This window comes from Shewanella sp. MF05956 (genome assembly GCF_059758055.1).
In genome coordinates, this window is the sequence record NZ_JCAYNV010000017.1 from 57,672 (window position 1) to 100,955 (window position 43,284).

The 43,284-nt window shown below is 42.7% G+C and carries 41 protein-coding genes (1 of these 41 cut by a window edge); 21 read left to right on the top strand and 20 right to left on the bottom strand.

The annotated features are described in order from the left end of the window. The 4 genes in view from yidC to rpmH are tightly spaced (at most 12 nt apart) and all read right to left on the bottom strand, a layout consistent with a single transcriptional unit that may run on beyond the window. A protein-coding gene (gene yidC / locus AC19MX_RS17350; RefSeq protein ID WP_432403326.1) for a membrane protein insertase YidC crosses the window boundary here: on the bottom strand, positions 1 to 488 show its 5' portion. It extends 1,141 nt beyond the left edge of the window; the window shows 488 of its 1,629 coding nt (coding positions 1-488); it begins with the start codon at positions 486 to 488; its stop codon lies off the left edge, out of view. Between the two features lie 3 nt (positions 489 to 491). Next, on the bottom strand, positions 492 to 746 hold the full coding sequence (gene yidD, locus AC19MX_RS17355; RefSeq protein WP_160055732.1) for a membrane protein insertion efficiency factor YidD: 255 nt from the start codon (positions 744 to 746) through the stop codon (positions 492 to 494). Continuing rightward, a complete protein-coding gene (gene rnpA / locus AC19MX_RS17360; RefSeq protein WP_160055730.1) occupies positions 713 to 1,069 on the bottom strand; it encodes a ribonuclease P protein component in 357 nt (118 codons plus the stop codon). Before rnpA ends, yidD begins: the two co-directional genes overlap by 34 nt. A 12-nt stretch (positions 1,070 to 1,081) precedes the next feature. Next, positions 1,082 to 1,219 carry a 50S ribosomal protein L34 gene (rpmH, locus tag AC19MX_RS17365; protein WP_006083827.1) on the bottom strand — a complete coding sequence of 46 codons (138 nt, stop codon included), beginning with the start codon at positions 1,217 to 1,219 and terminating at the stop codon, positions 1,082 to 1,084. A gap of 445 nt (positions 1,220 to 1,664) precedes the next feature. Here rpmH and dnaA point away from each other — a divergent pair, with 445 nt between their 5' ends. From dnaA to AC19MX_RS17390, 5 genes are all read left to right on the top strand, one after another. After that, positions 1,665 to 3,050: a chromosomal replication initiator protein DnaA gene (gene dnaA, locus AC19MX_RS17370; RefSeq protein WP_432403323.1), complete on the top strand. Its 1,386-nt coding sequence runs from the start codon at positions 1,665 to 1,667 to the stop codon at positions 3,048 to 3,050. A gap of 18 nt (positions 3,051 to 3,068) precedes the next feature. Next, on the top strand, positions 3,069 to 4,169 hold the full coding sequence (gene dnaN / locus AC19MX_RS17375) for a DNA polymerase III subunit beta (protein WP_432403321.1): 1,101 nt from the start codon (positions 3,069 to 3,071) through the stop codon (positions 4,167 to 4,169). Positions 4,170 to 4,256: 87 nt separating this feature from the next. Then, the gene (recF, locus tag AC19MX_RS17380) at positions 4,257 to 5,339 is read left to right on the top strand and encodes a DNA replication/repair protein RecF (RefSeq protein WP_432403319.1); all 1,083 of its coding nucleotides are present in this window, start codon (positions 4,257 to 4,259) and stop codon (positions 5,337 to 5,339) included. A gap of 15 nt (positions 5,340 to 5,354) precedes the next feature. Continuing rightward, on the top strand, positions 5,355 to 7,772 hold the full coding sequence (gyrB, locus tag AC19MX_RS17385) for a DNA topoisomerase (ATP-hydrolyzing) subunit B (protein WP_432403316.1): 2,418 nt from the start codon (positions 5,355 to 5,357) through the stop codon (positions 7,770 to 7,772). A gap of 122 nt (positions 7,773 to 7,894) precedes the next feature. Continuing rightward, a complete protein-coding gene (locus AC19MX_RS17390) occupies positions 7,895 to 8,947 on the top strand; it encodes an HDOD domain-containing protein (protein ID WP_498299290.1) in 1,053 nt (350 codons plus the stop codon). Positions 8,948 to 9,075: 128 nt separating this feature from the next. On the opposite strand, the gene glyS is transcribed toward AC19MX_RS17390, so the two are convergent. Next, positions 9,076 to 11,160, bottom strand: a complete 2,085-nt coding sequence (glyS, locus tag AC19MX_RS17395) for a glycine--tRNA ligase subunit beta (RefSeq protein WP_498299291.1) — start codon at positions 11,158 to 11,160, stop codon at positions 9,076 to 9,078. 9 nt (positions 11,161 to 11,169) lie between these two features. Then, on the bottom strand, positions 11,170 to 12,075 hold the full coding sequence (glyQ, locus tag AC19MX_RS17400) for a glycine--tRNA ligase subunit alpha (protein ID WP_432403310.1): 906 nt from the start codon (positions 12,073 to 12,075) through the stop codon (positions 11,170 to 11,172). Positions 12,076 to 12,187: 112 nt separating this feature from the next. Here glyQ and AC19MX_RS17405 point away from each other — a divergent pair, with 112 nt between their 5' ends. Beyond that, on the top strand, positions 12,188 to 12,751 hold the full coding sequence (locus AC19MX_RS17405; protein WP_498299292.1) for a DNA-3-methyladenine glycosylase I: 564 nt from the start codon (positions 12,188 to 12,190) through the stop codon (positions 12,749 to 12,751). Between the two features lie 88 nt (positions 12,752 to 12,839). Here the strand turns inward: AC19MX_RS17405 and AC19MX_RS17410 are convergent, their stop codons facing one another. From AC19MX_RS17410 to fadB, 5 genes are all read right to left on the bottom strand, one after another. Next, positions 12,840 to 16,025 carry an amidohydrolase family protein gene (locus tag AC19MX_RS17410; protein WP_498299293.1) on the bottom strand — a complete coding sequence of 1,062 codons (3,186 nt, stop codon included), beginning with the start codon at positions 16,023 to 16,025 and terminating at the stop codon, positions 12,840 to 12,842. Between the two features lie 277 nt (positions 16,026 to 16,302). Next, positions 16,303 to 16,746 carry an MOSC domain-containing protein gene (locus tag AC19MX_RS17415; protein ID WP_498299294.1) on the bottom strand — a complete coding sequence of 148 codons (444 nt, stop codon included), beginning with the start codon at positions 16,744 to 16,746 and terminating at the stop codon, positions 16,303 to 16,305. Positions 16,747 to 16,749: 3 nt separating this feature from the next. Beyond that, positions 16,750 to 16,995, bottom strand: coding sequence for a sulfurtransferase TusA (tusA, locus tag AC19MX_RS17420; RefSeq protein ID WP_498299295.1), 246 nt, complete (start codon positions 16,993 to 16,995; stop codon positions 16,750 to 16,752). 238 nt (positions 16,996 to 17,233) lie between these two features. Continuing rightward, positions 17,234 to 18,397 (bottom strand): acetyl-CoA C-acyltransferase FadA, encoded by a 1,164-nt coding sequence (gene fadA, locus AC19MX_RS17425; RefSeq protein ID WP_498299296.1) that lies wholly within the window; start codon positions 18,395 to 18,397, stop codon positions 17,234 to 17,236. Between the two features lie 22 nt (positions 18,398 to 18,419). Further along, a complete protein-coding gene (gene fadB / locus AC19MX_RS17430; protein ID WP_498299297.1) occupies positions 18,420 to 20,570 on the bottom strand; it encodes a fatty acid oxidation complex subunit alpha FadB in 2,151 nt (716 codons plus the stop codon). Between the two features lie 234 nt (positions 20,571 to 20,804). Here fadB and pepQ point away from each other — a divergent pair, with 234 nt between their 5' ends. From pepQ to hemG (AC19MX_RS17450), 4 genes are all read left to right on the top strand, one after another. Beyond that, positions 20,805 to 22,124 (top strand): Xaa-Pro dipeptidase, encoded by a 1,320-nt coding sequence (pepQ, locus tag AC19MX_RS17435; RefSeq protein WP_498299298.1) that lies wholly within the window; start codon positions 20,805 to 20,807, stop codon positions 22,122 to 22,124. After that, positions 22,117 to 22,731 carry a YigZ family protein gene (locus AC19MX_RS17440; protein WP_498299299.1) on the top strand — a complete coding sequence of 205 codons (615 nt, stop codon included), beginning with the start codon at positions 22,117 to 22,119 and terminating at the stop codon, positions 22,729 to 22,731. Before pepQ ends, AC19MX_RS17440 begins: the two co-directional genes overlap by 8 nt. 73 nt (positions 22,732 to 22,804) lie before the next feature. Next, on the top strand, positions 22,805 to 24,262 hold the full coding sequence (locus AC19MX_RS17445; RefSeq protein WP_432403293.1) for a TrkH family potassium uptake protein: 1,458 nt from the start codon (positions 22,805 to 22,807) through the stop codon (positions 24,260 to 24,262). After that, positions 24,262 to 24,795 (top strand): menaquinone-dependent protoporphyrinogen IX dehydrogenase, encoded by a 534-nt coding sequence (hemG, locus tag AC19MX_RS17450; protein ID WP_498299300.1) that lies wholly within the window; start codon positions 24,262 to 24,264, stop codon positions 24,793 to 24,795. The genes AC19MX_RS17445 and hemG (AC19MX_RS17450) overlap by 1 nt, the downstream gene beginning before the upstream one ends. 18 nt (positions 24,796 to 24,813) lie before the next feature. Here hemG (AC19MX_RS17450) and AC19MX_RS17455 read toward each other — a convergent pair whose 3' ends face one another. After that, the gene (locus AC19MX_RS17455; protein ID WP_432403289.1) at positions 24,814 to 25,119 is read right to left on the bottom strand and encodes an ArsR/SmtB family transcription factor; all 306 of its coding nucleotides are present in this window, start codon (positions 25,117 to 25,119) and stop codon (positions 24,814 to 24,816) included. A 193-nt stretch (positions 25,120 to 25,312) separates the two neighbouring features. Here AC19MX_RS17455 and hemG (AC19MX_RS17460) point away from each other — a divergent pair, with 193 nt between their 5' ends. Then, positions 25,313 to 25,864: a menaquinone-dependent protoporphyrinogen IX dehydrogenase gene (gene hemG / locus AC19MX_RS17460; RefSeq protein WP_498299301.1), complete on the top strand. Its 552-nt coding sequence runs from the start codon at positions 25,313 to 25,315 to the stop codon at positions 25,862 to 25,864. A 3-nt stretch (positions 25,865 to 25,867) separates the two neighbouring features. Here the strand turns inward: hemG (AC19MX_RS17460) and AC19MX_RS17465 are convergent, their stop codons facing one another. Genes AC19MX_RS17465 through def form a run of 5 tightly spaced genes read right to left on the bottom strand, consistent with a single transcriptional unit; the run spans position 25,868 to position 31,499 of the window. Next, on the bottom strand, positions 25,868 to 27,310 hold the full coding sequence (locus tag AC19MX_RS17465; protein ID WP_432403284.1) for a TrkH family potassium uptake protein: 1,443 nt from the start codon (positions 27,308 to 27,310) through the stop codon (positions 25,868 to 25,870). Positions 27,311 to 27,316: 6 nt separating this feature from the next. Then, positions 27,317 to 28,726, bottom strand: a complete 1,410-nt coding sequence (trkA, locus tag AC19MX_RS17470) for a Trk system potassium transporter TrkA (RefSeq protein WP_432403282.1) — start codon at positions 28,724 to 28,726, stop codon at positions 27,317 to 27,319. A gap of 16 nt (positions 28,727 to 28,742) precedes the next feature. Then, entirely contained in the window at positions 28,743 to 30,026 is a 1,284-nt protein-coding gene (gene rsmB, locus AC19MX_RS17475) for a 16S rRNA (cytosine(967)-C(5))-methyltransferase RsmB (RefSeq protein ID WP_498299302.1), read from the bottom strand. A 1-nt stretch (position 30,027) separates the two neighbouring features. Further along, positions 30,028 to 30,984, bottom strand: coding sequence for a methionyl-tRNA formyltransferase (gene fmt / locus AC19MX_RS17480; protein ID WP_498299303.1), 957 nt, complete (start codon positions 30,982 to 30,984; stop codon positions 30,028 to 30,030). A gap of 8 nt (positions 30,985 to 30,992) precedes the next feature. Then, positions 30,993 to 31,499, bottom strand: coding sequence for a peptide deformylase (gene def, locus AC19MX_RS17485; protein ID WP_498299304.1), 507 nt, complete (start codon positions 31,497 to 31,499; stop codon positions 30,993 to 30,995). A gap of 126 nt (positions 31,500 to 31,625) precedes the next feature. Here def and AC19MX_RS17490 point away from each other — a divergent pair, with 126 nt between their 5' ends. The 6 genes from AC19MX_RS17490 (at position 31,626) to hemF (ending at position 36,474) form a co-directional block, all read left to right on the top strand. Further along, a complete protein-coding gene (locus AC19MX_RS17490) occupies positions 31,626 to 32,732 on the top strand; it encodes a LysM peptidoglycan-binding domain-containing protein (RefSeq protein WP_432403274.1) in 1,107 nt (368 codons plus the stop codon). 83 nt (positions 32,733 to 32,815) lie between these two features. Further along, positions 32,816 to 33,832: a DNA-processing protein DprA gene (gene dprA, locus AC19MX_RS17495; protein ID WP_498299305.1), complete on the top strand. Its 1,017-nt coding sequence runs from the start codon at positions 32,816 to 32,818 to the stop codon at positions 33,830 to 33,832. A 2-nt stretch (positions 33,833 to 33,834) separates the two neighbouring features. Beyond that, on the top strand, positions 33,835 to 34,308 hold the full coding sequence (locus tag AC19MX_RS17500; RefSeq protein ID WP_432403269.1) for a DUF494 family protein: 474 nt from the start codon (positions 33,835 to 33,837) through the stop codon (positions 34,306 to 34,308). Positions 34,309 to 34,367: 59 nt separating this feature from the next. After that, positions 34,368 to 34,931: a DNA topoisomerase family protein gene (locus AC19MX_RS17505; RefSeq protein ID WP_432403267.1), complete on the top strand. Its 564-nt coding sequence runs from the start codon at positions 34,368 to 34,370 to the stop codon at positions 34,929 to 34,931. Between the two features lie 39 nt (positions 34,932 to 34,970). After that, positions 34,971 to 35,537, top strand: coding sequence for an L-threonylcarbamoyladenylate synthase type 1 TsaC (tsaC, locus tag AC19MX_RS17510; protein ID WP_498299306.1), 567 nt, complete (start codon positions 34,971 to 34,973; stop codon positions 35,535 to 35,537). 4 nt (positions 35,538 to 35,541) lie between these two features. Continuing rightward, complete coding sequence (hemF, locus tag AC19MX_RS17515; RefSeq protein ID WP_498299307.1) at positions 35,542 to 36,474, top strand: oxygen-dependent coproporphyrinogen oxidase; 933 nt, start codon at positions 35,542 to 35,544, stop codon at positions 36,472 to 36,474. 41 nt (positions 36,475 to 36,515) lie between these two features. On the opposite strand, the gene AC19MX_RS17520 is transcribed toward hemF, so the two are convergent. After that, positions 36,516 to 36,950: a group II truncated hemoglobin gene (locus AC19MX_RS17520; protein ID WP_498299308.1), complete on the bottom strand. Its 435-nt coding sequence runs from the start codon at positions 36,948 to 36,950 to the stop codon at positions 36,516 to 36,518. 170 nt (positions 36,951 to 37,120) lie between these two features. Between AC19MX_RS17520 and AC19MX_RS17525 the strand changes: the two genes are divergently transcribed. The 4 genes from AC19MX_RS17525 to AC19MX_RS17540 are packed head-to-tail and all read left to right on the top strand — an operon-like array spanning position 37,121 to position 40,918. Continuing rightward, the gene (locus tag AC19MX_RS17525) at positions 37,121 to 38,500 is read left to right on the top strand and encodes an amidohydrolase (RefSeq protein WP_498299309.1); all 1,380 of its coding nucleotides are present in this window, start codon (positions 37,121 to 37,123) and stop codon (positions 38,498 to 38,500) included. Between the two features lie 14 nt (positions 38,501 to 38,514). Beyond that, complete coding sequence (locus AC19MX_RS17530) at positions 38,515 to 39,771, top strand: amidohydrolase family protein (RefSeq protein ID WP_498299310.1); 1,257 nt, start codon at positions 38,515 to 38,517, stop codon at positions 39,769 to 39,771. A gap of 56 nt (positions 39,772 to 39,827) precedes the next feature. Next, entirely contained in the window at positions 39,828 to 40,661 is an 834-nt protein-coding gene (gene aroE, locus AC19MX_RS17535; protein WP_498299311.1) for a shikimate dehydrogenase, read from the top strand. Further along, complete coding sequence (locus tag AC19MX_RS17540; RefSeq protein ID WP_498299312.1) at positions 40,661 to 40,918, top strand: DUF1488 family protein; 258 nt, start codon at positions 40,661 to 40,663, stop codon at positions 40,916 to 40,918. The genes aroE and AC19MX_RS17540 overlap by 1 nt, the downstream gene beginning before the upstream one ends. Before the next feature lie 38 nt (positions 40,919 to 40,956). Here AC19MX_RS17540 and AC19MX_RS17545 read toward each other — a convergent pair whose 3' ends face one another. Beyond that, positions 40,957 to 42,177, bottom strand: coding sequence for a sensor domain-containing diguanylate cyclase (locus AC19MX_RS17545; RefSeq protein ID WP_498299313.1), 1,221 nt, complete (start codon positions 42,175 to 42,177; stop codon positions 40,957 to 40,959). 281 nt (positions 42,178 to 42,458) lie between these two features. Further along, complete coding sequence (locus AC19MX_RS17550) at positions 42,459 to 43,004, bottom strand: gamma carbonic anhydrase family protein (RefSeq protein WP_498299314.1); 546 nt, start codon at positions 43,002 to 43,004, stop codon at positions 42,459 to 42,461. Positions 43,005 to 43,284 lie beyond the last annotated feature (280 nt).

Genomic DNA, 43,284 nt, shown 5'->3' on the forward strand with positions numbered 1-43,284 from the left:
TCTGCAGTAAAGGTTAAAGGCACAGATAATGTGTCTTGACCGTCTGCTAATGTGTAAGAGGTATTTTGTGCGGCAAATGCGGCACGACCTTTAGCACTGCTATCAATGCCGTCGCGACCGATTAAGCCACTTTGTGCAATATAAGTGTGATCATTGGTTTGCTCAAGAATGACAAAAGGGTCATCTTTATCAATTTCAACTTTATGTGCAACTAACGCGGCATAAACGATGTCACCACCAACTGGGCTGATTTTAATATCAAGCTGGTCAGTGTTAACGGTAATTAAGTTTTTAGTCGCAGGTAAATCAACTGGCATACCAGTCGAGTCTGCTTCAGGAACGTCTGCGCCATTAATTGTCGAGGCGTTTGTTTGGGTAACAGTTTGTTGTGCTACCGGTTGTGGTGCTTTATCTGTTTGCCATTGTGTCCACATTAGATAGCTGACAAACAGCAGACCGATTAGCAATATATTGCGTTGAGATTCCATAGCCTATTTATTACACCTGTCATTTTTAGGGGGGACGGGATCACTACCGCCGGGATGTAAAGGGTGACATTTTAATATGCGTTTGATTGCAAACCAACTACCTTTCACTGTTCCGTGTGTTTTTATTGCTTCAATCGCATAATAAGAACAAGTTGGATTGAACCGACACTTCGGTCCCAGTAAAGGGCTTATAAAAAGTTGATAACCACGGATAACCGTGGTTGCTAGCCATTGTAACGGCGACTGAGTTTTCGCCATAGCTTTTCTATCAATTTGTGTAGTTCTGCATTTTCCATTTCCATCACGCCATTTCTGACTAATACCACGATATCTATGTTGGGGATGTCGTGTTGATGTAAACGAAAACTATCTCTTATCACGCGTTTAATGCGATTACGTTGGTTAGCACGTTTAACAAAACGTTTGGCCACAGTTAATCCTAAACGAGGATGTTGCTCTGAATTTGGAATTGCGAGCAGAGTTATTTCAGCAGAGGATGCTTTGATTGGATTGGAGAATACAGATTTAAATTGCGCGGGAGTTAACAAACGTAACTCCCGCGTAAAGGTATAGCTAGTCACCTAGTTATCTACTTACGCAGATAAACGAGCGCGACCCTTCGCACGACGACGTGCAAGCACCTTACGGCCGCCTACAGTGGCCATACGAGCGCGGAAGCCGTGAGAACGCTTGCGCTTCAGGTTGCTAGGTTGAAAAGTACGTTTACTCATGATGGCAATCCGTCTTTGTTAGTGAATTTACCTTAGCTCCAAAATTAGAGGTAAGGGCAAAAAAGAGGCCGAATTGTAATCACTTTAATTACTATCGTCAATAACGAAAGTGGTTATATGATGAATTTCTGCCAATCTTTCTTTGAAGCTGAAAGTAAAAAAGCACCAGAAGATGTGGATAAGTCTGTGTACAGACACTATATCTTGTGGATCTTTACTCGTTTCAGTAGATCAAAGTTAGCGTATTATAGATCAATGTGGATCGGTTAATAAAGCTGGATTTGCATGATATTTGCAATTAATGGATCGATTTTGATCTTTGATGATCCCAGATATCCACACCGAATGATCCCGCTGGGGATAAATCTGTTTTTAAGGATAGCGATCATTGTGATCTCACTATAGAATACACCTCCTTTGACTAAAGATATTTGGGGATAAATAAGTGGCGGTTTCACTTTGGCAACAATGTATCGGCAGACTGCAAGACGAGTTATCAGCGCAGCAGTTCAGTATGTGGATCCGTCCGTTACAAGCTGAAATGGATGGTGATACTCTGGTTTTGTATGCGCCAAATCGTTTCGTACTGGATTGGGTACGCGATAAATACATTAATATCATTAATCAATTCTTCACCGAGCAAATGGGCAGTGATGCACCTAAGTTGCGTTTTGATATTGGTAGCCGTCCGTCTGCACGTCCTGTTGTCCGCGCTCCAGTAGCCGCTAAGCCTGTTAGCAGCCAAACCAGAGCTCAAGTTGGCACTACGTCATTTAATACCCAAGCAGAACCCATTATTAATGCCAACCACCGCAGTAATATTAACCCTACTTATCAGTTTGATAACTTCGTTGAAGGTAAATCAAACCAATTAGGCAAAGCGGCCGCATTACAAGTCTCTGAAAACCCCGGTGGTGCGTATAACCCATTATTTTTATATGGCGGCACCGGTTTAGGTAAAACACATTTATTACACGCAGTCGGTAATGGGATCATTAAAAATAATCCTAATGCTAAAGTGGTGTACATGCATTCTGAGCGTTTTGTACAGGACATGGTTAAAGCCTTACAAAATAACGCCATCGAAGAATTTAAACGTTATTACCGCAGTGTCGATGCCCTGTTTATTGACGATATTCAATTCTTTGCTAACAAAGATCGTTCTCAAGAAGAGTTTTTCCATACCTTTAACGCATTATTAGAAGGTAACCACCAAATTATTTTAACGTCTGACCGTTATCCAAAAGAGATCGACGGGGTAGAAGATCGCTTAAAGTCTCGCTTTGGTTGGGGGTTAACGGTTGCCATCGAACCACCTGAATTAGAAACCCGCGTAGCGATTTTAATGCGTAAAGCACAAGAGAGCGGTATTAACCTGCCTGATGAAGTGGCCTTCTTTATTGCTAAGCGTTTACGTTCAAACGTACGCGAGCTTGAAGGTGCGTTAAACCGCGTTATTGCTAACGCCAACTTCACCGGTCGTCCAATCACCATTGATTTTGTACGTGAAGCGTTACGCGATCTCTTGGCACTGCAAGAAAAATTAGTCACTATAGACAATATTCAGAAGACAGTTGCTGAATACTACAAAATTAAAATGGCAGATATGCTGTCTAAACGTCGTTCACGCAGTGTGGCAAGACCACGACAAGTGGCGATGGCGCTATCTAAAGAACTCACTAACCAAAGTTTGCCAGAAATTGGCGATGCATTTGGTGGTCGTGACCATACGACGGTATTGCATGCTTGTCGTAAAATTGCGCAACTGCGTGAAGAGAGTCATGACATTAAAGAAGATTACGCTAACTTGATTAGAACTCTGTCTTCTTAATTCAGGGAATGTAGAACGATGAAATTTTCAATTGATAGGGACGCCCTATTAAAGCCGCTGCAACTAGTGTGTGGCGCGGTAGAACGAAGACATAACCTGCCTATTTTAGCTAATTTATTAGTTGAAGTTAGTGAAGACTCACTTAAGCTAACTGGTACGGATTTAGAGGTTGAATTGGTAGGCCAAGCTGCTATCCATGGTGATATTAGTATTGGCCGAACCACTGTGCCAGCTAAAAAGTTACTCGACATTGTTAAGTCATTACCAGAACAAAGCGAATTAAAAGTAGAGCAACAAGATAACAAATGGTTGTTGCGCTCAGGTCGTAGCCGTTTTTCATTGGCAACACTTCCAGCTGAAGATTATCCTAACGTTGAAGCTTTCCAAGCGGATATTGAATTTAGCTTAAAGCAGGGCGTGTTAAAGTCGATTATTGACTCCACCCAGTTTTCAATGGCTAACCAAGATGTGCGTTATTACCTCAACGGTTTATTGTTTGAAACCGAAGGCAATGTATTACGCGCTATTGCTACCGACGGTCACCGTTTAGCACTAAGTCATCGAACCTTAGAGACCACCTTACCTGAAAAACAAGTGATTGTGCCGCGTAAAGGTGTGGTTGAAATGGCGCGCTTACTTGATAGCGACGACCAAGATATTACTATTGCGATAGGTGATAATGCGATTCGTGCAATTACTCATTCAGCAGTATTCACCAGTAAATTGGTCGATGGTCGTTTTCCTGATTATCGCCGTGTGCTGCCTAAAGGTGGCAACAAAATCGTTATTGCGAGTCGAAATCAGCTAAAACAAGCATTAACCCGCGCTTCTATTTTATCTAACGAGAAGTTTCGTGGTGTGCGTATTCAGCTTGAGCCCGGTTTATTAAAGATAACAGCGAATAATCCTGAGCAAGAAGAAGCCGAAGAAATCATTGATGTAGATTATGATTCTGACAAACTAGAAATAGGCTTCAATGTCAGTTATCTGCTTGATGTGCTCAATAACTTAGCCAGTGATGATGTGCGTATAACACTCATTGACGGAAATTCGAGTGCATTAATTGAGAACCACAAAGAAGAAGATTCTATGTACGTGGTGATGCCAATGCGTCTGTAATACGTTATTGTTACTGACGATATGAAAGGTGCTGCAAAGCACCTTCTTTGTCTCTACTGTTTTATTTAGTTATCACAATAGGTGTTCATGAGTTTATCGCGCATTACCATTGGCTCGTTTCGTAATATTACCGCAGCAACGCTTAACCCAAGTGATGGGTTAAACTTGATTTACGGTCAAAACGGCAGCGGTAAAACCAGTATTTTAGAGGCGATATACTTTTTAGGCATGGGACGCTCGTTCCGCAGCCATCTATCACAGCGGGTTATCAATAATGATGACGATAAATTAACCCTGTTCGCCAATTTAGTACAAGATGACAACGACTGTAAAATAGGGCTTAGGCGTCACCGTAGTGGTGATATTGAAGTTAAAATTAACGGCGAAAAAGTCAAACGCTTATCGACATTAGCTGAAACCCTGCCAATTCAAGTTATCACTCCTGAAAGTTTTTCTTTGTTGTTTGAAGGGCCAAAAGCTCGCAGGCAATTTATTGATTGGGGAGCCTTTCATTCTGACCCGCATTTTTACCAAGCCTGGGTGAATGTTCGTAAGGTATTAAAGCAGCGCAATCAGTTGCTTAGAAATCAAGCACCCTATAGCCAAATACAATTTTGGGATAAAGAGCTGGTGCGGTATGCTGAACAAGTTACCGACATACGAAATCGATATGTAGACTCGTTAAATGAGCTACTAAAGGGTATAATAAGAGGGTTTTTACCTCAGGTTGATATTAAGGTTTCTTTTACCCGAGGATGGGACAGTAAAACGGATTTTGCGCAATTACTTGAAAACCAATATTCGCGAGATGTAGCGGCAGGTAACACGGGTAGTGGCCCTCATAAAGCAGACTTACGTTTGCGTGTGGGAAACTTACCAGTGCAGGATGCGCTATCCCGTGGACAATTAAAATTATTAGTCTGTGCACTGCGTATTGCACAGGGAAAGTTGCTCAAACAACAACTAGATAAAAACAGTATTTATTTAGTCGACGATTTACCGTCAGAGTTGGATGCACAGCATAGGCAGCTATTGCTACAGCAGTTAACCGAAACCGGTGCGCAAATTTTTGTCACCGCAATTGATCCGCTAGCAATAGTCGATTCGTTATCTAGCCCTCCCAACAGGATGTTTCATGTGGAGCATGGGCAAGTAACGGTTATTGAATAACAACGAGAGAGAAATATGTCAGAGAATAGTTACGATTCTTCGAGTATCAAGGTATTAAAAGGCCTTGATGCAGTCCGTAAGAGACCTGGTATGTACATTGGTGATACTGATGACGGCACTGGTCTTCATCACATGGTATTCGAAGTGGTCGATAACTCTATCGATGAAGCTTTAGCCGGCCATTGTAGCGATATCACCATTACTATTCACTCAGACGGTTCTGTCTCTGTAAAAGATGACGGTCGTGGTATTCCTGTTTCTATCCATGAGGAAGAGGGTGTATCTGCAGCCGAAGTTATCATGACGGTATTGCATGCAGGCGGTAAGTTTGATGATAACTCTTACAAAGTGTCTGGTGGTCTTCACGGTGTGGGGGTGTCAGTTGTTAACGCATTATCGCAAAAATTACAGTTAACTATTCGTCGTGCCGGTAAAGTCTATGAGCAGTTTTATACTCATGGTGTGCCAGATGCGCCGATTAAAGAAATTGGTGATGCAGTTAAAACCGGTACTGAACTTCGTTTCTGGCCAAGTAGTGACACATTTACCGATGTTGAATTCCATTTCGAAATTTTAGCAAAACGTGTTCGTGAATTATCTTTCTTAAACTCAGGTGTGGGTATCCGCCTAGTTGATGAGCGTGATAACAAAGACGAATTCTTTAAATATGAAGGTGGTATCAGTGCCTTTGTAAATTATTTAAACCGCAATAAAACACCTATTAACAAAGACGTATTCCACTTTTCACAAGAGCGTGAAGATGGCATTACTGTCGAAGTTGCTATGCAGTGGAACGACGGTTACCAAGAAAGCATTTTCTGTTTTACTAACAACATCCCACAGCGCGATGGTGGTACTCACTTAGCCGGCTTCCGTGGTGCGTTAACACGTAACTTAAATAACTACATGGAACGTGAAGGGTTTAACAAAAAAGGTAAAACCAGTGCTACTGGTGATGATGCTCGTGAAGGCTTAACCGCGGTTATCTCTGTTAAAGTGCCAGACCCTAAGTTTAGTTCGCAAACTAAAGATAAACTGGTTTCGAGCGAAGTGAAAAGTGCTGTAGAACAAACAATGGGTGAGCAGTTAAATGACTACCTATTAGAAAACCCAGCAGATGCTAAGCTGATTGTAGGCAAAATTGTTGATGCAGCCCGTGCTCGTGAAGCTGCACGTAAAGCACGTGAAATGACCCGTCGTAAAGGCGCATTAGATTTAGGTGGTTTGCCAGGTAAGCTAGCCGATTGCCAAGAGAAAGACCCAGGTCTTTCTGAAATATACATAGTGGAAGGTGACTCTGCTGGCGGATCAGCCAAGCAGGGGCGTAACCGTAAAAACCAAGCGATTCTTCCGCTTAAAGGTAAAATCTTAAACGTAGAAAAAGCACGTTTTGACAAGATGTTATCTTCACAAGAAGTGGCAACGCTAATTACTGCATTAGGTTGTGGTATTGGCCGTGACGAATACAACCCAGATAAAACCCGTTATCACAACATTGTTATCATGACCGATGCTGACGTCGACGGCTCGCACATTCGTACATTGCTGTTGACCTTCTTCTTCCGTCAAATGCCTGAGCTTATCGAGCGTGGTTATGTGTATATCGCACAGCCACCACTGTATAAAGTGAAAAAAGGCAAACAAGAACAATATTTAAAAGATGAGTTAGCGTTAACGGAATACCTAACCACACAAGCGTTAGACGGAACACATGTTTACCCAAGCCAAGGTGCATTGGGCATGAGTGGTGAACCGTTAGAGCGTTTGGTTAGCCAGTATCGTGAAGTTGAGAAAATCATTAAGCGTTTAGAAAAACGTTTCCCGATGAACCTAACCGATCGCATGTTGTATCATCCAGAAGTCACGTTAGAGATGCTCAGTGACGAAGCGAAAATGACAACCTGGTGCAAAACCTTTATCGATGATTTAGTTGAGCGTGAAAGCAGCGGTATTATTTTCTCTGCTAATGTCATCCTTGATCCTGAACGTAAAGTCTATATTCCAAGTGTGACAATCCGTAAGCATGGTATTGATACCAATTTCTTATTTGGTTACGACTTCTTTACCTCTACAGATTATCAGCGTATTGCCAAGCTTGGCGCTGCACTAGACGGTATGATTGAAGAAGGTGGTTATGTACAACGTGGTGAACGTGTCAAAGAAGTTGAAAGCTTCCTAGATGCGTTAGATTGGACCATGAGCGAAGCAAAACGTGGGTTATATATTCAACGTTATAAAGGATTGGGTGAAATGAACCCTGAGCAGTTGTGGGAAACTACAATGGATCCTGAGTCTCGTCGTATGTTACGCGTTACCATTGATGATGCAGTTGCGGCTGACCAGTTATTTACGTGTTTAATGGGTGACCAAGTTGAGCCTCGTCGTGAGTTTATTGAAACTAACGCATTAAACGTGGCTAACTTAGACGTGTAGCACGTATTATTAAAATAAATGGGTGCCTTATGGCGCCCATTTTTGTTTTTATTGCTATGATTAATTAAATCAACTGTGGTAAATATAATTATCATCAACTCATTTTTATAAGGCTCTTTATTGTGGTAACAAGTTTTTTTAAGAAGCTGTTTAATATCCGTGACCGCAATGAACAAGTAAAATTTACTGGCCGCACAGAGGTCGAGAAACGCCAGCAATCTCCAAAGCCAGCCGTAAAGCCGACTATTGAAGTGAGCCCTAAACTCGCGGTTGAGTCGCAATTAGATTTATCAGCCTTGTTTTACAGTTTTTTGTTTGCCAGTGCCCAAACGAGCACAACGGGTATCGCTAATAATTTAGAACGCAATGTGATGCAAAAAATTGAGCAGGCATTAAGTTCGCCACAAGACATTGCAGATAATGTGTTGAAGCTACCGAGTAAAATACTCGAATTAGACAGAAAACTGGCCGATGATAATATCGATACCCAAGAGTTAATTCAGCTAATTGAGCAAGACCCACTATTGTGTATTGAAGTGCTTAAACTGTGTAATTCACCAGTGTTTAAACGGGCTGAACATGACGTCACCAGTATTCAACAAGCGCTAGTTCAAGTGGGCAGACAACAACTGAGACAGTTTATTACCAGTTGTTTAGCGCGTGAAATGATTGATATTAAACCAATATATTTCAGACGTTTTGGTGCGGAAATTTGGCGCCATTCAATGCAGGTGGCATTTTTAGCCAGCGAATTAGCTACCCCTGAACAACGCGAACGCGCCTTTTTAGTTGCGTTACTCCATGATGTGGGAAAAATTGCGATTTTTAAAATGTTGGTCGATGCATTTTACCAGGCTGAACCCGGTGAACAGCCTAGTTCAATGCTGTTTAAACAGGTGATGACCAGCAAATCGTTAACACTCAGTGCATTGTTAGCGCGTTATTGGCAGTTACCACAACACTTTGAAGCACCGTTAACGTTGTTGGCGAATACCAATATTAAACCCGATGATGAAATGACGTTACTCATCTGGAAAGCAAATATCATTAGTGAGTGTTCTATGCTGCAGCAAGTCGATAAATTACCGCAATCAGCATTGGCAGTATTATTAGCGCAAGTGGACATGAGCGAACAAGAATTTGCGGCGCTACATCAAAAACTGATTGAGTTTTAAATCTGATTTTAAATTTGTGCTTTGAACATTGAAAGTTATCAATGTGGTGAGGGTTACGTTTTACTCTTAATATTAAAAATGAATAAAAAAAGCGCCTTTCGGCGCTTTTTTATTGCTGCAATATCACATTATTGTAGAAGTGAAATATCCGCTACATGTAAAAACTGCTCACGAAGATTGGTTAATAACGCTAAACGGTTATTTTTTAATGCTTCATCGTCAGCCATTACCATCACATCTTCAAAGAACTGATCCACGCTTTCACGTAAATCGGCTAGTAATGTTAATGCTTGCTGGTAATCAGCATTGGCAAACAGTGGTGCTAACTGCGGTTGTAACTGCGCGAGTTTATCGGCTAATGCTTTTTCAGCGGTTTCTGCTAATAGCGCTTGGTTGATGTTTGCAGGCAGTTCACCTTCAACTTTGGCCAAGATGTTAGAAACACGCTTATTGGCAGCAGCAAGCGCCGTTGAGGCCTCTAAACCACGGAAGTGTGATACGGCTTTAACGCGACTGTCAAAATCAGCAGGACGCGTAGGGCGACGAGCTAATACTGCTAAAATCACATCAACTTGAATGCCTTTATCTTGGTACCAACTACGGAAGCGTGCCATTAAAAATTCAAGTACGTCTTCAGCTGTATTGGCATTGCTAACGTTATCAGCATGTAACGCTTGGGCTTTAGCAATCAGGTCTACTAAGTCTAGCGGCAAATTGTTTTCAACAATAATGCGTAAAATACCGATAGCAGCACGGCGAAGTGCAAATGGATCTGCAGCCCCTTTAGGTGCCTGGCCAATGCCAAAAATACCCACTAAGGTGTCTAGCTTTTCTGCTAACGCAACAGCACAAGACACGCTTGCTGTTGGTACCGTATCACCTGAGAATTTAGGTTTGTATTGTTCTTCAAGTGCAATAGCAACCGCTTCGGTTTCACCATCAAGGCGAGCATAATGCATCCCCATGGTGCCTTGGGTGTCAGTAAACTCCATCACCATGTTGGTCATTAAGTCTGTTTTAGACAATAGACCGGCACGGCTGGCATCAGCACTGTTTGTGCTAACACCCTGGGCGTCAAGCTTGGTAGCAATAAACCCAGCTAGTGTTGAAATTCGCTCAACACGTGCTTTAAGAGTACCAAGCTGCTTTTGAAACACCACGGTTTCAAGGCTGGCTAAACGTGATTCTAGCGTGTGCTTTTTATCAGTATTAAAGAAGAATTCAGCATCGGCTAGGCGAGGGCGAACCACTTTCTCATTACCTGAAATAATTTGCTGCGGGTCTTTAGATTCGATGTTAGTGACGAAAATAAAGTTAGGTAGCAAGTTACCGGTTTTATCAAATACTGGGAAGTATTTCTGGTCGCCTTTCATTGTATACACAAGGGCTTCAGACGGCACCGCTAAAAACTTTTCTTCAAAGCTAGCTGTTAATACTATTGGCCATTCAACCAATGAAGCCACTTCTTCAAGTAAGTCTTCTTGGATATCTGCAACACCACCAATCTTGGCCGCTGCTGCTTCAGAGTCTCCTTTGATTAAGGTTTTACGTAGCTGATAATCAGCCAGCACTTTACCTTGTTCTTTTAGCGCAGTTAAATAGTTGTCTGCATGGTCTAGCTCAAATGTTGCTTTACCCATAAAACGGTGGCCGCGAATAACTCGGTCTGATTTAATACCCAATAATTCACCCGCAACTAATTCGCTGCCCAATAACATGGTCACAGTGTGAACAGGGCGAATAAATTGCGTTTTATTGCTGCCCCAACGCATTGGCTTTGGGATCGGTAATTTATCAAGCGCACGTTGTGCCATATCTGTAATTAGGCTTTTAGTCTCAACACCCACCACTTTAGCTTGATGAACTAACCATTCACCTTTGTCGGTGACTAAGCGTTCAGCCTGGTCAACAGTAATACCGTTACCACGTGCCCAACCTTGAGCTGCTTTGGTTGGATTGCCATCAGCATCAAATGCTGAACTGACTGCTGGGCCGCGTTTTTCAACGACTTTATCTGCTTGAGCAAGGGCAAGGCCTACAACGTTGATGGCCAAACGACGAGGCGCAGCATACCAAAGGGCAGAGTCAAAGGGGATATCTGCTTTGGTGAGTTCATCGGTAAAGTTCGCTAAAAAAGATTCTGCTAGAGTGCGTAATGACTTTGGCGGTAACTCTTCTGTTCCCACTTCAATAAGTAAGTTTTCAAATTTCATTGGTGACCTCTACTTACACATTGGGAAGCCAAGCGCTTCGCGTGCTTGATAATAAGATTCTGCAACACCTTTAGCCATGGTGCGAACGCGTAAGATGTAACGCTGGCGTTCAGTAACTGAAATGGCATGGCGAGCATCAAGTAAGTTAAAAGCATGAGAGGCTTTCATTACTTGCTCGTAAGCAGGCAGTGGTAGAGGTTTTTCTAGCGATAATAAGTGCAGGCACATTTTTTCGCATTGATCGAATAGGGTAAACATAAAGTCGACATCGGCATGTTCGAAGTTATATGTTGATTGTTCAACTTCGTTTTGATGAAAAATGTCACCGTAGGTTACACGACCACGTGGTCCGTCGGTCCAAACAAGATCGTACACACTGTCGACTTCTTGAATGTACATGGCTAAACGCTCAAGGCCATAAGTGATCTCACCCGTTACGGGGCTACATTCAATACCGCCCACTTGCTGGAAATACGTAAACTGAGTCACTTCCATGCCGTTAAGCCACACTTCCCAGCCTAAACCCCAAGCGCCCAGTGTAGGTGATTCCCAGTTGTCTTCAACAAAACGAATATCATGCACTTGAGTATCAATACCTAGGGCTTCTAGTGAGCCGAGGTAAAGCTCTTGAATATTGTCTGGTGATGGCTTTAATACCACTTGGAATTGGTAATAATGTTGTAAGCGGTTTGGGTTTTCACCATAGCGTCCATCAGTAGGACGGCGAGACGGCTGCACATATGCGCTACTCATTGGCTCTGGGCCTAATGAGCGTAAGAACGTCTGCGGGTGGAAAGTACCAGCACCAACTTCCATATCGAGTGGTTGGACAATTGCGCAACCTTGCTGCGCCCAATATTCCTGCAAGGTTAGGATGAACCCTTGAAATGTCTTTACGTCGTGTTTCGTCGTCATGTCTACTACTGTCAGGCTATTAATAGAAAATGTTAATGATTATACCTTGTAGAGCAAGGCAGATGTAGGTTATTTTTTAACGTATTCATAAATACGTTAATGGAACCATACTATGCAAGTTAACCGATGTGGCTGGGTAAGTGAAGACCCTTTATATCAACATTATCACGATACGGTTTGGGGCCGACCTGAATATGATGCTAAACACCTTTTTGAAAAACTTTGTTTAGATGGTCAGCAAGCTGGTTTGTCTTGGATTACTATTTTAAAAAAGCAACAAAACTATCAGCAACTCTTTGCTGGTTTTGAGCCAAGTCTGATTGTTGAGTTTGACCAAGATAAAGTTGAGGCTCTAATGCTAGAGCCCGGCATTGTGCGTAATCGATTAAAAATAAATTCGATCATCAAAAATGCCAAAGCGTATATGGCCTTTGTAGAGCAGGGTAATGATTTTTCATCTTTTTTATGGAGCTTTGTTGGCGGCGTACCTAGGGTTAACCAGTTTGAGTCATTAAGCCAAGTTCCAGCCCAAACCGCAGAATCTGAAGCGATGTCTAAAGCACTTAAAAAACTTGGCTTTAACTTTGTTGGTCCGACTATTTGTTATGCGTTTATGCAGGCCGTTGGAATGGTGAACGACCATACGACAGATTGTCATTGTTACGGTCAGTTTTAAATCTTTTCGATACTGATTCCGATAATAAAAAAGGGTGTTCCACGTGGAACACCCTGTTTACTTGATTCACTTTATTAGAGTGAGATAGTTAGATTTTTTCAAAGAAAAACGCTTTACGCTTTTGCTTATCACCATTTAATTCGTTCATGGTTTCTGAGTTGAACAACTTACCGTTTACCATGGTGTAGGTAACTTTATCTGTGCTACGGATATCCGTTAATGGGTCGCCATCAATGACAATTAAGTCGGCTAATTTACCTGGCTTAATTGATCCTAACTGATGATCAATGCCAAAGGTAGTTGCAGGGTTAATCGTCGCCGTTTTGAGTACATCCATATTACTCATGCCGCCTTGTGCGAACATCCACATTTCCCAATGAGCCGCTAAACCTTCGCGCTGACCATGGGCGCCAATATTAACTTTAACACCTAAATCATTCAGTTCATTGGCCACTCTGGCAACATTGAAGTGGTTATAGTGCTCGTCTGGCGCGGTGGTTCTGCGCATCGAGCGAGCGTCTAAAATTTCATGCGGGACATACATACTTAAGCGTGGGTGAGCCCAGACATCCGTTTTGTCGTACCAGTAATGTTCACCTGATATGCCACCATAAGAAACAACAAGTGTTGGTGTGTAGTTAACTTTTGTTTGGCTCCAGAACTGTTTAATGTCACTGTAAATAGACGCCACAGGTAATGAATGTTCTAAGGTGGTGTGTCCGTCAGCGGCCATTGATAAGTTATGTTGTAATAAACTGCCGCCCTCCGGAACCACCATCATTTCAAGCTCACGCGCCGCGGCAATAATTTGCTGACGCTGATCTCGACGAGGTTGGTTATAGCTTTTGACACTGAACGCACCCACTTTTTTAAGACGCTCTAGGTGAAACTTTGCATCATCTAATGAATCTACGTGAGAGGTATAACCTGGTAGGTTTGCGCCGTATAAAATGGTACCCGTAGAAAATATACGTGGGCCAACAATTTTACCGGCTTTTTGTTGCTCAGATGCAGCAAAAATTTCGGTGGTATCATTTGATGGGTCGTGAATAGAGGTAACCCCAAGTGACAAGCCTGAATATAATGCCCAGTTTTGCTGCGGAATAATTTCATCATCAGCTTGTCCACCATGCGCATGGGCATCAAATAACCCCGGCATAATAGTTTTACCGCTGATGTCGATAACTTGTGCGCCCTCTGGGATCGCTAATGTCGCATCGCCAACCTGGCTAATTTTATTGTCTTTTACAATGACAACACCATTATCGATGACTTGATCATTCTCCATGGTAATCACTTTGCCACCGACAAATACAACTGTTCCACGTGGAACATCTGCTTTATCTTTGAAGCCAATGGCAGTGACTTTCGGTTCTACTTTTTTGTCTGATTTAGTGTATTGAGTGTCGACATCGGCTTGATAAAGCTCTGGGCCCAATGTCCAATACAGTTGGTTGTTTTTACCATTCCAGCTAATACTTTCACCTGCACGGGCACTTAGTTGGCTAACCGGTAAGTTAGCGGCTTTAGGTCCGATGGCAATGGTTTCACCATGTTTAGCGAACGGGGTAACATATACTCTAAAGCGTTCTGCAAAGGCTAAGTGTTCACCATCTGGCGATAAACGAAACTCTGTTGCGTGGTCGCTGGTGTAATGGGTACGTTTTTCAAAGCCATTCATACCGATTGAAGCAAACTCTGGAGTTTTACCAAAATCCATAAAATACACTCGGTCCGAGTCTGCACCAAATTGTGGTTGATGACCGCTCGCTGTCAGCTTGGTATTTTGTTTACCTTTGATATCCACTTTATATAAACCGGGTTCTTGCGACCAGGTGCGTGGTGTCATATAACCGCCACGAGCTTTACGATAAACAATATAGTCGCCATTTGGTGATAAGGTTGGCTCAACGTATTTACCCGGTTCACTGGTTAATACTTTGGCTTTGCCGCCACGTGCACTCACCACACTCACCGTGCCTTGTTGTTGATCATTCCAGGTAGTAAATACAATATCTTTGCCGTCGCGCGACCACTGCGGAAATAGCTCGTTAATATCATTGTCTAAACGAGTAAGGCGTTGATGTTTACCGCCGTTAATATCACGTATCCAAATCTTACCTAATGCTTCAAATACGACTTTTTCGCCGTTAGGTGATACTTGGGCCATACGTAGCATTTTGACATCAAATTCATCTTGATCTAGGTTTTGCGTGAAACGAACCGCCGGCTGGATGTCACGTTGATCTTTAATGCTAAATGGAATGTCACTGACTTTTTTACTGTCTACGTCGAGTTTATTAATTTTGCCTTGGGCCCAAAATACTATGTGCTTGTTGTCTTTGGTCCATGACATTGTTGGGTAAACACCATGAATAGCCCAGGTTTCTTGCATATCGCGGTCAAGCTTGTCGTACAGTTTAGTTTCTTCACCTGACTTTAAATCAAGTGAGTAAAGCGTTGATTGGAATCCATCGCGTTTAATATACGCTAATGTTTTGCCATCTGGGCTTGGAGTTGGGCGGATTGCGCCACCGGTACCTTCAATTAATACTTCGATATCGCCAGTTTGAGTGTCATAACGCTTAATTTTATAAATGCCTTTTACTGAGTCTTTAGAGTAGTGAAAGGTTTTTCCTGGCGTGGCGTCCTGGCTAAAATAAATATAGCGACCATCTGGTGAGTAGGCTGGTTCACCTAAATCTTTTTGCTCGTTTGGGCGTTCGGTTAATTTAACGCCTTCACCGCCAGCAACGTGGTACATCCATACTTCACCCGCGCCTAAACTGCGAGTACCAGTATAATGTTTACGAGCTACAAGGTATTGTGAGTCAGGGCTCCATGCTGGGCTGTTGAGTAATCGAAACGTTTCTTTGGTGACAGGATGTGGATTTGCGCCGTCTGCATCCATAATCCAGATATTATCTCCGCCATCTTCATCAGTGGTAAAGGCAATGTGTTTGCCATCTGGACTGTAAACAGGTTGCATTTGCCAAGCAATACCTTGAGCAAGAGGCTTAGCTTCACCACCCGAAATCGGCATTTGATAAATATCGCCTAGCAGATCAAATACAATATTTTTGCCGTCTGGTGACACATTGACGTTCATCCATGTCCCTTCGGTGACATTGATGTCAATTTTTTCTAGTGGGGCATTTTCGGGTGCGTTCACTTGCCATTTAGTTGTGTCATCTTCAGTGGCAAAGCTTGCTGTGCTCATGCCAAGCGAGAGAGCAATAGCTGTATAAAGTGGTGTTAGTTTATGAGTAAACATAGAGTCGATTATCCGTTTCATTTTTATTTTCGTGGAGTTAATCAAGCTAAGTATCCTAGTCAATGAGCATTGTTGCGATGCTCGTTAGGGTAAGCTTTACTGCGTTTGTAGTGTGAATGATACCTTTATCGCATAAATTCTTGATAAGGTGTACAACAAATCTGTTTCAATTAATGACAAATGTTAATATGCATACCTGTGAGTCATTTACAGGTATGAAATCAGTGAAGTGTAATTGGGAAGGCTTAAATGAAAATGAGTTAAGGCTTTTATTGGTTTAAGCAACAGTGACTAGGTCATCGGGTTGTATTAATCCCGCTTGAATGACTCGGCAAGTTACACCGCCACGCCAATCAGGTCTTAATGCCTGTTCTAAACCTGGGTGAGCGATTTCCATTTTTTTACACGGGTCAGTTTCACCGGTGATGAGTAATTGAAGATCGCGGCCAATCGAAATCACTTTACCGACATCTGCTGCACTAAACTGATAGCCACTGATTAATAAGTTAGCTCTGCGAGTGAGCCAATCAAGATCTGCATCAATTTGTTGGCAGGCTATTTGCCATTTTTGTTGGGACATAACGGTAACTTGGCGTTTTCCTGGGCGGCCAAAAATATCATTTTCAACACCACGTTCTAAAGTCACATTGGCACAAAAGGCGGGTTTCATTATGCCGCGCTTTGCAGTTTTATAGGCGATAGCTTCCAATGTGATGGTCATGTATTACAGTCCTTTTTTGAGTAGATACTGATAGGGTGTTTTACTGGTGTCACTGGCGAGTAACGTGTGGTCCATAAATTCACAAAAACTTGGAATATCTCTTGTCGTTGCTGGGTCATCAGCGATGACAAGTAAGGTCTCACCGTCAGTCATTTTACGAACTGTTTTGCGGATCATCATTACCGGTTCTGGGCAACGAAGGCCAAGGGCATCGAGTTGATGTTGTGCTTGAGCATATATATCAGTCATTGAATAAAATCTATTTTTACCAGTCTAGTTATCATCAATTTTACTCTTGTCAGTAATGCTTGCCAAGTTTGAGTTTAGCTAACCTATCCCGAATTTTCGTTTTTTCCTTTATTTTTAATTTTCATAGAATATGTTTCACGTGGAACATTAGCCAAAGCAGAAAAATTTAAAAATAAAAAAAACGAGCCAAATAGGCTCGTTTTCAGAAAGATAAATATAACGACAGATTATTTAAACGTTAAACGCGTTCAAATACTGTTGCGATACCTTGGCCTAAACCGATACACATAGTGGCAAGACCAAGCGTTGCATCTTTTTCTTCCATTAAGTTTATCAATGTCGTTGAGATACGCGCGCCAGAACAACCTAATGGATGGCCTAATGCAATTGCGCCACCGTTAAGGTTAATCTTTTCATCGACAACATCTTGTAAGCCAAGATCTTTAACACAAGGTAAAGACTGTGCCGCAAATGCTTCGTTTAGTTCGATAAGATCTAAATCGGCAACAGACAATCCAGCACGGGCTAATGCCTTTTTGGTCGCTGGTACTGGGCCATAACCCATAATAGCTGCATCACAACCAGCCACTGCCATTGAACGAATACGTGCACGAATGGTTAAGCCTAAAGCGCGTGCTTTAGATTCTTCCATCACTAGCATTGCAGAAGCACCGTCTGATAACGCAGATGATGTACCGGCTGTTACTGTACCGTTTGCTGGGTCAAATGCTGGACGTAAACCGGCTAAAGATTCTAATGATGTTTCTGGACGAATCACTTCATCTGTCATCACTTTAATTAATGCACCGTTTGCATCGTGGCCTTCAATACCCCAAATCTCTTTAGCAAAGCGACCTTCGATGGTAGCTGCATGGGCACGTTGATGAGAGCGTACAGCAAATGCATCTTGTTGCTCACGAGTGATACCGTGCATTTTACCTAACATTTCAGCGGTTAAGCCCATCATGCCAGATGCTTTTGCTACGCGATTTGCAAGACCTGGGTGAAAATCGACACCGTGGTTCATTGGCACATGACCCATGTGCTCAACACCACCAATAATAAAGGTGTCGCCTTGGCCTGTCATAATGGCGCGAGCAGCCTGATGTAATGCGTCCATAGACGAACCACATAAACGGTTTACCGTAACAGCGCCAGCCGTTTTAGGAATACCCGCTAACAATGATGCATTACGGGCAATGTTAAAACCTTGCTCTAATGTTTGCTGCACACAACCCCAAATGACATCTTCAATGTCGTTAGGATCTAATTGTGGATTACGCACCATTAGTGCTTTCATTAATTCTGCAGAAAGAGTTTCTGCACGTACATGTCTAAATACCCCAGCCTTAGAGCGGCCCATTGGGGTACGAATGCAGTCTACGATAACAGCTTGTTTCATGATTTAATTCCTTTCCCACTGATTAGGCTTGGTAGTAACTACCGTTGTTGGCTGCAAGTTCACGCATTGCATCGGTGACTTGATATAAGCCGCCAAGGTGTGCGTATTTATCTGCTAGGGCAACAAAGTTTGCTACGCCCATTGTGTCTAAATAACGGAATACACCGCCACGGAATGGAGGGAAACCAATACCGTAAACTAGACCCATATCGCCTTCAGCAGGTGATGCAATAATGCCTTCTTCTAAACAACGAACCGTTTCGATGATCATTGGGATCATACAGCGCGCGATGATGTCATCAGACTCAAATGCTTTTAAAGCACCAAACTCAGCACTTAATAATTCGTAGCTTGTTGGATCAATGTCTTTTTTCGGTTTACCGCGACGGTCAACTGAGTAAGCATAGAAACCTTTGGTATTCTTTTGACCAAGACGTTTGTTTTCAAACATAATGTCGATAGCATCTTTGCCATTTTTACCCATACGATCTGGGAAGCCTTCTGCCATCACCGCTTGTGCGTGGTGACCTGTATCTAGACCGACTACGTCAAGTAGGTAAGCAGGGCCCATTGGCCAACCGAACTGTTTTTCCATGACTTTATCGACAGCAGCAAAGTCTGCACCTTCAGCAAGTAAACCACTGAAGCCGGCAAAGTATGGGAACAATACGCGGTTAACGAAGAAGCCTGGACAATCATTAACTACGATTGGTGTTTTACCCATTTTGCTTGCATAGGCTACAACGGTGGCAATGGTTTCTTCAGAGCTGTGCTCACCACGGATAATTTCAACTAACGGCATTTTGTGCACTGGATTAAAGAAGTGCATACCGCAGAAACGTTCAGGTTTCTTAAGGCTTTTTGCCAACAAGTTGATAGAGATTGTTGAAGTGTTAGATGCAATAATCGCATCTTCAGAAACATAACCTTCAACTTCCGCCAATACTGTCGCTTTCACTTTTGGATGTTCAACTACCGCTTCTACAACGATATCGCTATTTTTGATAGCGGCATAATCTAGTGAAGGCGTGATGTTGTTTAATACTTTAGCCATTTTCTCAGGTGTAGAGCGACCACGAGCAACTTGAGTTGTGAGGATTTTAGCCGCTTCGTTCAAGCCTAGCTCTAATGCTGGCTGAGCGATGTCTTTCATGACAATCGGTGTGCCTTTGCTGGCGCTTTGGTAAGCAATACCGCCACCCATAATGCCAGCACCCAATACAGCTGCTTGGTTAACATCTTTAGCCAGTTTGCTGGCTTTCTTAGCTTTGCCTTTAACGAATTGGTCATTTAAGAAAATACCAATCAGTGCTTGAGCTACGTCTGTTTTAGCTAGCTTGATAAACGCTTGTGCTTCTACTTTTAATGCGCCATCACGGTCTAAACCTGCTGCTTGTTCAACAACATTCACAGCGGCCATCGGCGCTGGATAATGCTTGCCTGCAACAGAGAACACCATTCCTTTTGCCGTAGCAAAAGACATCATCGCTTCAAGTTTAGGAAGTATAAGTGGAGACTGTTTTTGAGTACGACGAGCTTGCCAATCAAGGCTACCATTTAAGGCATCGTGCAACATTTGTAGCGCAGCCGCTTCTAAATGTTCTGGCGCGACAACGGCATCAATTGCGCCGACTTTTAATGCGTCTTCTGGGCGTTGATCTTTCGCGGTGGTAATCCACTCAAGGGCATTATCGGCACCGATAACACGAGGTAAACGCACTGTGCCGCCAAAACCAGGAATAAGGCCTAATTTGGTTTCTGGTAAACCGATGCGAGCATTGGTATCTGCAACGCGTAAGTCAGTTGCTAAAATAGTTTCGCAACCACCGCCTAATGCAAAACCGTTAACCGCAGACACGGTTGGAAACGGCAAGTCTTCTAACTTGTTAAATACTGCGTTGGCTTGTTCAACCCACGCAAGTAACGTTGCATCATCTTGCTGAAACAACGTTAAAAATTCGGTAATGTCAGCGCCAACAATGAAAGTGCTTTTTGCTGATGTCAGCAGTAACGCTTTAATGTTGGTATTTTGTTTGATGCTGTCTAGTGCGGCATCAAGAGAGGCTAGAGTTTCTCTGTCGAACTTGTTTACCGAACCTTGTGCGTTAAAACAAAGTTTGGCAATATTATCTTCAAGTAACTCAACCTGAATGGTAGGGCTTTGGTAGATCATTGCTTGCTTCCTTATTGCTTAAAAGCGACTTCCACATCTTATTTACTGTGCAGTTATCAAGCTTGAATCACAGCAGTTTCGGCCATCTATTGACCAGCTAATTCTCAGTGTGCGACTAAATGAGAAAAATTACAACACCCAATTTAAACGGCCGTTTAATTTTTTATCATCTAGCGAGGAGTTTTTTTGTTTGTGATAGACTTATTGAGTTAAAACTTATGAAAGGGATAGTCAATGGAACAGTTAGCTCATCTATATCATGCACACATTGCTGAACTCAATCGTCGTGTTGCTGATATTTGCCAGCGTGAAAACATCTCCGGCCTAGTGATTCATTCAGGGCAACCGCATCGACAGTTTTTAGATGACTTAAATTATCCCTTCAAAGTTAATCCGCAATTTAAAGCTTGGCTACCTATTTTAGATACTCCCAATTGCTGGGTTATCGTTAACGGCCAAGATAAGCCTACTTTAGTGTTTTATCGCCCGGTCGATTTTTGGCATAAGGTTAATGACGTGCCGCAAGTGTTTTGGACTGAACACTTTGATATTCAATTATTAACCAAGCCTGATCGTATTGCAGATTACTTGCCAAAAAATATCGCTTCATGGGCTTATATTGGTGAGCATTTAGATGTTGCTGATGTACTGGGTTTTACGGCTCGTAACCCAGATGCCGTGATGAATTACTTACATTATCATCGAGCAGATAAAACTCAATACGAACTTGAATGTATGCGAGAAGCTAATAAAATTGCCGTAAAAGGCCATTTAGCGGCTAAAAATGCATTTTATAATGGTGCAAGCGAGTTCGAAATTCAGCAACGTTATTTACTGGAAATAGGCCTGGGGGAAAATGATGTTCCTTATGGCAATATTGTGGCTTTAAATCAAAATGCGGCGATTTTGCATTATACAGCGTTAGAGCATACTAAACCTGCGCAACGATTATCATTTTTGATTGATGCGGGCGCTAATTTTCATGGATACGCGGCTGATATTACCCGTACTTATTCATTTGAGAAAAATCGTTTTTATGAGCTCATCGTCGCACTTGATAAAATCCAGCTCGCTATTATTGAGCAAATGAAACCTGGGGTTAAATATGTCGATCTTCATATTGCAACCCATGAGCATATTGCCCAATTGCTTATCGACTTTGGCTTGGCAAATGGCTCGGTTGAGCAATTAATGTCTCAGGGTATTACCAGTGCGTTTTTCCCTCATGGGTTAGGGCATATGCTAGGGTTACAAGTGCATGATATGGGCGGTTATGCTCATGATGAGCGTGGTACTCACATCGCTGCGCCAGAGGCTCATCCATTTTTACGTTGTACGCGAGTATTAGCGGCTAATCAGGTGCTGACCATCGAACCTGGGCTGTATATTATTGATACTCTGCTTGAGCAATTATCGCCTGAGGCGAAACAAGCAATTAACTGGCAAACCGTTGATGTATTTCGTCCTTTTGGTGGGATCAGGATTGAAGATAACGTGATTGTGCATCATAACCGGGTTGAAAACATGACCAGAGAGTTCGGTTTAGTTGATTGAGTCATACTTAATACCACAAGCAAACGTACTGATAGAAGAAGAGATAAAGCATAGTCGCTTTATCTCTTTGTTATTTCATTGCCCCAATCAACAGCAAATGAAGTTAGCGCTTACTGACATAAAGGCACAATATCCTGGCGCGAGTCATTATTGCTACGCATTTGTGGCTGGCAGCCCTGAGAACACGATTGATATGGGCGCCAGTGATGATGGTGAGCCGTCGGGCAGTGCTGGCAAACCGATGTTAGCGTGTTTACAGGGCGCGAATATTGGCGAGCTTGGTGCGATTGTTGTGCGCTATTTTGGGGGAACTAAACTCGGTGTGGGTGGCTTAGTGCGCGCTTATACATCGGGTATTAAGCAAGGATTAACGCAAATACAAACTCAGGTAAAGCACATTAGATACCCTGCAAGTTTAGTTTGTCATTATGCGCAACTCACCGATATTGAATATTTAGTTGCTCTGCATGATGGTGTCGTTATCGATAAAGTGTTTACCGATAAGGTTGAAATACAGTTTGAATTAGCAAAATCATACCATCAGGCTTTCAATCAAGCCTTAGCTACCCAGACTCAGGGCCAGCTGCAAGTAAAGTTTACAGTTTGAGCTATGACGAACTTATGCCAAACTGTCACTCAATTGTTAAATTCGACGCAGCACAACTTAAACAGAATCCTTAATGCAATATAAAACAATTATTAGAATCACCGGTTTGCTGATGGGATTATTTTCAATCACCATGCTGCCGTCAGCATTAGTGGCTATCTTGTATAAAGATGGTGGTGGTACTGCGTTTATTCAGGCCTTTTTTGTCAGTATCTTTTTAGGTTTTTTATTGTGGTATCCCAATCGCCATCAAAAAGGCGATTTACGAACTCGAGAAGGCTTCCTCATTGTTGTGCTGTTCTGGACCGTACTGGGCTCTATAGGAGCATTACCGTTTATTTTTGCCAATGAGCCCGATCTCAGTTGGACAGACAGTTTCTTTGAATCATTTTCCGCACTAACCACGACAGGGGCAACCGTGATTGTTGGCCTCGATGATTTACCAAAATCCATTTTGTTTTATCGACATCTGCTTCAGTGGATGGGCGGTATGGGTATCATTGTACTGGCAGTGGCTATTTTACCACTGTTAGGCATTGGTGGTATGCAGCTGTATAAAGCAGAAGTCCCCGGACCGGTAAAAGATACCAAAGTCACACCGCGAATCGCCGAAACCGCCAAAGCATTGTGGTATATCTATTTTATGTTAACCACTGCGTGTGCGTTAGCGTTTTACTTTGCTGGAATGGATGCCTTTGATGCTATATGCCATTCATTTTCTACCATTGCTATCGGTGGTTTTTCTACCCACGATGCCAGTTTAGGGTATTTTGATAGCCCATTAATTAACGTGATTTGTGCAGTTTTCTTATTGATTGCCGCGGTTAATTTTAGTCTGCATTTTGCTGCATTTAGTTGGCGTGGCATTAACTTTAAAATTTATTTTAAAGATGCAGAATTTAAAGTGCTTATAGCCGTGCAGCTAGTGTTAACTGCCATTTGTTTTATTACCTTATATCAGTCGGGTATTTATGATTCGGCAGAACAAACCCTCGATTATGCCTTTTTTCAGGTGGTGTCTATTTCGACAACGGCGGGTTTTGGTACTGAAAGTTTCCATTCTTGGCCATTGTTTTTGCCAATACTATTGATATTTTCTAGCTTTATAGGCGGTTGTGCAGGCTCAACCGGTGGCGGTATGAAGGTGATCAGGCTGATTTTATTGGTACTGCAAGGATCTCGTGAGTTGAAACGTTTAGTTCATCCTAAAGCAATGTATTCCATTAGAATTGGCTCTAAGGTATTACCTGACAGAGTTATTGATGCGGTGTGGGGGTTCTTTTCTGCTTATGCGCTGGTGTTTGTGGTGTGCATGATAATTTTAATGGCAATGGACATGGATGCCATTACGGCATTTAGTGCTACTGCAGCGAGCATAAATAACTTAGGCCCAGGCTTAGGTGATGTCGCATCGAGCTATGCCAATGTGTCTGATGGCGCGAAATGGGTATTGGTTGTTGCTATGCTGTTTGGCCGTTTAGAAGTATTTACTTTATTGGTGTTGTTTACACCGACATTTTGGAAAAACTAATGTTAAAAACCGTCATTTTATATTCAACTGTAGATGGACAAACTCGCGCTATTTGTCAGCGTATTGAGCAAATATTATCAGCCAATGGTGAGCAAGTGAGTGTAATTAATCTTGCTGATGCCGACGCAGAGCAACTCGCCGCTGTTGATAAAGTGGTTATTGGCGCCAGTATTCGTTACGGTAAACATCGACCAGAATTATTTAAGTTTGCAGAGCAACATCAAGCCTTACTGAACAGTAAATTAAACAGCTTTTTTACTGTTAACGTAGTGGCGAGAAAGCCGCTTAAAAATAGTCCTGAAACTAATCCTTATATGCAGAAGTTTTTAACACTGTCGGCTTGGACACCCAATATGCTCGGTGTATTTGCGGGCAAGATTGATTATCCTCGCTACCGCTTTTTTGACAAGGTTATGATTCGTTTCATTATGTGGATGACCAAAGGGCCGACTGATACTAGTGGCACTTTTGAATTTACCGATTGGGATAAAGTTGACGATTATGCCAAACAAATCGCGGCACAAAAGCGTTAACAAAACGCCTAAGGGAGATTAGGCGCAATAACGGCGGTGAAGAATCGATATCACTTCGGTTACTTGCTCATCTTTAAGGGTGTAATACACCACTTGCGATCTTTTACGCGTATTGACTAAATCTTGTGTGCGAAGCACCGCTAAATGTTGTGACAATGCAGACTGACTTAACGGAACGGTCTCGTTTAGCTCTGTCACACTGTGTTCTTTCTCCAGCAATAAACACAAAATCATCAGTCGATAAGGGTTAGCAATCGCCTTGAGCCATTGCGCGGCTGTCTCTGCATTGTTAAGCATGGTTGCGACATCGATATCTTGCTGCATGTGTGTTCCTATCTGGTGAACGTGAGTCAGTTTAATCATAACTGCCTATCTAACGTCATCATACTTCCGCGCAATACAGATCTCAATTTTAACTATTAAATATATGAGCTATTTCTAATTTGTGATCATTGCAGAGGTTTAAAAAGGCCTTTTTTGCCAAACTGAGGCAAATAAAGCAGTAATGAGACATAACATGGCGCATATATTAGTACTTTACTATTCTCGTGGAGGGCACACGGCTCAAATTAGTCGTGCAATTGCTGAGCAAATTATCGCTAATGGTGATCAATGTGATGTGATGAGCATTCATGACACTAAACAACAACCAATCGATTGGTCTAAATACCAGGCTGTCGCATTAGGCGCCTGTGTTTTGTATGGCTCATACCATAAATCGGTGTTTGAGTTTGTCAGCCAACACCAGCAGGCATTGTCGAGCATGCCAAATAGCTTTTTTTGTGTCAATGTGGTGGCACGCAATCCAGAAAAACGCATTCCAGAAAACAATAAATACTTACAGAAGTTTTTAACGTTATCGGCCTGGAAACCTCAAGATGTTAAGATCATTGCCGGTAAGGTGGATTATCCATCCTGGCCTTGGTACGACAGCTTAATGATTAGATTGATAATGAAAATGACCGATGGGCCAACGGATCCTACTGCCATTATTGATTATACCGATTGGCAAGATGTAAAAGCTTATGGCAATCATATTGCTAAGCTGGCTCAAGTTGAGTTTAGCTAGGGCCTAGAAGCGCCAAAACTTCGGATGGAATAATACCGCCACGGTGAGAATTTCCAAGCGCCCTAAAAGCATGCCCACAGCTAGTGCCCATTTAGCAATATCAGGCAAGGGGGCAAAGTTACCCGCAGGGCCGATTATTGGCCCTAACCCTGGCCCCACATTGGTTACCGCGGTGATTGCGCCGGTAAAGCTGGTCATTGGGTCTAAGCCGGTTGACACTAAAATAATCGATAAGCCTAAAATCACCACAAACATCAGCATAAAAAAAGCCATAATTGAGCGAACAATATCATCATTTATTCGATGGCCGTTGTACTTTTCTTTAAACACGCCATTAGGATGAAATTGTTGTTTTATTTGCTGGCGCATAATTGAAAAAGCGATTTGGAAACGAAAGATTTTTATCCCTCCAGACGTAGAACCAGAACAGCTTCCGATAAACATTAAGAACAAAAACACCACGCTCGCGACCGCTCCCCAAGCTTGATAATCCGTTAACCCGTAGCCTGTTGTAGTGATAACGGATATAACGTTAAAGCTTGATAACCTTAGGGCATCAATAAAATCCATATGCTGATGTCGCCACAACCAAAATGCTAATGAACAAGACACCAATAGCACAAACAGTAAAAAGCCTTTTACTTGTTGGTCATTCCATAATCGTACACTACGCTGTTGGATTGACTGCACAAACATGATTAATGGTAATCCACCCGCTAGCATAAACACGATACCCACCCAATGAGCTTCATGCGAAAATGCCGCCATGGAGCTGTCTGACGTTGAGTAGCCACCTGTCGATAGTGTTGTCATTGCGTGGTTAATGGCTTCAAACCAGTGCATACCTGCAAGGTGATAGGCTAGGGCGCATAACAGCGTAAGCACGAAATAGACCTGAAATAAATGCTTGGCCATATGCTGGGTTCGCGGCATGGTTTTGTCGCTCCAGTCAGATGATTCTGTTCTAAATAGCCGCATACCACCGACGTTGAGAAACGGTAATATCGCTACCGCCATCACAATAAAGCCAATGCCGCCCAGCCATTGCAACAGAGAACGCCATATTAAAATGCTGTGGTCCATGGCGTCTAAGCCGCTGAGCACGGTAGAGCCTGTGGTAGTGATACCTGACATTGTTTCAAAAAATGCATCGGTATAATTGATGCCGTGATATAAAGTGAAAGGCAATGCTGCAAAAAGGCTGACGACAAACCACGTCACACTGGTGAGCATGAACATGTCTCGAATATTGAGGTTAAATTGGCGGTTACGACCATTTTGCAGACAAAGAATGGCGATAAAACCGGTAAATAAGCCCGATATCATAAAGTCGCCAATGGTCTCTTCGCCATAAAATAGCGCGAATGCCATTGGCACCAACATAAACCCTGTGAGTATTGAGAGAAAAATACCCAGAATAAAGATAAGTTGTTTTATGTTAAACATAAAAACCTAAAAGAAAAATGCACTCGGCTGGAACAGCTTTTCTACATCACCAATAAACTTTTTATTCACTAAGAATAAAATGACATGGTCGCCTTGCTCGATTACGGTTTTATCATGGCCCATTAATACTTCGTCGTTACGAACTATCGCGCCAATGGTTGTCCCTGGCGGGAGTTTTATCTCACCAATTTGCTTGCCTACCACTTTTGAAGTGCTCGAATCACCATGAGCAATAGCTTCAATGGCTTCTGCTGCGCCTCGGCGTAATGAATAAACGTTACAAATATCGCCTTGGCGAATGTGAGTCAGTAGCGCTGAAATTGTGGCTTGTTGTGGTGAAATGGCAATGTCGATATTAGCTTCCTGTACGATATCAACATAGGCTTCACGCTGAATAAGCACCATGACTTTTTTAGCGCCCATACGTTTTGCCAGTAATGCCGACATGATATTGGCTTCGTCATCGTTAGTGACGGCAATAAACACATCGGTTTGGTCAATGTGCTCTTCAAGGAGTAATTCTTGATCAGATGCATCACCACAAAACACCGTAGTTTTATCGAGTTTCTCAGACAGCTGTTCTGCACGCTCTTGGCGATGTTCAATTAATTTCACTGAGTGAGTACGTTGCAGTTTTTGCGCGAGGCCAAAACCGATATTACCACCACCCGCAATCATGATATTACGGTATGAATTATCCAGTTTTTGCATTTCACTCATGACCGCACGAATATGACGACTGTCAGCAACGAAAAACACTTCGTCGTCGGCTTCAATAATGGTGGTACCACGCGGCATAATGGGTCTGCCTTGCCTAAAAATGGCAGCGACTCGGGTATCAATATTCGGCATATGTTCACGCAATGTGGCCAGAGCATTACCGACTAACGGGCCGCCATAGTAAGCTTTTACAGCGACTAAACTTAATTTACCCTTAGCAAATTCAAGCACTTGGAGTGCTCCTGGGTATTCAACCAATCTTTGTATGTAAGTGGTTACTAACTGTTCAGGTGCTATGAGCTCATCGATAATAAAGCCTCCGCGAGGTTTGGCGTCACCGGACTTTATTTCACTACTAATAAACAGTTTATCTTGTAAGTCGAGGTAGGCTTCAGAGCGAATGCGGGCAATTTTGGTTGGGGTGCCAAATAAGGTATAGGCAATTTGACAGGCAGACATATTACACTCATCGCTGTTTGTTACAGCAATGAGCATGTCGGCATCTTCTGCACCGGCTTCTTTTAAAACACTTGGATGTGCGCCATGACCCACTACCACTCGTAAGTCGAACTTATCTTGCAGAATTCTTAATCGCGCACGGTCGCTGTCGACTAAGGTGATGTCATTATTCTCGCCGACCAAGTTTTCAGCAAGTGTGCCACCAACTTGTCCCGCCCCTAAAATAATAATTTTCATGGCTTTGGGTACATCCTTAAATTGCTTTAACTAGGCGCGCGTAATAAAAGCCATCCATATTGTCTTGGCCTGGCAATATTTGCCAGCCAATGTCATTGGGGTTTGTTTGCTGTGCTATTGGCACTAATTTGGCGTCTGGCGTACGCGCTAAAAACTGTTCTACTTGCTGGCTATTTTCTTGCGGCAAAATAGAGCAGGTTGCATACAATAATGTGCCGCCCGGTTTTAGCCATTGCCAACAATGATCAAAAATTTGTCGCTGCAACGTGGCTAACTCTTCAATATCATTATTTTTACGAAGCCATTTTATATCTGGGTGACGACGAATAACACCCGTTGCAGAGCATGGCGCATCCAATAAAATACGGTCAAATTTTTGCCCTTGCCACCATGAATCTATGTTGGCGGCGTCGCCGTGAATAACTTGCGCTTTTAAATGCAGCCTGTCCAGATTTTGTTGTACTCGAGCGAGGCGTTTTTCATCAAAATCTACCGCGACAAGGTTAATGCTTGGGGCGAGTTCGATTAAATGACAACTTTTACCCCCCGGTGCTGCGCAAGCATCTAAAACCAGATCATTACCCGTAGGCGCTAGGAGTGTTGCTGCCCATTGAGCTGCGCCATCCTGCACCGATGCAGCGCCTTGCATAAAGTCTGGCAAGTTGGCGACATCTTTAGGGCTTTCAAGTAAAATTGAATCTGGGCTAGGACCCGCTTCGGCACTAATTTCTTGTGCTGCTAATGCGTTTAAGTAGTCTTCACGCGATTGTGATAAACGATTGTTACGTAGCCACATTGGTGGACGCTGATGGCTTTGTTCAATGATGGATTGCCAATGGCTTGGGTACGCTTGTTGTAAGCGTTTAATAAACCACGCAGGAGTATTAAAGCGTAGCGTATCTGAGTCGGTATTTAAGGTGGCATCTTGACGTTGAATATTACGTAAAACGCCATTGACGACCTTTACTAAGCCATCAAAACGCAGTTGCCGACAGGCTTCTGCGGTTTCAGAAATGGCGGCATGAGCAGGGATTCGAGTGAAGTAAAGTTGATAACAACCCACAATCAATAACTGATGCAAAATGCGTTGTTTGCCTTTAAATGGTTTAGCTAAACAGTCACTGACGCATTTATCTAGTTGCGGTAATTGACGCATAACCCCATAGCAGAGTTCTGCTAACAAGGCTTTGTCTTTACCGTTTTCTAGGTGTTGCTGTTGTTCTGGAAGGGCGACCGACAGTGACATGCCCTTTTCAAGTACTTCATAAATCGCTTTAGCTGCAAGTGCACGCACATTCATGCTAGTTAGCCTCTTGGTTTAAACACACACCAGCAGTAAACCAATCACCACGAGCATTAAGGATATCTGCCACATCAAGTGGCTTTTTGTTGGGCAGTTGCATGGTTTCAATGATTAACGAGCCATCAGCAGTAGCTACTTCAATACCTTGCTTGGTGGCGGCAATCACAGTACCTGGGGCTTGCGAGCATGCTTGAGCATTGTAGGTTGCCTGCCAGACTTTAATCACGCTTTGTTGGTGTTCAAAGTAACTGACTGGCCAAGGGTTAAAGGCTCTAATTTCTTGCCATAGTTGTTTGGCACTTTTATGCCAATCAAGGCGAGCTTCTTCCTTAGACAGTTTTTCTGCATAGTTTGCTAGGCTTTCATCTTGCTTTTCAGCTTGAAGGCTACCTTCACTTAACCCGGTTAGTGCTTCAACTAAGGCTGTTGGCCCTTGTTCTGCTAGTTTTTCATAAAGGCTTGCGGAGGTGTCGGTTGCTCCTATTGGTAAGTGCGTTTTTAGCAGCATGTCACCCGTGTCTAAGCCGACATCCATTTGCATAATGGTGACGCCGGTTTCATTGTCGCCAGCCCATAATGCGCGCTGAATAGGCGCAGCTCCACGCCAGCGCGGTAATATTGACCCGTGTACATTGATGCAACCTAACTTTGGTGTATCAAGCACTATCTTTGGTAAAATTAATCCGTATGCCACCACGACCATGATGTCGGCTTGCAAGCTGGCTAATTCTTGTTGCGCCGCTTCGTTACGTAATGATGCAGGTTGAAATACGGCGATATTATGCTCTTGAGCCAACACTTTAACGGGGCTTGCAGTGAGTTTTTTCCCGCGGCCAGCCGGTCGGTCTGGTTGGGAGTAAACGGCAATCACTTCATGTTGTGAATCGATCAGCGCCTGTAAATGTCTGGCGGCAAAATCCGGAGTACCGGCAAAGATAATTTTTAACGGTTTCAAATCGTTTCCTATTTAGTTGCTAAACGGGCTTCTTTCTCAAGCTTAGTTTTAATGCGCTGACGTTTAAGTGGTGACAAGTAGTCAACAAATAACTTACCTTTGAGGTGGTCCATTTCGTGTTGAATACAAATTGAAAACAGCTCGTCGGCTTCAACGGTAAATTCTTTGCCGTGACGGTCGAAGGCTTTTAGGGTTACAAACTCAGCACGATCTACTTTGGCATAAATACCAGGAACGGATAAACAACCTTCTTCATTAGCAAAATCACCACTACTTTTCGTAATTTGTGGATTGATGAAAATAGTTGGGCGCTCAACATCATCTTGTAAGTCCATGACGATGAGTTGTTTATGGAAATCGACTTGCGTAGCCGCAAGGCCAATGCCTTTTTCTTCGTACATTGTTTCTAACATGTTATCGATTTGGGTTTGTAGTTCTGGCCCAAAATCTGTCACTGGCTCTGCAATGGTGCGTAAACGCTCATCTGGAAATCGTAAAACATTTAATATTGGCATATATAAACTCTTAACAAGTCTGTCAAATTTCAGCCAGTTAGCTATACTGGCTGTTGCGATAAGGGTAATTTTAATCCTTACCGCCTATCAATAACAGTAAAAAGCTCTAATAAAGAGCTAAACAACATGGACCGCACCATGAAACGCTTACTTTTACTTGCTTTTTTATCTTTAAATATTTTTGGAGTGAGTGCTGATGCATTAACTTTGAAGGCTGGGCATCCTGACACGTATGTCGTTAAAAAAGGCGATACGCTGTGGGATATCTCTGGATACTTTTTAAATGATCCATGGCGTTGGCCTAAATTGTGGGGCGTGAACCCACAAATTGCTAATCCACATCTAATATATCCTGGCGATAGACTGACATTGGTTTTTATTGATGGTCAACCGCGATTAGTGGTGAAACAGCACATTAAAAAAAGCCCCGAAGGCCGAATAGCATCAAAAGATGGCCCTATTCCTGCGGTCGATTTAGCGCTTATACAACCTTATTTAGTCCAAAATCGCGTGGTTGATCCTGCTTTTTTTGCCAGTTTACCTATGGTAATGAGCGGTGAGAGCCCATCGATTCACCATGTTGTGAGTGATATTATTTATGTTAATGCACAGCTTGAACTTGGGCTCAAAGTGGCAATGTACGAAAAAGGCCAAGAGTTTTTCTCGCTAGAGCGTGATGCATTATTAGGCCAAGAGATGATTTTAGCCTCAAGTGGCCGAGTGATTGAGTCTGGACCTATATCAAAAGTAGAGTTATTAAGTAGCTTACGTGAAACTAAAGGCGGCTTTAAAGTTGTGCCAGTAGAAGATGAAGCATTAATGTCAGCCTACTTTGTGCCTAAAGCCGCTGACCTTGCTGTACCCGCTGCGATTATTGCCATTAATGGTAAAATACGTGAGGCTGGTAAGTTAGATGTGGTTTACCTTGACCGTGGTAGTGAAGACGGTGTCGAAACCGGGCATGTATTCTCTATGTACCGCGACGGTGAAGATATTACGATTAATAACGACGGCCTACCTGTTCGTACTCTAGACCGCTCGTCTTACGACAAAGTGCTCGCACACTTCTCTGAAGACACGATTCATAAAATGCCCGATATCTTTCATGGTAATTTACTGGTCTTTAAAGTGTTCGATAAAACCAGTTTAGGCCTAATCATGTTTAATGAACGACCTGCTCGTGTTGGTGATAAGTTAGTTAAGCCTGAGCCGTTAACCTTAAAAGGTGAATAATTTCAGATAAACTGGTCGACTGGCTCGTTGTTTGTGCAGTATCCGGGTTAGGACCCGCCCGGATTCAACAATTACTCACTCAGATGGACGTTGAAGAACTTCGTCAACGTCTTGAGTTTGAACCTCAAGGATTGCCGCTATCGGCAAACCTGCTGGCCAAGTGCCATATCGACGTTGATAAAGTTGAACAAGCGTTAGCATGGCAGCAATCGCAGCCAAATCATTATATTTTAATTCCCTCAGATCCACTCTATCCACCATTACTACAGCAAATTTCTGATGCACCATTAGTGCTATTTATTAAAGGAAACGTTGAGTCTTTAGTCATGCCAAGTATTGCCATAGTGGGCAGTCGTAATGCTTCTCGTGGTGGGTTAGATATTGCCGCTGAGCTAGCTTATAACCTTGCGAGTCAAGGTTTTGTCATTACTAGTGGTATGGCTACAGGTATCGATGGTGCGGCTCACAAAGCCACTTTGGCGGCGAATGGTTCAACGATGGCGGTATTAGGTACTGGTGTTGAACGCGTTTACCCTCAACGACATCAACAGTTGTATCGCGACATTATTCATTCAGGTTGTGTGATGAGCGAGTATTGGCCGCATATTGGACCCTATGCGGGTAACTTTCCTAAACGTAATCGTATTGTGAGTGGCTTAAGCTTAGGGACTGTTGTCGTCGAAGCTAGCCGTAAAAGTGGCTCGTTAATTAGTGCTCGGTTAGCAATGGAGCAAAATCGTGAAGTGTTTGCTGTGCCAGGTTCAGTATTAGGCGGTTACAGCCAAGGCTGTCACGATTTAATCAAAAATGGTGCAAAACTTGTTGAGTCTGCTGCCGATATAATAGAAGAGTTAGGGAGTTTATCGGATTATCACCTTGAACAATTGCATCAACGGCACCATATACGGGATAATGACATTTGTGATTTGCCATTTCCTTCGCTGTTAGCTAGTGTAGGTTATGAAACGACGGCAATTGATGCCGTGGTTGAGGATAGTGGGAAGCCAATAGATCTGGTGTTAATACAAATGCTTGAACTTGAGTTACAAGGGTGGGTTGCAGCAGTGCCCGGTGGTTACGTCAGACTAAAGAGGAGTTAGCCATGTTTGATATCCTCATGTATTTATTTGAAAACTATGTTCATAGTGAAATTGAACTATTAGTTGATGAAGATGAACTCACGAAAGAGTTAACCCGAGCGGGTTTTCATCAAGTTGATATTATAAAAGCCCTTTCTTGGCTAGAGCAGTTAGCTGATCTGCAAGAAAGCGATAAACCATACTTGTGCAATCATGCGCAACATTCATTCCGTATTTACACCAAAGCGGAAATGGCTAAGTTAGATGTAGAGAGCCGTGGCTTTTTACTGTTTTTAGAGCAGATTCAAGTGCTCAGTGTTGAAACTCGTGAGATGGTCATTGACCGTGTAATGGAATTAGACGAACCAACATTGGTGTTAGAAGATCTTAAGTGGGTGGTATTAATGGTACTATTCAACGTACCAGGAAATGAGTCTGCCTACGAGCAAATGGAAGATTTAATCTTCGAGCAGCCAGAAGGGCGCTTACACTCATAACAGAAAGGAGGCTTAGCCTCCTTTTTTAGATCTATAGAATATTATTCATTGAGAGCACCATGTCGAAAATTGATCAACAGCTGTTTACTGTCCACGAGCATGCACTGGAAAAAGAGTTTGAGCTTTGTCCTGTTTGTGGTTCTGAGCTGTCGGTTAAACACAGTAAGCATGGCAGTTTTGTCGGTTGTAATAATTACCCAACCTGCGACTACACGCGGCCGTTAGTTCAACACGAGTCGATAGAAACACAAGTGATTAGTGGTTCACAATGTCCAAAATGTGGCCATGAGTTAGCAGTGAAGTCTGGTCGTTTTGGTATTTTTATTGGTTGTACACACTATCCAGAATGCACCCACATTGAAAAACATGATCACAGCAATGAAGCTGAACAAATCGCATGCCCTCAATGCAATAAAGGTCATTTAGAATCTCGGACCAGCCGCTATGGAAAGACTTTTTTTGCTTGCAGTGCCTACCCTAAATGCAAGTTTATCGTAAACTATCCTCCTTATAATGAGTCTTGCCCAGATTGTGGCTTTGGTATTTTAGTGGAACGCAAAGGCGCTGCTGGCAGCCGTCTTGAATGTCCGCAGAAATCCTGCAAATATAAGCGAGCGCTTTAATTCGTTATCACCACCATTAAATTGATGAAAGGAAATCCAATGTTGCAATTGCAGCCATCGGCTGTCGCCACCACCATACAACAAGGTGGCGTAATAGCTTACCCAACAGAAGCTGTGTTTGGTTTAGGGTGTGATCCTGATAATGATTCCGCCATCGAAAAATTACTGGCAGTAAAACAACGACCTTGGCAAAAAGGCCTTATTTTAGTGGCAAGCTCATTTGAGCAGCTATTGCCTTACATTGATATTACTCAGCTAACCGAGTCGCAGTTGCAGTTTGCGCAATCAAAATGGCCAGGGCCATTCACATTTGTGATGCCAATCAAGGCACATGTATCAAAGTTATTATGTGGTGAGTTTGATTCAATCGCAGTGCGAGTATCTGCTCACCCAGTTGTGCGTGAGCTTTGCGACACACTTAATAAACCATTAGTATCGACCAGCGCCAATTTAGCGGGAGAGTCTCCTGTGGTCGATGCACAACACATCCTCACTGATTTTAGCGATAAAATTGAGGCATTAATTGTAGGTCAGCTTGGCGAGCAACGTCAGCCATCGACCATTATTGATGCCCGCAGTGGTCAAATTCTTCGAAGTGGAAGTTAATAACATGCCCAATACCCAACATCAGGTGCCGGATGCACAACAAGTTAAATCGTTTCTGTTGGCACTTCAGCAAAATATTTGTCAGCGTTTAGAGCTGCTCGACGGTAAAGCAACGTTTAAAGCCGACTCGTGGGAGCGTGAAGAAGGTGGCGGTGGTACTAGCCGTGTAATGACACAAGGGCAGGTATTTGAACAGGCAGGAGTTAACTTTTCACATGTGATGGGTGCTGCGATGCCTGCATCCGCAACTGCACATCGTCCAGAATTAGCTGGCCGTAGTTTTGAGGCTATGGGAGTGTCGTTAGTTATTCACCCTAATAACCCGTTTATTCCAACAACGCATGCCAACGTGCGTTTTTTTATCGCCCGTAAAGAAGGCGCTAACCCCGTTTGGTGGTTTGGTGGTGGATTTGACTTAACACCTTACTATCCGTTTAAAGAAGATGTGGTGAGCTGGCATCAAACGGCGAAAGATATTTGTGACCCATTTGGTGAAGATGTTTATCCCAAGTACAAAAAATGGTGTGATGAATACTTCTTTTTACCGCACCGTAATGAAACCCGTGGTGTTGGTGGCTTATTTTTTGATGATTTAAATCAACCTGGTTTTGAGCGAAGCTTTGAGTTTATGCAAGCTGTCGGTAATGGTTTTATTGAAGCTTATGCACCAATAGTTGAACGCAACAAAGCATTAGAGTATGGCGATGATGAACGTCAGTTCCAGCTATACCGTCGTGGCCGTTATGTCGAATTTAACCTAGTGTATGATCGCGGCACGTTGTTTGGCTTACAAACTGGTGGTCGCACCGAATCAATACTGATGTCGATGCCGCCATTAGTTCGCTGGGAATATGCATTTACCCCTGAAAAAGGGACTGCAGAAGCAGAGCTGTACGACGTTTACTTAAAGCCACAAGACTGGTTAACTCAAGCTTAACTATGAGTTAGTAACATGAGTTAGCGATATAGCATTAGTCATTATCGGTTTCGCATATTGTCAGCTAAGATCGAAATAGCCTGAATAATCACTTGTTGATGTTCAGGCTTTTTTATTGAATTGTGAATTGCTGCACGCATACATATTAACCATTGATCTCGCATTGACTCATCAATCGCAAAAGGCATATGCCTTGCTCTGAGTGCAGGGTGACCATGTTTCTGTTGATACAGTTGCGGTCCGCCAAGCCAACCACTTAAAAATTCATATAATTTTTGCTCTGAGTCAGCAATAGGCGAGCGATGTATGGCGAGTAAGCTTTGAGTTTCAGGCCGAGTTTGCATTTGCTGATAAAAGTCATGCGCTATCGCACGGATCACTTTATCGCCACCAATAATATCGTAGGCGTTAGATTGCATCGCATCTCTATCATCGCTTGCTTGCGGCTTAGTGAATAATTTACGTAACCAGTTCATATTGTCTGTGTTGAGGAGTGTCGGTCTATTATATCGAAAATTATATCGAATTCATTGCTATTGCAGGAACATATAGTTGTTAACGTTTTGATACCAATTATTTAACGATTACACTGTATTTCAACCGTTAACTTGGTTAAATTGGTCGCAAAATAAGAAAGGAGACCCCAATGGCCAAACTCACGCCTTCTTTGGTTGCTGTGGCGTTATCTACCGCAATAGCCGGTTGTAGCCCAGTAGAACAACAAGACCCGCAAGTGACCATCAACGCAAATCCATATCCCAGCACTTACCATGCGTTACCGAACTCAACCACGTTACTTAAAAATGCCACAGTATTAACCGGTACCGGTGAACGTATTGATGACGCTGATGTATTGATAAAAGAGGGTAAAATCAGTGCCGTAGGGCAGCAGTTAGTTGCAGAAGGTGCAGTAGTTGTCGACGCTAAAGGCAAATGGATTACTCCAGGTATTATCGATGTGCACTCGCATTTAGGTGTGTACCCAAGCCCCAATGCCGAATCTCATAATGATGGCAATGAAATGACTAACCCTGTTACGGCTGAAGTTTGGGCTGAGCACAGCGTATGGCCACAAGATCCGGGCTTTAATCGGGCTCGCGAAGGCGGCATTACCACGTTACAAATTTTACCTGGTTCAGCCAACTTGATTGGTGGACGCGGGGTGACACTCAAAAATGTTCCAGCTACGACAATGCAAGCGATGAAGTTTCCTGCCGCGCCGTATGGATTAAAAATGGCCTGTGGTGAAAATCCTAAAAATCTTTACGGTAGTCGTAATGAATTACCGATGACCCGTATGGGTAATATGGCGGGCTACCGCACTGCATTTATTCAAGCAACTGAATATAAACGCGCATGGGACAAGTACGATGCTGATTACGCGGCAGGTAAAAATCCTGTTGCCCCTGAACGTGATTTAATGAAAGACACCCTTAAAGGTGTGCTGGAAGGTGAGATTTTAATTCATAACCATTGTTACAAAGCTGAAGAAATGGCGATGATGATCGACCTAGGGAAAGAGTTCGGTTATCACGCTGGCACATTCCATCATGCTGTTGAAGCATACAAAATTGCCGATTTATTGGCTAAAAATGGTAACTGCGCCGCGATGTGGCCAGATTGGTGGGGCTTTAAATTAGAAGCTTATGACATGGTGCTTGAAAATGTTGCCATGGTCGATGCGGTTAAAAACGCTTGTGCTGTCGTGCATTCAGACTCTGGCGTAACCATTCAGCGTCTTAATCAAGAAACGGCAAAAATCATGAATAATGCGAATGCTAACGGCTTTGACTTAAAGGCTGAGCACGTCATTGGTTGGATTACTGCTAATGCGGCAAAATCATTGGGTATTAGCGATAAGACCGGTTCACTCGAAAAGGGTAAAAATGCAGATGTGGTGGTATGGAATACCAATCCGTTTAGCGTATACGCCCAAGCTGATCAGGTGTTTATTGATGGTGCAAAAGTGTATGACCGCCAAGACCCAGCCTATCAGGCACAAAGTGACTTTATGTTAGGTCAGTAATAAGGAGCAAGACAATGACACTATTTAAAAAATCTGCACTTGCTTTAAGTTTATCGGCCTGCCTAACATTGAGTTGTGCTGTTCAAGCTGAAAGCGTAGCGATTATCCATGCCACAGTACATACCGCCACAGAACAAGGCGTACTAACAGATGCAACCGTTGTGATTGAAGATGGCACTATTGTAGCCATTAATCCGGCGTCGCTGACTGCCGAGACCGTCATAGATGCTAAAGACGCAATATTAACGCCAGGCTTTATTGCGAGTATGAATGATTTGGGGCTGGTCGAAATTGGTGCTGTAGCATCGTCACTTGATGCATATGAAAAAGAAGCCGATGTTGTTTTTGACCCTAGTTTAGCTTACAACCCCAAAGCATCCACGGTGCCATTTGCTCGCAAAGGCGGGATTACCCGTAATGTCGTGTCATCTGGCGGTGGCGAAGGCATTTTTGCAGGACAAACATTTAGCGTAGATTTAAGTGGTGATTGGGACAGTGTTCTGGCCGCAAACACCGGATTAGTTGTTGCATTAGGTGCGACAGAAGAAGGCTCGCGTGCAGCAGGAATGCAGCAATTAATCCATAAACTTGAGGATGCTAAAAAAGCGCAGTCTCAAAAGAGTAAAGCGAAAAAAACCGCTGACGATGATAGTGAAGAGCCTAGTCATGAAGATGATATTATTAACGCGGTACTCGCAGGTGAAAAGCCATTAATTGTCGACGTTGACCGTGCCAGTGATATTTTGCATTTGATTAAGCTTAAGCAAAACCTAGGTCTTGACCTTATTTTAATAAATGCTGCAGATGCCGTCCTTGTGGCAGATCAGTTAGCGCAAGCAAATATCCCAGTGGTTATTGACAGCATGCGTAATTTACCGGAAAGTTTTGATTCGCTACATAATTCGCTTAATAATGCAGGTAAGCTTGCTAAAGCAGGCGTAAGGGTGGCCATCGCTTTGCCTGGCGACAGCCACAGTATTTATGCATTACGTTATAGTGCGGGTAATGCGGTTGCCAATGGTATGGATTACAATGATGCTATGGCTGCTGTAACGTCAAATGTTGCTGATATTTTTCATTTAGACTCTGGCCGAATTGCCGTTGGCAAGCCTGCGGATATTGTTTTATGGAGCGGCGACCCTTTCGAATTCAGTAGTAAAGTACAAAAAATGTGGATAGCAGGTGAGGAGCAAAGCACTGACAGTCGTCAAGACAAGCTTCGTGATCGCTACTTACAGAAAACGGAAATGCCTGAAGCATATAGCCGATAACCTCTCACTGTATATGTGGGAAGTTGTCCTAAATAGTTAATGAAGAGACAAAGCGAATGACAGATAAGTATGCCGTATTTGGTAACCCAATAGCACAAAGTAAGTCACCATTTATACATACTGAGTTTGCCAAGCAAACTCAGCAAGATTTAAGCTATAACGCTATTCTTGCACCTATTGATCAATTTGACGCTTCATTAACGGCTTTTTTTGCTGATGGTGGCAAAGGTGCTAATGTCACCGCGCCATTTAAAGAACAAGCATTTGCCATGTGCGACGAACTCAGTGAAATGGCAAAGCTAGCAGGTGCTGTTAATAGCCTATTTAACCTGCCTAATGGTAAAATTGGTGGTGACAATACCGATGGGGTTGGTCTGGTTAATGATCTTGAAATGCTATTTGGGTCATTAAAAGGTAAGCGTGTATTGCTGGTGGGCGCTGGTGGCGCAGCCAGGGGCTGTATTTTACCTATCTTGCAGCATAATGTGTCGCAGTTGGTTATTTGCAATCGCACTCACGAGAAAGCCGAACAACTACAAAAATTATTCAATGAGTACGGTAACTTCTTCGCTCAACCGATTGAAGAATTAACTTCGCCATTTGATTTAGTCATTAACTCAACATCAGCCGGCTTATCTGGGCAGCTTATTTCATTACCCGATACTATCGTTGATGACACTACCGACTGTTACGACATGACGTACAGCCAACAAACGACAGTGTTTAACCAATGGGCTCAGGATCAGCATGCGCGCAAAACCGCAGATGGTTTAGGCATGTTAGTCGGGCAAGCTGCGGCGAGTTTTAACTTATGGCGAGGTATTAACCCAGATAAAGGTCCCGTAATGCGTAAGCTTCGCGAATTATTAGCACAAAAGGTCGTCGATTAATGAATCAAAGTGTCATTTTTAGTGATCAATTATTTATCGAGGCTGATAAGGTGAGATTTGTCGCCCAGCAACAAGGGGTGAATATTAATTGTTATGCAAGTTTTAGCTCGATAAGCATGCTGTGTGAACAACAAGAGGTGAATCCATCTAATGTTGCTAACCTGTTTGAACTGTGCCGTTTCGACCTAGAAGATAAAGCGGAAGCATTGATAGAGCAAGAAGCGTTTAACGACAAAGGTGACATTGAAATTCAATAGAGAGTTAAACGCTTGCTCATTTGCCCAGTAGAAAGTGCTTAATCAATTGAGGTTTGTTTTTTTAAACGCTTTTGTTGGTACATGTTGCTATCAGCTTGCTTAAATGCCATTTGCCAGTCTTGTTGATATTGCGCTATGCCATAACTAAAATGGATGGATGGCGTAAGAAGAGCTAAATCTTGTTGTAATTGATTTATCTGTGCCTCTAAAGTCTCTATAGGACCTCTGCATAGCGCAACAAATTCATCTCCACCATATCGCGCAACTAAAAAGTTTGGGTGCCACATCGACTTTAGTGACTGGGCAAAGGCTAGTAAGGCATCATCACCAGCTTGATGGCCATGCAAATCATTCAATGGTTTTAAATTATCCATATCTAAAATGACAATATAGCTCGCTAAGGCTGCATCGTGTTTCCATTGTAAAATAGCAGCATCGAATTTTTTGCGGTTATACAAATTCGTTAACCCGTCGAAGTTGGCCATGATTTCGATTTCTTTCGATTTTTGATACAAGGAAATGGCATTCGCAGCCTCTGAGGTAAGAATATTAACGAGATTAATATCATATTCACCAAACGCCTCCATTTTGCTACTGTCTAGGTTCATCATTCCATACAGTTCACCTTCAATTCTGATCGGGCTCGACAAAGTAGAGCAAATTTGCTTTGAAGACGCATTGAGTAAAACAAATTGATCATCTTCTGTCAGGGTGCTTTTGGCATTAATGTTTTGCATATTATTAATGACAACAGCTTTATCGAAACGGCCCTTCGTTAATCGATATAAAAAGGTTTCTTCAAGGGTAAAGTTAATATTACGCAGAGTGTCAATATTCAAACCCACAACAGACTCAAACTGTAAGCGGTTAGCGACATAATCCACTAATATAATGCTACCCATTTCAGCATCGTCAATCGCATTTACCGCTTTTTGCAGTAAAGCATCTAAAAAGGCTTTTTCAGAATCGTACTGATTAGATAAATTAACTAACTCATACGTCGTATCATTAATCCGTACCACCTGATCTAAGTGTTGCCAAAGGCGCAACATGTTCTGCTTATGTACATAGTAGGTCATCGCATAGCTTGTCACATAGCCAGCGCAAACCAACAATAAGTATAAATAGGCTTTATCAGCATCAATGAACACAAAAGTCAAAATGCTAATAAGTAGCAATGGAATAACCAGCAGTAATAAATGCTGCGTAATATCACTGTGCGATTTGCGTAAATTTTGCTGTCGATTTTTTGGGTACACCTAATCATCCTTGTTCAAAAATCTTCAGTACGGGATTTAAAACACCTAAACAGTATTCTGCTTTAGTAAGGCACTTAAATATAGTCGAAATGAGAGTAATTAACTTTATATAAGTAAACCCTGAAAGAGGATAAGTATTCAATCCTAGGCTAACTATCATATAAAGCAATTGAGTTTAATCAAGCACAATAGTCATAACTGTCAACTAGTAAACTATTTTAACAAGATAAATGCGAAATGGGCACAGAAGAGATAGCCCATTTCGATGAGCAAAACTAACTCTATTGCTGCAAGTCCACTAGATACTCATTTTTCAGCCGTACATAATTATCAGCAGACTGAGGTAAGAAAGCACGTTCTGCATCTGTTAGAGGTCTAGCTTGCTTGCAAGGACTGCCTACATATAAGAAGCCGCTCTGTAATACTTTATTGGGCGGCACTAATGACCCCGCACCCACAATGACATCATCTTCTACTATTGCACCATCAAGTAATATTGCGCCCATTCCAATTAAAACCCGATGACCAATCTTACAGCCATGCAGCATTGCCTTATGGCCAATCGTTACATCGTCACCAATAATCAATGGATGACCTTCAGGGTTAGCAGCAGATTTTCGAGTAACATGTAATATGCTGCCATCTTGAACATTGCTACGTTTACCAATGCGGATCTTATTCACGTCTCCACGAGCGGCAACAAGTGGCCAAACACTCGCGTCATGATCTAATTTTATATCACCCACAAGCACAGCCGACTCATCAACATAGACACTATCAGCTAAATCAGGGTGTATTCCTTGGTAAGTTCTTACGTTCGTAGACATAACAATCCTTATATATTCATGGTTTTTGACAGTATAATGCTTAAAAACTAGCTGGTCAGGCTAAATTATCTGCAAACAAGTCAAAAAAGATAAATAACCTAAAAAAAGGGGTTGCACTAAATCTCATGGTGCCTATAATGCGCATCCACTGAAACGGCAGACAGCGAAAGCGGTCACCGGGTTAGGTTGAATGAAGTGGTTATTAACACTGAGTTCAAGGCGAAAAGAAAGTTTGAAAAAACACTTGACGCCGAGACGGGAAAGCGTAGAATACGCAGCC

Excerpts from the sequence above, each read along its gene's own strand:
- yidD (WP_160055732.1), bottom strand. The coding sequence starts at position 746 with ATGGCGAAAACTCAGTCGCCGTTACAATGGCTAGCAACCACGGTTATC.
- rpmH (WP_006083827.1), bottom strand. The coding sequence starts at position 1,219 with ATGAGTAAACGTACTTTTCAACCTAGCAACCTGAAGCGCAAGCGTTCT.
- dnaN (WP_432403321.1), top strand. The coding sequence starts at position 3,069 with ATGAAATTTTCAATTGATAGGGACGCCCTATTAAAGCCGCTGCAACTA.
- recF (WP_432403319.1), top strand. The coding sequence starts at position 4,257 with ATGAGTTTATCGCGCATTACCATTGGCTCGTTTCGTAATATTACCGCA.
- gyrB (WP_432403316.1), top strand. The coding sequence starts at position 5,355 with ATGTCAGAGAATAGTTACGATTCTTCGAGTATCAAGGTATTAAAAGGC.
- glyS (WP_498299291.1), bottom strand. The coding sequence starts at position 11,160 with ATGAAATTTGAAAACTTACTTATTGAAGTGGGAACAGAAGAGTTACCG.
- glyQ (WP_432403310.1), bottom strand. The coding sequence starts at position 12,075 with ATGACGACGAAACACGACGTAAAGACATTTCAAGGGTTCATCCTAACC.
- AC19MX_RS17405 (WP_498299292.1), top strand. The coding sequence starts at position 12,188 with ATGCAAGTTAACCGATGTGGCTGGGTAAGTGAAGACCCTTTATATCAA.
- AC19MX_RS17410 (WP_498299293.1), bottom strand. The coding sequence starts at position 16,025 with ATGTTTACTCATAAACTAACACCACTTTATACAGCTATTGCTCTCTCG.
- AC19MX_RS17415 (WP_498299294.1), bottom strand. The coding sequence starts at position 16,746 with ATGACCATCACATTGGAAGCTATCGCCTATAAAACTGCAAAGCGCGGC.
- tusA (WP_498299295.1), bottom strand. The coding sequence starts at position 16,995 with ATGACTGATATATATGCTCAAGCACAACATCAACTCGATGCCCTTGGC.
- fadA (WP_498299296.1), bottom strand. The coding sequence starts at position 18,397 with ATGAAACAAGCTGTTATCGTAGACTGCATTCGTACCCCAATGGGCCGC.
- fadB (WP_498299297.1), bottom strand. The coding sequence starts at position 20,570 with ATGATCTACCAAAGCCCTACCATTCAGGTTGAGTTACTTGAAGATAAT.
- pepQ (WP_498299298.1), top strand. The coding sequence starts at position 20,805 with ATGGAACAGTTAGCTCATCTATATCATGCACACATTGCTGAACTCAAT.
- AC19MX_RS17445 (WP_432403293.1), top strand. The coding sequence starts at position 22,805 with ATGCAATATAAAACAATTATTAGAATCACCGGTTTGCTGATGGGATTA.
- hemG (WP_498299300.1), top strand. The coding sequence starts at position 24,262 with ATGTTAAAAACCGTCATTTTATATTCAACTGTAGATGGACAAACTCGC.
- AC19MX_RS17455 (WP_432403289.1), bottom strand. The coding sequence starts at position 25,119 with ATGCAGCAAGATATCGATGTCGCAACCATGCTTAACAATGCAGAGACA.
- hemG (WP_498299301.1), top strand. The coding sequence starts at position 25,313 with ATGGCGCATATATTAGTACTTTACTATTCTCGTGGAGGGCACACGGCT.
- AC19MX_RS17465 (WP_432403284.1), bottom strand. The coding sequence starts at position 27,310 with ATGTTTAACATAAAACAACTTATCTTTATTCTGGGTATTTTTCTCTCA.
- trkA (WP_432403282.1), bottom strand. The coding sequence starts at position 28,726 with ATGAAAATTATTATTTTAGGGGCGGGACAAGTTGGTGGCACACTTGCT.
- rsmB (WP_498299302.1), bottom strand. The coding sequence starts at position 30,026 with ATGAATGTGCGTGCACTTGCAGCTAAAGCGATTTATGAAGTACTTGAA.
- def (WP_498299304.1), bottom strand. The coding sequence starts at position 31,499 with ATGCCAATATTAAATGTTTTACGATTTCCAGATGAGCGTTTACGCACC.
- AC19MX_RS17490 (WP_432403274.1), top strand. The coding sequence starts at position 31,626 with ATGGACCGCACCATGAAACGCTTACTTTTACTTGCTTTTTTATCTTTA.
- dprA (WP_498299305.1), top strand. The coding sequence starts at position 32,816 with ATGGACGTTGAAGAACTTCGTCAACGTCTTGAGTTTGAACCTCAAGGA.
- AC19MX_RS17500 (WP_432403269.1), top strand. The coding sequence starts at position 33,835 with ATGTTTGATATCCTCATGTATTTATTTGAAAACTATGTTCATAGTGAA.
- AC19MX_RS17505 (WP_432403267.1), top strand. The coding sequence starts at position 34,368 with ATGTCGAAAATTGATCAACAGCTGTTTACTGTCCACGAGCATGCACTG.
- tsaC (WP_498299306.1), top strand. The coding sequence starts at position 34,971 with ATGTTGCAATTGCAGCCATCGGCTGTCGCCACCACCATACAACAAGGT.
- hemF (WP_498299307.1), top strand. The coding sequence starts at position 35,542 with ATGCCCAATACCCAACATCAGGTGCCGGATGCACAACAAGTTAAATCG.
- AC19MX_RS17520 (WP_498299308.1), bottom strand. The coding sequence starts at position 36,950 with ATGAACTGGTTACGTAAATTATTCACTAAGCCGCAAGCAAGCGATGAT.
- AC19MX_RS17525 (WP_498299309.1), top strand. The coding sequence starts at position 37,121 with ATGGCCAAACTCACGCCTTCTTTGGTTGCTGTGGCGTTATCTACCGCA.
- AC19MX_RS17530 (WP_498299310.1), top strand. The coding sequence starts at position 38,515 with ATGACACTATTTAAAAAATCTGCACTTGCTTTAAGTTTATCGGCCTGC.
- aroE (WP_498299311.1), top strand. The coding sequence starts at position 39,828 with ATGACAGATAAGTATGCCGTATTTGGTAACCCAATAGCACAAAGTAAG.
- AC19MX_RS17540 (WP_498299312.1), top strand. The coding sequence starts at position 40,661 with ATGAATCAAAGTGTCATTTTTAGTGATCAATTATTTATCGAGGCTGAT.
- AC19MX_RS17550 (WP_498299314.1), bottom strand. The coding sequence starts at position 43,004 with ATGTCTACGAACGTAAGAACTTACCAAGGAATACACCCTGATTTAGCT.